The sequence below is a fragment of the Pseudomonas sp. Root401 genome (assembly GCF_001425105.1).
Lineage (GTDB): Bacteria > Pseudomonadota > Gammaproteobacteria > Pseudomonadales > Pseudomonadaceae > Aquipseudomonas > Aquipseudomonas brassicacearum.
Genome location: NZ_LMDO01000066.1, coordinates 55398 through 112217, shown reverse-complemented (window position 1 = coordinate 112217; position 56820 = coordinate 55398). Strand labels below are relative to the sequence as shown.

Sequence of the window (56820 nt, the reverse complement as noted above, 5' to 3'; positions counted from 1 at the left end):
GTCATAACCGTTGAAGTCGAAGTTCAGGGACTGATCTTCGTTGATCGGCAGGGTGTAGTTCAGGTTGATGTATTTCTTTTTGTAGTGATCTTCAACGTCGGAAGCCGCTACGCCTGCTACGAAATTGTCGGTGAACTGGTAGGTTGCGCCGGCAATGTCAGCAGATGTCAGGCCGAGGCTGTCACGCCCCATGCCAGTTTGCGAACTCAGAGAGGTGAAGCGACCTGCGCTCAGCTCCAGGCCCTTGATTTCCTTGCTGGTGATCAAGGTGCCGGTGGCAACTTCTGGCAGCAGACGGCTGTCGTCAGTGGAGAAAACCGGGCTGGCAACGAGCTGGTTGCCGTATTTCAGGACGGTGTCGGACAGACGGAATTTAACCGCGGCACCAGCCCTGGATTGAGTGTCTTCCAGGTTACCGTCGCTGTCACGAGCGAACAGACCGTTACCGGCGCGACCACTGCCACCGTCGAATCGGGCGGAACCGAATGCAAAGGCGTCAGCGCCAACACCAACGGTACCTTGGGTAAAGCCCGACTCGTACATGGCACGTGCGGCAATACCAGACTCTTCACGATAACTTTGTGAAGTGCTTGGGTTGTTCTTGAAATCACGGTTCATGTACAGCGCACGAGTCAGAACATTCAAGCTCTGATCTTCAAAAAAGCCCTTGGATTCTTCCTGGGAAGAGGCCATTGCGAACTGCGAGGTACTGGCCGATACAGCCAGTGCGATCATGCTCCACTTCATCACGCGCATCGTGATTTGCTCCTTTGGTTTTTAGAAGAGTACTGCCGTCCCACCTGTTTTTTTATCTGGGCGGCTCTTTCTTTTTGTGTCGGCGCAAACTTATATCACGACGACATTATTGGCGATACTTGCCCATTCAACCTTTCAGCTTCTTTACGACCATGTCGCCAATGGCTCGATCCATGTCGCATTTCAGCTGTTCCGACGCAACCGTATTCACAACTTTAATGTTGTTTTCTTTTTCCGGCATCGGTGTAAAGAGTCCGTCATTACCGCGCTTGAAGCTCCTATGGGCAGCCTTGCCACTTTAATTTGTATGTCGGCAGGTTCCCGCATCCGGCGGGACCTTTGGACAGTGCGGGGATGAATGCAACAAGCATGCTCAAACCCGATTTTCGTTTACATTTTTTTCACATTTTATCGATTGACGCGGTGAAACCTCATGAAACCGGGCTCCAAAGGCCTTGTTTTAAATAGGGTTGACTCGTGTGCGGCTCTCGTGTTTGCCGTCGACAAACGGGGCAAGACAATCAAAAACGTTACCGGTTCACCCTACCCAGTGAGTAAATCACGGATACTTTGTGCACTGAGCGTAGACGCACTGTGCTGTTTTGGTGCAAAAAAATTTCAGCTTGTACGAAAATCTTACAGCGTCGGGGCTTTGCCTGGGCCCTGGCATGGTCCTGTCAGGACCTTGCCGTGCCGCTTGCGCTGTGTTGGTGCGTCAGCTTGCACAGGTTGATGCTGCGTGTTGAAAAAAAACTTCACAGGACGAGCATCAGGACGCTGCGCAGTGATCGATCCGGCTTTCGCGGGTATGCTGCGCATCTGAGTCCGATGCAGGCCTGCGGGCCGCCAAACCGGGCAGAACCAATAACGAGCGAGGAGTACACGCGGTGTTCGCTTTAGATCCACGACTGCAACAAGACACATTGCCCATCGGTGATTTCCCGTTGTGCCGGTTGCTCTTGTCCAACGATTCGAACTACCCGTGGTTCATCCTCGTACCGCGGCGGGAAGATATCAGCGAATTGTTTCAATTGGATGACGCTGATCAACAGCAGCTGTGGAAAGAAACCACGGCGCTGGCCGAAACCCTCAAGGATTCGTTCGATGCCGACAAGATGAACGTTGCAACCTTGGGTAACGTCGTCAGTCAATTGCACATGCACGTCATTGTGCGCAAGCGTGATGATGCCGCCTGGCCTGCGCCGGTCTGGGGTAAACACCCGGCGCAGCCTTATAATGCAGGGCAGGTCGCGGCCATTCGTGAACGGTTGCGAGTGGCCTTGACCGATGATTTCAAGTTTCTGGAGGGCTGAACCATGAACCTTGAAGACCGCGTAACCGATCTGGAAAGCCGCCTGGCGTTTCAGGATGACACCATCCAGGCGTTGAACGATGTGCTGGTGGCGCAGCAGCGGGTCGTCGAGCGTCTGCAGCTGCAGATGGCGGCGCTGCTCAAGCGCCAGGAAGAGATGGTCGGGCAGTTCGAGTCGTTCGAAGAAGAGGCGCCGCCTCCTCACTACTGATTTGCCCGGTTTCTGATTGACGGGCAATAAAAAACCGCGAGCAGCCAGGCTGCATCGCGGTTTTTTTATGCTGGGATCAGCGGCGCGGCAGCGCGGCGATCACATCTTCGGCCTGCAGGCCCTTGTCACGGTTCATCACGGAGAACTCCACACGCTGGCCTTCCACCAGGACGCGATGGCCTTCGCCACGAATGGCCCGGAAATGCACGAAAATGTCATCGCCGGAGTCGCGGGAGATGAAGCCGAACCCTTTGGACGTGTTGAACCACTTCACCGTGCCGGTATCGCGGTTGGACATGTCGTAGTTCTGCGCAGCGGCGGCCGGCGACGACTTCTTGTAGAAGCTGACGGCCAGGTGCAGTGCCACGGCGAGCAGCGCTGCGCCCAGGCTGAACAGAATGGCCGGTTGACCGCCGATTTCCGGCATAGGCGCCAGCAGGGCCAGGGTTTGCAGGGCAACGGCCAGCACCAGCAGGGCACTGACCAGGTTCTGCAGTTGGTGACGTGGACCTTTGTTCCAGTAAGGGATGACGGGTGCAAGGGTCAGGTTGAGCAGGCCGAAAAAGGCCAGGTACAGTGCATCGGGGTGTTGCAGGTAAGGTGTGGCTTCGGAACCCAGGCTAGGGATGAAGGACAGCAGCAGGGCAGCTGCGCCCATTAGCAAGTGGACGATTTTCAACATTTTGATTGGCTCACGGTTAAGACAGATCACAAGGAAGAGCAGGTCGGGGACGGTTCGCTTCGAAACAATGAGAGGCGTTGGACACGCACCCGAATCAGCCTATGCGTTACGCCCGGAAAAATAGGCGTAGCGACACACTGCCTATTTAACAGCAAAGCCCCGGCCTTCTCAAACTCGTTGCGGGCACGTACCGCGCTGTTCGTCGGCCAGAAAAGCCCCACGAGTGCTTGAAGGTGCCAGGCAAACGGCGTTGAATTCCTCGAGGTGTCGGAACCGCCCGCTGTCCCGGCTTGTCGGTTCAGAAGGGCTGGCGATCTGTCGCAGGCCATAGGCGGCCAAAACCTCTAGAGTTTGGGGCGTTGTCGAATTCATCACCGTCAGGAGATCAACCAACATGGCAATTGATATCGGTATCAGTGAAGAAGACCGCAAATCCATCGTCGACGGGCTTTCGCGCCTGCTGTCGGACACCTATGTGCTGTATCTCAAGACCCACAATTTTCACTGGAACGTCACGGGGCCGATGTTTCGGACCCTGCACCTGATGTTCGAGGAGCAATACAACGAGCTGGCCCTGGCGGTGGACCTGATTGCCGAGCGCATCCGCGCCCTGGGTTTCCCGGCCCCGGGGGCTTACTCGGTGTATGCACGCCTGTCTTCTATTAAGGAAGAGGAAGGCGTGCCGGGTGCCGAAGACATGATCCGGCAACTGGTCGAGGGTCAGGAAGCGGTGACGCGTACGGCCCGTGGCATTTTTCCTTTATTGGACAAGGTCAGCGATGAGCCCACTGCCGACCTGCTGACCCAGCGCATGCAAGTTCACGAAAAGACCGCGTGGATGCTGCGCGCGTTGCTGGAGGGCTAGTAACTCCAGGCAGGTGATGACGTGGCGTGGGCAGCGTTCCCAGCACGCGGCGTGTAGGACGGCGTAATTCGTCGCCTGCCAGCTGTTGGCTTGTCCTACGTCCATGGTCATAAAGTCGTCTGGAACTGGCGATGCCGTTGAGCTTCCATAGAGCCACAGATGGAGTGTTTCCAACTGATAGGTTCGTATGGCAAAGGAGTGTCAACGGTATGATTCAAGGAAAAGAACCGGGGGAGGGTGTGCGTGGGCGCTTTCAGTCCATCAGCGTCGATCCGTTCGTCAGGGGGTTCGACATGCAGCTGGTGCGCCCCCTGGCCCGATCCATTCGTCTGAACGGGTTCGCCACCTGTCTGCGGCTGGAACAGGTCTATTGGGATATCCTCGGCGACATGGCCCAGCTCAACAGCTGTTCCATCAGCACGTTGCTGTCCCATGTCGACAGGGAGGTGCACCTGCGCCATGGCGGGGTGCGCAATTTCAGCGCGCTGGTGCGTGTGGTCTGCGTGGTGCACAGTTTGAAGGAAACCGGGATGGATCATGGTTCGGCGTAGGAGCTGCCGAAGGCTGCGATCTTTGGATCTTGATCTTGATTATTCGCTTGCGACTCAAGTGTCTGGGGCAGGATCGCAGCCTCGTTGCACTCGTCAGCTCCTACACGCGGTCTTACGGCTGCACAGGCCGCATTTAATGGATATAATCCCGCTCTTTGCCGCAAAGCCCAGCCTTTGCGCGAGTAACCTGATCGCCGAGACAACCCCATGCCGATGTACGACTATCAATGTGCTTCCTGTGGTCATCAGATGGAAGCCATTCAAAAGATCAGCGCGGCACCGCTGGTCGACTGCCCTGCCTGCCAGGCGCCAGAGCTGAAAAAGATGCTGTCCATGCCTGGTTTCCGCCTCGGCGGCACAGGCTGGTATGAAACCGACTTCAAGACCGGCGCCAAGAAGAATTTGGCCGGTGGCGACAAAGCTGATTGAGTTGAACACGCGCGAGTGCTTGCACGGGCAGGTCCTCCAACCGAATTTCGAATTACGAGAAGTGAAACCACTACCATGATGCGCAGCCATTATTGCGGCCAACTGAACGAAAGCCTGGAAGGTCAGGAAGTTACTCTTTGCGGATGGGTCCATCGTCGCCGTGACCATGGCGGGGTGATTTTCCTCGATATCCGTGATCGTGAAGGCCTGGCCCAGGTGGTGTTCGATCCGGACCGCGCTGACACCTTCGCCACCGCCGACCGCGTGCGCAGCGAATACGTGGTCAAGATCACCGGCAAGGTGCGCCTGCGTCCGGCCGGTGCTGGCAACGCCAACATGGCGTCCGGCATGATCGAAGTGCTGGGTTACGAGCTGGAAGTGCTCAACGAATCGGAAACCCCGCCGTTCCCACTCAACGAATACTCCGACGTGGGCGAAGAAACCCGCCTGCGCTACCGCTTCATCGACCTGCGTCGCCCGGAAATGGCCGAGAAGCTGCGCCTGCGTTCGCGCATGACCACCAGCATCCGTCGTTACCTGGACGAGAACGGCTTCCTCGACGTCGAGACGCCGATCCTGACCCGCGCCACGCCGGAAGGCGCCCGCGACTACCTGGTGCCGAGCCGTACCCACCCCGGCAGCTTCTTCGCCTTGCCGCAATCGCCACAGCTGTTCAAGCAACTGCTGATGGTGGCCGGGTTCGATCGTTACTACCAGATCGCCAAGTGCTTCCGCGACGAAGACCTGCGTGCCGACCGTCAGCCTGAGTTCACTCAGATCGACATCGAGACCAGCTTCCTCGACGAAAAAGACATCATGGGCCTGACCGAAGGCATGATCCGCAACCTGTTCAAGGAAGTGCTGGGCCTGGAATTCGGTGAGTTCCCGCACATGACCTTCGAAGAGGCCATGCGCCGCTACGGTTCCGACAAGCCAGACCTGCGTAACCCGCTGGAACTGGTGGACGTGGCTGACCAGCTCAAGGACGTCGAGTTCAAGGTGTTCAGCGGCCCGGCCAACGACCCGAAATGCCGTATCGCGGCCCTGCGTGTTCCTGGCGGCGCCAACATGCCGCGCAAGCAGATCGACGACTACACCAAGTTCGTCGGCATCTACGGTGCCAAGGGCCTGGCGTATATCAAGGTCAACGAGCGCGCCGCGGGTGTTGATGGCCTGCAATCGCCGATCGTGAAAAACATCCCGGAAGCCAACCTCAATGTGATCCTTGATCGCGTGGGCGCGGTTGACGGCGACATCGTGTTCTTCGGCGCCGACAAGGCCAAGATCGTCAGCGAAGCCCTGGGCGCGCTGCGCATCAAGCTGGGTCACGACCTGAAACTGCTGACCTGCGAGTGGGCACCGATGTGGGTCGTCGACTTCCCGATGTTCGAAGAAAACGACGACGGCAGCTTCTCGGCGCTGCACCACCCGTTCACCGCGCCGAAGTGCTCGCCTGAAGAGTTGGAGGCCAACCCGGCCACCGCTCTGTCGCGCGCTTACGACATGGTCCTGAACGGCACCGAGCTGGGTGGCGGTTCGATCCGTATCCATCGCAAGGAAATGCAACAGGCAGTGTTCCGCCTGCTGGGCATCAACGAAGCCGAGCAGGAAGAGAAGTTCGGCTTCCTGCTCGACGCCCTGAAGTACGGTGCGCCGCCCCACGGTGGCCTGGCCTTCGGCCTGGACCGCCTGGTGATGCTGATGACCGGCGCCCAGTCGATCCGTGAAGTGATCGCGTTCCCGAAAACCCAGAGCGCGGCCGATGTCATGACCCAGGCGCCGGGTGTGGTGGATGCCAAGGCATTGCGCGAGTTGCACATTCGTCTGCGTGAACAGCCAAAGGCTGAGTAAGGCTGGCACCTGAGAGGGCGCATCTTCGGATGCGCCTTTTCATTGGGGTCGATATTTCTGATTGCCGGCCACTGCGTACGCGCAGGGCGGGCAATGTTCCAAAGAGAAACGGAGCGAGTTATGGCAGGTCATTCCAAGTGGGCGAACATCAAGCACCGCAAAGAACGTCAGGATGCCAAGAGAGGCAAGATCTTCACCAAGTGGATCCGTGAGCTGACGGTCGCGGCCCGCCAGGGTGGTGGCGACCCGGGTTCCAACCCGCGCTTGCGCCTGGCCCTGGACAAGGCGCTGAGTGCCAACATGAGCCGCGACATCATCGACCGGGCCATCGCCCGTGGCGCCGGTGCGACCGAGGCTGACAACGTTGAAGAGCTGACCTACGAAGGTTATGGCCCGGGCGGCGTGGCGGTGATGGTCGAATGCATGACCGACAACCGCAACCGTACTGCCGCCGCCGTGCGTCACGCGTTCAGCAAATGCGGTGGTAACCTGGGCACCGATGGTTCGGTGGCTTACCTGTTCGAGCGCAAGGGGCAGATCAGCTTCGCGCCGGGCCTCGATGAAGATGCCCTGACGGAAGCCGCTCTGGAGGCCGACGCCGATGATGTGGTCAGCCACGAAGACGGCTCGTTCGACGTGTTCACTTCGTTCGCCAGCTTCTATGCCGTGCGCAACGCCCTGGAGGCGGCCGGTTTCAAGCCCGCCGACGCAGAGATCGTCATGCAGCCGACCACCAGTGCCGAACTGGACCTCGAAGGCGCCGAGAAGGTGCTCAAGCTGATCGACATGCTTGAAGACCTGGACGATGTGCAGAACGTCTACTCTAACGCTGACATTCCGGAGTCGGTGGCTGAACAGCTGGGCTGACGGGGCGTAATGATGCTCACTTAAGTTTGTTTGGAACCATTGTGGCGAGGGAGCTTGCTCCCGCTGGGCCGCATGTAGGAGCTGCCGAAGGCCGCGATCTTTTGATCTTGTTTTTTCGCTTGCGACTCAAGTGTCTGGGGCAAGATCGCAGCCTCGTTGCACTCGACAGCTCCTACGGGCGCAAGCAAGCTTCCTCGCCACGGATTCACTGCAAGCCCTCAGTGAGCTGTATCCTTTTGCAACCGCATTACCTTTTCGCAGGCGCTATGACTTTAATCCTTGGTATCGACCCTGGTTCGCGCATCACCGGCTACGGTGTGGTTCGCGATACCGGGCGCGGCTGCGTGTACGTCGCGTCTGGTTGCATCCGCACCGGGGCGGGTGAACTGCACGAGCGCTTGCAGATCGTTTATCGCGGCGTGCGTGAGGTCATCCAGACCTACGGCCCGGTCACCATGGGCATCGAAAAGGTTTTCATGGCGCGCAACGCCGACTCGGCCTTGAAGCTGGGGCAGGCCCGGGGTGCGGCAATCGTTGCTGGGGCCGAGGAGAACCTGGAAATCGCCGAGTACAGCGCGACCCAGGTCAAGCAGGCGGTCGTCGGAACCGGGGCGGCGAACAAGGAACAGGTGCAAATGATGGTGATGCACCTGTTGAAACTGGTCAGCAAGCCGCAGATCGATGCCTCCGACGCCCTGGCCATTGCCATTTGCCATGCCCATACCCGTTCCAGCCTGTTKCCTCACGGCCTGGGAACCGCACGCAGTCGTGGCGGGCGCCTGCGTCTCTGATAGCATCAGCGCTTCATTCATGAACTCGAGTCAGTTGCGCCTGTGTTGCCGGCCTTTTTGCTCGTGTTGATACTCGCCAGCCAGAGGCTGGCCAACACCCAAGGATCTGAAACGTGATTGGACGCTTGCGCGGCACCCTGGCTGAAAAACAGCCGCCGCACCTGATTCTGGATGTAAATGGCCTGGGCTATGAGCTGGAAGTGCCCATGACCACGCTGTATCGCTTGCCGTCGGTCGGCGAGCCGCTGACCCTGCACACCCATTTGGTCGTGCGCGAGGATGCGCAGTTACTCTATGGCTTCGTCGGCAAGCGCGAGCGAGACTTCTTCCGCGAGCTGATCCGTCTCAATGGCGTCGGCCCGAAACTGGCCCTGGCCTTGATGTCGAGCCTGGAAGTCGATGAATTGGTGCGTTGCGTGCAGTCCCAGGACACCTCGGCCCTGACCAAGGTGCCGGGGGTGGGCAAGAAAACCGCCGAGCGCCTGCTGGTCGAGCTCAAGGACCGCTTCAAGGCCTGGGAGGCGGTGCCGGCGATGTTCGCCCTGGTGCCGAACCAGCCGGACGTGCCTGCGCCTGCGGTCAGCGCCGAAAACGATGCGGTCACCGCGCTGATCTCCCTGGGCTACAAGCCGCAGGAAGCCAGCAAGGCGATTTCCGCCATCAAGGAAAAAGGCCTGAGCACTGAAGACATGATTCGTCGTGCCCTGAAGGGAATGATTTAAGTGATTGAAGCTGACCGCCTGATCGCCGCCACGGGCGCGCCCCGTGACCGCGAGGAAATCCAGGACCGCGCGATTCGTCCTGTCAGCCTGGCCGACTACATCGGTCAACCGACCGTGCGCGAGCAGATGGAGTTGTTCATCCAGGCCGCCCGTGGGCGCAGCGAGTCGCTGGACCACACCTTGATCTTCGGCCCGCCGGGCCTGGGCAAGACCACCCTGGCCAACATCATTGCCCAGGAAATGGGCGTCTCGATCAAGAGCACGTCCGGGCCGGTCCTCGAGCGGCCGGGCGACCTGGCGGCGCTGCTGACCAATCTTGAGCCCCATGATGTGCTGTTCATCGACGAAATCCATCGGCTGTCGCCGATCGTCGAGGAAGTGCTGTACCCGGCCATGGAAGATTTCCAGCTCGACATCATGATCGGCGAAGGCCCGGCGGCACGCTCCATCAAGCTCGATCTGCCGCCCTTCACCCTGGTGGGCGCCACCACCCGCGCCGGCATGCTGACCAACCCGTTGCGGGACCGTTTCGGTATCGTCCAGCGCCTGGAGTTCTATAACAACGCCGACCTGGCGACGATTGTCAGCCGCTCGGCGGGCATCCTCGGGTTGCCGCTGGACCCGGACGGTGCGTATGAGATCGCCCGGCGTGCCCGGGGTACGCCGCGGATCGCCAACCGCCTGCTGCGCCGGGTCCGGGATTTTGCCGAAGTCCGCGCCAAGGGCCACATCACCAAGCCGATTGCCGACCTGGCGTTGAACCTGCTGGACATCGACGAGCGTGGTTTCGACCACCAGGACCGGCGCCTGCTGCTGACCATGATCGAGAAGTTCGACGGTGGCCCGGTGGGCGTGGACAGCCTGGCCGCGGCCATCAGCGAAGAGCGCCACACCATTGAAGATGTGCTGGAACCGTACCTGATCCAGCAGGGCTACATCATGCGTACCCCTCGCGGGCGCGTGGTCACCCGTCATGCTTATCTGCATTTTGGCTTAAACATCCCGACACGAATGGGTGAGATGCCGGTGGTAGACGAATTCCTCGATGCCGTGGACGATTGAACGAGCTCTGTACGCCGACTTTTTTCCAGTTCGTGCTGTCCCAGACGACGCCTGGAGCGTCAATGCGTTCGAGAATGAAAAAACAGTTGCCTGGCCGATTGGCAACCTGAGGAGTAAGCACTAGAGTATGCGCGCGCAAAACGGGCTGGAGTCGTTCGCACATCGCTGTCGCGTTTATTACGAGGACACCGATGCTGGCGGCATCGTCTACTACGTCAATTACCTCAAGTTTATGGAACGGGCTCGAACCGAACGGCTGCGGGAACTGGGTTTCGCCCAATCCGCGCTGGCAGGGGAGGACCTGTTATTCGTCGTGCATTCCAGCGAAGCGCGCTACCACGCGCCGGCGCGACTGGACGACGAACTGGTGGTAAGTGCCGATGTCATCGAATTGAACCGTGTCAGCCTGCGTTTCAAGCAGCAGGTCAGGCGGGCTACGGATAACGTGCTGCTCTGTGAAGGGCAGTTTTTGGTGGCCTGTGTGCGCACCCATAGTTTGAAACCCCGGGCCATTCCCGAAGCTCTACGTGCGGCCTTTGCCGGCGTGAGCGGCGCGGGTACACACTCAGAGCAGGAGATAAAGCGTGGAAGCTAACGTCGTCGACCATACCTCCATGTGGAGCTTGGTCAGCAATGCCAGCGTCGTGGTGCAGTTGGTAATGCTGATCCTGGTAGCCGCATCGGTGACCTCATGGATCATGATTTTTCAGCGCAGCAACATGCTGCGCGCCGGTCGCCGTGCCCTGGAGAGCTTCGAAGAGCGCTTCTGGTCCGGCATCGACCTGTCCAAGCTCTATCGTCAGGCCGGGAGCAACCCGGACCCGGATTCGGGCGTGGAGCAGATCTTCCGTGCCGGCTTCAAGGAATTCTCCCGTCTGCGCCAGCAGCCAGGCGTTGATCCGGAAGCAGTGATGGAAGGCGTGGCCCGTGCCATGCGCGTGGCCATCTCCCGCGAGGAAGAAAAACTCGAACAAGGCCTGTCGTTCCTCGCCACCGTTGGTTCGGTCAGCCCATACATCGGTCTGTTCGGCACCGTGTGGGGGATCATGAACTCCTTCCGTGGCCTGGCCTCTGCCCAGCAAGCGACCCTGGCCACCGTGGCCCCGGGTATTGCCGAGGCGCTGGTCGCCACCGCCATCGGCCTGTTCGCGGCCATTCCAGCCGTGATCGCCTACAACCGCTTCGCTGCCCGCAGCGAAGCGCTGACCAGCCGTTACTACACCTTCGCCGATGAATTCCAGGCGATCCTGCACCGCAAAGTGCACACCAGCGAAGAATAAGCAGGTATTTCCCCATGGCTTTAATCGCTCGAGCCCGAAACAAGCGCAAGCCGGTTGCCGAGATGAACGTGGTGCCCTACATCGACGTGATGTTGGTGCTGCTGGTCATCTTCATGGTGACCGCGCCGATGCTCAATCAGGGCGTGAAGGTCGATCTGCCCAAGGTTTCCAGCGAAGCCTTGCCGCAGGACAACAACACCCAGGTACTGACCATTTCGATCAAGGCTGACAAGACCTACTACTGGAACCTTGGCAGCGAAGTCGACACCGAGAAGCAGCAGGACCGGGCCATGACCTTGCCGCAGATGACCGATGCGGTCACGAAGATCATCAATGCCGGCAACAGTAACGGCAAGCGCACCCAGGTCTTCATTCGCGGTGACAAGACCGTCGACTACGGTGCCGTGATGGGCGCCATGGGCGGCCTGCAGAAAGCCGGGGTCGGTAATGTTGGCTTGATCACTGAGGCGCCCTGATGCAGCAACAGCGAGAGCCGTCCGCCTCGGAAAGCTACTTCTGGCCTAGTGTCCTGGCAATCGGCCTGCACGTGCTGGTGTTCGGCATGCTGTTCGTCAGTTTTGCCATGACCCCTGAGCTGCCGCCGGCCAAGCCGATCGTGCAGGCGACGTTGTACCAGCTCAAGTCGAAAAGCCAGGCGACCACCCAGACCAACCAGAAGCTTGCCGGTGAGGCGAAAAAATCCGCCGCGCGCCAGACTGAAGTCGAGCAGATGGAGCAGAAGAAGGTCGAGCAGGAAGCGATAAAGGCCGCGGAACAAAAGAAAGAGGAAGCGGCTCAAAAGGCCGAGGAAGCCAAGAAGGCCGATGAGGCGAAGAAAGCCGACGAGGCGAAAAAGGCTGACGAAGCCAAGAAAGCCGACGAAGCGAAGAAGACCGCCGAGGCCAAAAAGGCAGAAGAGAAACAATTGGCTGATATAGCCAAGAAGAAAGCCGAAGAAGAAGCCAAGAAAGCCGCTGAAGAAGAGGCCAAGAAAGCGGCCGCTGAAGAAGCGAAGAAAAAGATCGTCGAGGACGCGAAGAAGAAAGCGGCCGAGGACGCCAAGAAGAAAGCTGAAGCTGAAGAGGCGAAAAAGAAAGTCGCCGAAGACGCGAAGAAGAAAGCCGCCGCCGACGCCGCCAAGAAAAAGGCCCAGGACGCAGCGCGTAAATCCGCCGAAGACAAAAAGGCCCAGGCCTTGGCAGATCTGCTTTCCGACACGCCGGAGCGCCAGCAGGCATTGGCTGATGAGCAGGGCGATGAAGTCGCCGGCAGCTACGATGATTTGATTCGCGCACGAGCGGCGGAAGGCTGGGCTCGTCCCCCTTCGGCGCGCAAAGGCATGACGGTAGTATTGCAAATCGGCATGTTGCCCGACGGTACGGTTACCTCGGTCAGCGTCGCCAAGTCCAGCGGTGACGGTCCGTTCGACGCTTCGGCGGTCGCAGCGGTCAAGAACATTGGGCGATTGACGGAAATGCAAGGAATGAAACCGAGCGACTTTGCTCCCTATCGTTCATTCAAGATGACATTCACACCTGAGGATCTAGCCTTGTGAGAAACCTTCTTCGATCAATGCTGGTCGTTATCTGCTGCCTGGCAGGGATAGCGGTAGCAGAGGAAAAGAACATCCTGGTCACCAGCGGCAGCGACCGGGCCACCCCGATCGCCGTCGTACCGTTCGGCTGGCAGGGCGGTAGCGTCCTGCCGGACGACATGGCGGAAATCATCGGCAACGACCTGCGCAACTCGGGTTACTACGCGCCGATTCCGAAACAGAACATGATCAGCCTGCCGACCCAGGCCAGCGAAGTCATCTACCGTGACTGGAAGGCCCTGGGCGCCCAGTACATCATGGTCGGCAGCATCGTTCCGGCCGGCGGTCGCCTGCAGGTGCAGTACGCCCTGTTCAACGTCGCCACCGAACAGCAAGTGCTGACCGGCAGCGTGTCGGGCAGCATCGATCAGTTGCGCGACATGTCGCACTACATCGCCGACCAGTCGTTCGAGAAGCTCACCGGCATCAAGGGCGCGTTCTCTACCCGCATGCTCTACGTGACGGCCGAGCGCTTCTCCGAAAACAACACCCGCTACACCCTGCAGCGCTCCGACTATGACGGTGCCCGCGCAGTGACCTTGCTGCAATCGCGCGAGCCAATCCTGTCGCCGCGCTTCGCCCCCGATGGCAAGCGCATCGCCTATGTCTCGTTCGAGCAGAAGCGTCCGCGCATTTTCGTGCAGCACATCGACACCGGTCGTCGTGAGCAAATCACCAACTTCGAAGGCCTGAACGGCGCGCCAGCCTGGTCGCCGGACGGTTCGCGCCTGGCGTTCGTGCTGTCCAAGGACGGTAACCCGGACATCTACGTGATGAACCTGGCCTCGCGTTCGATCTCCCGCGTCACCAATGGCCCGGGCATCAACACCGAACCGTTCTGGGGCAAGGATGGCTCGACCATCTACTTCACCTCCGACCGTGGCGGCAAGCCGCAGATCTACAAGACCAGTGCCGGTGGTGGCGGTGCCGAACGCGTGACGTTCGTCGGTAACTACAACGCTAACCCTAAACTGTCGGCGGACGAAAAGACCCTGGTAATGATCCATCGCCAGGATGGTTTCACTAATTTCAAGGTGGCGGCCCAGGATTTGCAGCGCGGTAGCGTAAAAATCCTCACTGATAGCACTCTGGACGAGTCACCTACTGTTGCGCCCAACGGCACCATGGTAATCTACGCCACCCGCCAGCAGGGCCGGGGAGTCTTGATGCTCGTGTCCATTAATGGACGCGTGAGGCTCCCGCTTCCTACCGCTCAAGGCGAAGTCAGAGAACCGTCCTGGTCCCCTTACCTGAACTGACGCGGCGCTATACGTTTTACTTAACACACTGGGGTTCATTAGGAGTTTCACGATGGAAATGCTGAAGTTTGGTAAATTTGCTGCGCTGGCTCTGGCCATGGCTGTAGCTGTAGGTTGCTCGTCCAAAGGCGGCGACAATGCCGGTGAAGGCGCTGTTGATCCAAACGCTGGTTACGGCGCTAACACCGGTGCAGTTGACGGCTCCCTGAGCGAAGAAGCTGCTCTGCGCGCAATCACCACCTTCTACTTCGAATACGACAGCTCGGACCTGAAGCCAGAAGCCATGCGCGCTCTGGACGTTCACGCCAAAGACCTGAAGTCGAACGGCGCTCGCGTTGTTCTGGAAGGCAACACCGACGAACGTGGTACTCGTGAGTACAACATGGCACTGGGCGAGCGTCGTGCGAAAGCCGTTCAACGCTACCTGGTACTGCAAGGCGTTTCCCCAGCTCAGCTGGAACTGGTTTCCTACGGCGAAGAGCGTCCAGTTGCTACCGGCAACGACGAGCAGTCCTGGGCTCAAAACCGTCGCGTCGAACTGCGTAAGTAATTCGTCATGCGAACGTGCCGTCGTGCTGTAACTGTTCTGGCTCTCAGCCTCGCGCCGCTTGCGGCGTGGGCTGCGGTTCCTGTGGTCGATAACGATGCCGGCTATAACAATAGCGGGAGCAGCTATCCGCCTGCAGGTTACGGTACGAACGGCGCCTATGCCGGGGGAGGGGTTTCGGCCCCTGTCTCGGCACAGGGCGAGCTGTTCAACCAGCTCCAGCAAATGCAGGATCAGCTTTCGCGCCAGCAAGGCGTGATCGAAGTTCTGCAGAATGATATTTCGCGCATGAAGCAGGAAAACCTGGAGCGATACCAGGATCTTGATCGGCGCATAGGAACCGGCGTTGCACCTGCACCTGCCGCGACTCCTGAGAATTCTCCTGCCGGTGGCGACTTGAACGCCCCCGGTGCAGCCGCAGGCGCGGGGGCAGTTGCTCCCGCAGCACCTGCCGCCGGTGGCGAGCCGGCTGATCCGGCGAAGGAAAAGCTCTATTACGATGCTGCCTTCGACCTGATCAAGGCCAAGGATTTCGACAAGGCCAGCCAGGCCTTTGCCGCTTTCCTGCGCAAATACCCAAACAGCCAGTACGCGGGCAATGCCCAATACTGGCTGGGCGAAGTGAACCTGGCCAAGGGCGACCTGCAAGGTGCCGGCCAGGCATTCGCCAAGGTTTCGCAACTGTATCCCAAGCATGCCAAGGTGCCGGATTCGCTGTACAAGCTGGCTGATGTAGAGCGCCGCCTCGGTCACACCGACAAGGTAAAAGGCATTCTGCAGCAGGTGGTGGCCCAATATCCGGGTACATCCGCCGCCCAGTTGGCCCAGCGTGATCTGCAACGCATGTAAGTCGGCTTGACCTGTTTTGAAGAAACCCGCGCCTGTCGCGGGTTTTTTCGTTAGAATTCACGCCCTTTTTATGAAACACGCTTTTTGGGATCTGCGCGTTGGCGGGGTTCCTTGAAGTGCCTGACGGAGGCGGACAGCCTGTTTAGCTGTTACGCCCGTGGCGACTATGCAAGACACATTGAGAATCACCGAAGTTTTTTACTCGTTGCAGGGTGAAACGCGGACGGCTGGGCTGCCCACAGTATTTGTGCGCCTCACCGGTTGCCCGTTGCGTTGCCAATACTGCGACAGTGCCTACGCCTTCAGCGGCGGCACCTTGCGAACCCTCGACGATATCCTTGAGCAAGTGGCCAGTTATCGTCCGCGTTATGTCTGTGTCACGGGTGGTGAGCCATTGGCGCAACCCAACGCCATCCCCTTGCTCAAGCAGTTGTGTGATGCCGGTTACGAGGTTTCCCTGGAAACCAGCGGCGCCCTGGATATCTCGGCCGTCGACCCGCGCGTCAGTCGCGTCGTGGACCTGAAGACCCCAGGCTCCAAGGAAGCGCACCGCAACCGTTACGAGAATATCGAGTTGCTGACCCCCAACGATCAGGTCAAGTTCGTGATCTGTTCGCGGGAAGATTACGACTGGGCCGTGTCCAAGCTGATCCAGTACGGGCTCGACCAGCGGGCCGGCGAAGTGTTGTTGTCGCCGAGCCATCACGATTTGAGCGCCCGGGACCTGGCGGACTGGGTGGTGGCGGATAACCTGCCGGTACGCCTGCAATTGCAGCTGCATAAATATCTTTGGAACGACGAGCCGGGGCGCTGATATGACTGAACATTCGAACATTGCCGAAAAACGTGCGGTCATCCTGTTGTCCGGCGGCCTGGATTCGGCCACCGTCGTGGCCATGGCCCATGCCGAGGGGTACCGCTGCTACACCATGAGTTTCGATTATGGTCAGCGCCATCGCGCAGAACTGCATGCTGCCGAGCGAGTGGCCCGGGACCTGGGCGTGGTGGAACACAAAGTGATCGGCCTGAACCTCAATGGCATTGGTGGCTCGGCCTTGACCGACAGCTCCATCGACGTGCCGGAGGCGCCTAGCGAAGGCATCCCGGTGACCTATGTGCCGGCGCGTAACACCGTATTCCTGTCCTTGGCATTGGGCTGGGCCGAAGTGCTGGGCGCCCGTGACATTTTCATCGGCGTCAATGCCGTGGATTACTCCGGTTACCCGGATTGCCGCCCGGAGTTCGTCGAAGCCTTCGAGCGCATGGCGAACCTGGCGACCAAGGCCGGCGTGGAAGGGCAGGGTTTCCGCATCCAGGCGCCGTTGCAGAATCTCAGCAAGGCCGACATAGTCAAGGCCGGTGTGAAGCTTGGCGTGGACTACGGGCTCACTGTTTCCTGCTATCAGGCCGACGATCAGGGCCGTGCTTGCGGCAAATGCGACAGCTGCCGCCTGCGCGCAGAAGGCTTCGCTGCGGCGGGCGTGAGCGATCCAACCCGTTATTTTTGATTTATTTCAAATTAGGTGTTGAATAGTCCTTAGAAATCAGTATTATACGCGCCACCACACAGCGGGTCGTTAGCTCAGTTGGTAGAGCAGTTGGCTTTTAACCAATTGGTCGTAGGTTCGAATCCCACACGACCCACCATTTTTTGCAGTTTTAAAAGTCTGGAAGGCCCACGAAAGTGAGGATTTCCGGATTTTTTTTTGCCTGCGAGAAAGTGGCCGGACAAGTCCCGAATCTGACTGGTGTGGCGCCAGTCCTTGGGGATTACACCACTAACCCTGGAAAAGCTGGCCTTAGCTCCTAGACTGTTGAAGCCCGCTCCCTGTTCAAGCGCAGCGTGCACCTCGTTATAAAACGCGAGAGGTTCGATCAAGGAGGATTCGACATGAAGCTGCGAATTACCCAGTTTGCTCCATTCGATCAGGGCAAGGATATCAAGGCTGATATCAAGGGCGGATGGTGTGCCGGGGTAACCGCCACGGTCGGCATTGCCGTCGGCTCCTATGATGTGGAAGGGCAACCCGATTTTGGGCATTGGGTCGAGCATGTCGCTTTTGTAAAAGCCAAGGCGGCGTTGCTGAAGATCAATTCCAACCTCAACACGGCCGAAACGCTGCAGGCCGTCCTGGGCCGATACCAGCAAACCCGTGACGTCTGCGGTGACCTGCATAAGCCCAAGTTTGAAGCGCGAGGCTGTAAAGTTCTCCTGAGCTTGTCGGGATGGTTTCCAGTGCTGGGTTATGCGTCCTACTTGAAAAACTCCAAATGGCTGACCAACCATATTGGCTACATCATCCGAGGCGGGGACAAGCTGGTGTTGTTCGACCCCAATTACGGTATCGGTTTGTTCACCATTGAAGATGCGCTGCCGCTGAACCTGAACGAGCTGACCAAGGCGATCGGCATCCTTGCCTGGAAGAGTGGCCTTGCCAGTTACTTGCTGTCTTACACGGCGGCGACTTCCGTTGTTGACGAAGATCCCTTGCAACTGCGCTTCTCGACCGATACCGAGGAGAAAATCCGAGCCTTGGAAGAGTACAGCAGTCGTTTTTTCACCGGGACAAAGTAGCAGCGTTAGCGGATATGTCGCCCATAACCCTTTGGGTCAAACCGCAATACCATCACCATCATCAACACCATGACCGCCGTGAGCGACCACCAGGCCCACTCAAAACTCCCCAATTGGTCGCGGATCATCCCGGCAATCAAAGGCGAGAGGCCAGCGATGAGATAGCCGACACCCTGCACGAACGCGGTAAGGCCACCGGCCCGGCGTGGGTTATCCAGGTGGTCGAGGGATACGATCAGGCTCATGGGAAACAGGCCGCCGATACCCAGCCCCAGCAGGCAGGCCCATAGCAGGCTGAAGCGTTCCGGGCTGAGGATCAGGCCGCAGAAGCCGCCGATGATCAGGGCCAGCAGGACGGTGAGGACCAGGCGTTTATCTCGGCTGCGGTTGGCAATCGCCGGGGTGACCAGGCCGGATAACACTTCCATTGCCGTGAGGAACCCCAGCAGCAGGCCCGCGTGCTGTTCGCTCCAGCCCTTTTCCACGTAGTACGGCGCCAGCCAGGCCAGCACGCAGGTGTAGGAGGCGGTGCCCAGGCCAAAGAAAATCGCCAGGAGCCAGGCCCGGGCGTTGCTGGAAAATGCTTCGTGATGCCGGGACGCTGCTTCGGGCAAGGGCGTGACGTTCGAGCGCTGGGCGTACCAGCAGCCCAGGGCGACCAGCGCCAACAATGCCCAGATTGCCAGGCCGACGCGCCAACTGCCGGTCTGCGTCAGGACAAAGGGTGAAAACGATGCGGCAATCGCCGCCCCGGCCATGATGGAGGTGACGTACAAGCCCATGAACAGCGAGACGTTGTCGGCGAAGCGCGACTTGATCAGGGCCGGCATCACAGCCTGGATCAAGGCGATCCCGAGCCCGGCCACGACCGCACTGGCGATCAGCCCGGCGGCGCTGTCCAGGTACAAGCGCGAGGCCGTGGCGAGACCAATGATCAACAGCGACAGCACGATGGTGCGGTGTTCACCGATGCGCAGGGCGATGCGCATGCCCAGGAACATCGCCAGGCCCATCGCCATGACGGGCAACATGGTCAGCAGCGAGGCGGTACTGAAACTCAAGGGCACCTCGCCGCGAATAGCTGACAACAACGGCCCGACTGCCGCCATCGAGGGCCGCAGGTTCAGCGCCACCAAGACGATGCTGACCATCAGCCAGATGGCGTGGGTGCTTGAGGTTCGAATGTTTTCCATGACAGGGCCTTGGCTGGATAAAGCCCCATTTAGGCCAGGGCACCTTGCGATGGGCAAACTGAAAACTGGTGAGGCTTATTTAATAATTAAATGCGGCTCGCTTTTGTGGCGAGGGAGCTTGCTCCCGCTTGACTCTGTAGGAGCTGGCGAAGCCTGCGATCTTTTGATTTTTTTGATCGTTCGCTCACGACTCAAGTGTCTGGTACAAGATCGCAGCCTCGTTGCACTCGACAGCTCCTACACGCACCCCAGCGGGAGCAAGCTCCCTCGCCACGGATTCAGTGGGGCGCTAGTTGGTTATTCCATCCCCGGGCTCAGCGTCCCCAGCCACGCCACCAGCCCGAGGATGATCACCGCCACAGCGAACTCCAGGACCATGCTGCGCCGCAGGGCATTCACCGCGACCCCGTGCTCACCGGTCTGTCGGGCCTGCTCCAGCAGTGGGCTCAGGTGAAAACGGTTCAGCGCGGCGAACACCAGCATGGCCGCGAATAAAATGAGTTTGAGCGCCAGCAACTGTCCATAGGTACTGTCGAACAAGCCTGCGACGTTTGGGCCGACGATAAAAAGATAATTGACCACCCCCGTCACGCTGATGAGCACCACGATCACCGCCCCGGCGGTTTCAAACCCGGTCAACGTCCGAGCCAGTACCGCCAACTGCGGTTCGGCCTGGCGAAGCAGCAGGGCAAACGCGGCCAAGGCGCCGACCCAGCCTCCCGCCGCCCACAGGTGCAGGAAGTCGGTGATGAAGTGCCAATTGCGGCGTGCGCCTTCGTCCATGGCGCCGTGCCCTGCCCAGGCCAGCGTCGCCAAGGCCACCGCACCGCCCAGCATGACCAGGCCCAGGCTGGCGCTTGGCCAACGTTTATTGAGCGTCACGGCGACACCCGCCAGGAGCAGCGCCGCCATCCGCAGTGTCCAACTCAAGCCGACGTCGGTCTCCACTACCATCATTTCAATGTGCGGCCACAGCTCGGCCCAGTCCGCAACGCCGCTCATGGCCCAGGCCATGCACGCCATGGCGGCGAGGGAGAGCAACCCGCCCAGCACCGCCGTGGTCAGCAGCAGCGGCGTGAAAGGCAACTGCGCGCTCGATACCCGCTCCTGGCCTCGCAGGCTATAGAGGCCGAACGCGGCCAGGCCGAACAACAACATCAAATCCAGGTACAGGGCAAAACGCAGGGCAATGTTGATCGAGTCGCTCATCAACTCACTTCACCTTGAACGTGACGTTACCGGTGATCGGGTGAGTGTCGGACGACACCGCGCGCCACTGGACCTGATAGGTGCCGGCGGTGAGGGGGCCATTCGGGACAATGACCATGGTTTTCGGGTCATCGCTGCCGGAGACCTTGGCTGGCATGGGCATGGGCGAATGCGCCGCCATGCCGGGCATGGCGGTCATCATCAGCTTGGCGCCGGAAAACTTGGTCATCAGGTTTTCGGAAAAGTGCAGCTCGATCTTTGCCGGTGCCGGACCTTCGGCGCCCTCGGCGGGGGTAGAGGACAGCAGTTTCGGGTGGGCCTGGGCCAGGCCACTGAGCAACAGGCCGGTGGACAAGGCAACGGCGACAACGGCGGTTTTGATGAGTGACATGCAAGGACTCCTACAGCTTGGTTTTTTAGTTTTGAGTGGAACAGGTCAGTGGCTCAGAACCACATGCGCACGCCCAGCACCAGGCGGGCTTCGCTGCGGTCTTCGCCTTCTTCACGGGCGTAATCGGCGGTGTTGCCGTAGACCCGATTCCAGGTGACGCCAATGTAGGGTGCGAATTCGCGGCGTATTTCATAACGCAGCCGTACGCCAAGTTCGGTGTCCGACAGTCCTGAGCCGACGCCGCGGGCGGGGTCGTTCTTGCCATAGAAGTTGACCTCGGCGGTGGGCTGCAGGATCAACCGATTGGTCAGCAGGATGTCGTAGTCGCCTTCCAGCCGCGCCGCGCTCTGGCCACCTTCACCGATGAACGCGGTGGCCTCGGCTTCGAAGTTGTACAGCGCCATGCCTTGCACGCCGAAGGCGGCCCAGGTTTGTGGATCGCCCGGCTTGAAGTCCTGGCGTACGCCGGCTACCACGTCCCACCAAGGACTGATGGCGTGGCCCCATAGGGCCTGAAGTTCCGCCTCTTCGGTCTTGCCGTTGAGGCGTTCACCTTCGGAGCGCAGCCACAAACGGTCGATGTCGCCACCGATCCAGCCGGAGGCGTCCCAGCTCAGGGCGCTGCCATCATCGGCGTCTTGCCACTCCAACTGGTCGATGAGGAAAAACGAATTGATGGCGCTGTCATGCACCGCGTGTCCGCCATGATCCTCGTAGACGGCGGCGCGGTCGGCGGCGGTCAGTTCCGGGATCGGCGTGCGGCTGCTGGTCGGCGCTGATTGCATGGGTTCCATGCCCTGCATCGAGTCCATGCCTTGCATCGAATCCATACCTTGCATCTGGCTATGGTCCATCCCGGGCATCTGGCTGTGATCCATGCCTTGCATGTCGTTGCCCGCCGCCCAGGCCGAGGTAGTGGCGCCGAGGGTCAGGCTGGCAATGAGTGCCATGGGGTAGTGAAAAACAGTGGTCATGGTCGGCTCCTCATTCCTGCACCCGAACTTCACGGAACATGCCCATCTCCATGTGAAACAGCAGATGACAGTGGTACGCCCAGCGCCCGAGGGCATCGGCGGTGACGCGGTAGCTGCGCTTGGCGCCCGGTGGCACGTCGATGGTGTGCTTGCGCACCATGAACTGGCCGTTCTCATCCTCCAGGTCGCTCCACATGCCGTGCAGGTGGATGGGGTGGGTCATCATGGTGTCGTTGATCAGCACGATGCGCAGTCGTTCGCCGTACTTGAGCAGCAGCGGTGCGGCGTCGGAAAACTTCACGCCGTTGAACGACCAGGCGAATTTCTCCATGTGCCCGGTCAGATGCAGCTCGATCGTACGGCCCGGCTCGCGGCCGTCGGGGTCGGGGAAGGTGCTGCGCAGGTCTGAGTAGGTCAGCACTTTGCGGCCGTTGTTGCGCAGCCCCATGCCCGGGTCGTCGAGCTTGGGCTTGACGGTCATGGCCTGCATGTCCACCAGGGGGTTGTCTTTCTCGGTGTCGGGATGCGACAGCATGCCGTCCATGCCCTGCATGGCACCGTGATCCATCCCGGCCATGTCGCCCATGCCCTGCATCTGGCTATGATCCATACCTTGCATCTGGCTGTCGTCCATCCCGGCCATGCCCTGCATCGAGCCGTGGTCCATGCCACCCATGCCCATGTCGTCCATGGTCACCAATGGCCGAGGGTCCAGGGGCGGCACCGGTGCCGACAACCCGGCCCTGGCCGCGAGGGTGCCGCGGGCATAACCGGTGCGGTCCATGGACTGGGCGAACAGGGTGTAGGCCTCCTGGGTTGGTTCGACAATGACGTCATAGGTTTCGGCCACGGCGATCCGGAACTCATCGACACTCACCGGTTTGACGTACTGTCCGTCGGACGCCACCACCGTCATCTTCAAGCCGGGAATCCGCACGTCGAAATAGCTCATGGCCGAGCCGTTGATAAAGCGCAGGCGAAGACGTTCGCCAGGCTTGAACAGGCCGGTCCAGTTCATGTCCGGCGCCTGGCCGTTCATGAGGTAGGTATAGGTGGCGCCACTGACATCGGCCAGGTCAGTGGGATTCATCTTCATCTCGGCCCACATCTTGCGATTGGCCACGGTGCTGGCCCAGCCGTTCTTGCCCACATCGTCGATGAAGTCGCCGACGGTGCGTTTGTTGTAGTTGTAGTAGTCCGACTGTTTCTTGAGCTTGCGAAGGATGTTGCCGGGGGCTTCATCGGTCCAGTCGGTGAGCATCACCACATAGTCCCGTTCGTACTGGAAGGGCTCCGGTTCCCGGGCGTCGATCACCAGCGGGCCGTAGACCCCGGATTGTTCCTGGAAGCCGGAATGGCTGTGGTACCAGTAGGTGCCGTTCTGCCGGACCTTGAACTGATACACGTACATGCCGTCGGGTTCGATGCCCTTGAAACTCAACCCCGGAACGCCGTCCATGTTGGCTGGCAGCAGGATGCCGTGCCAGTGGATGGACGTGGTGTCCTTCAAGCGATTGCGCACTCGCAGGGTCACGGTGTCGCCTTCACGCCAGCGCAGCAGCGGGCCGGGAATGCCGCCGTTGATGGTCTGGGCGGTACGTGGGTTGCCGGTGAAGTTGACCGGGCTTTCGCCGATGAACAGGTCGAACTCGGTGCCGCTCAGGACGTTGGGCTGGCCCGGGCCGGTGACCGCCCAGACAGGCGCACGCCACAAGCCCAGGCCGCCGAGGATGCCACCGGCAGTCAGGCCTTTTACAAAGGTTCGCCGGGAAGTTTTTGTTTGCATACGATGGAAGTCCGTCAGTCGATTCGCCGCGAACACGGGGCAATCCCCCGGCGTCGCTTTGAAAAGAAGATGACATAAGCCGGCCGAGCAGGTGATTACATTTCGGTCAGCTTGCTCCCGCTGGCGCGCGCGTCCGGTTCCAGGGGCGGACACAGGTCAGAATGATCTTTTGCATCGACGGGATATTCTGTAGCCTTGCCGGCTTCACGCTGTCCCGTGCCTGATTGATACCCACTTTCCCGGCGGTACCCGAGTGGTCCGGAGCCGGGTGTATACTCGACTTTCGCGCTAAACGCGCTTGCAGGTCTTGCGAACATGACGCAAATTTCCGAACGCCTTCTGGTCCAGGCCCACCTCGACGCCAAGCAGCCCAAGCCGCTGACCGCCGAGCAAGAGGCCTGGTACCGCGCCGCCATCGCCGCCGAGCTCAAGGCTCAGGACGCGGTGCTGGTCGCGCACTTCTACTGCGACCCGATCATCCAGGCCCTGGCCGAAGAGACCGGTGGTTGCGTGTCCGACTCCCTGGAAATGGCCCGCTTCGGCAATGCCCATCCGGCCAAGACCGTGGTGGTGGCGGGGGTCAAGTTCATGGGCGAGACCGCCAAGATCCTCAATCCCGAAAAACGTGTGCTGATGCCCACCCTGGAAGCCACCTGCTCCCTGGACCTGGGCTGCCCGGTGGACGAGTTCTCGGCGTTCTGCGACCAGCATCCGGAGCGCACCGTGGTGGTGTACGCCAACACCTCGGCGGCAGTGAAGGCCCGGGCCGACTGGGTGGTGACGTCCAGTTGCGCGCTGGAAATCGTCGAGAGCCTGATGGACAACGGCGAGACGATCATCTGGGGCCCGGACAAGCACCTGGGCACTTACATCCAGCGCAAGACCGGCGCCGACATGCTGCTCTGGGACGGTGCCTGTATCGTCCACGAAGAGTTCAAGTCCAAGCAGTTGGAGGACATGAAGGCGCTCTACCCGGACGCCGCGATCCTGGTGCACCCGGAGTCGCCGACGTCGGTGATCGAACTGGCGGATGCCGTCGGCTCCACCAGCCAATTGATCGCCGCGGCCCAGACCCTGCCGAACAAGACGCTGATCGTCGCCACCGACCGGGGCATTTTCTACAAGATGCAGCAGCTGTGCCCGGACAAGGTCTTCATTGAAGCGCCTACCGCCGGCAACGGCGCGGCGTGCCGCAGTTGCGCACACTGCCCATGGATGGCGATGAATACCCTGGAGCGCACGCTCAAGAGCTTGCAGGAGGGTGCCAACGAGATCTTCGTCGACCCGGCGCTGATCCCCCAGGCGATTCGCCCGCTCAAGCGCATGCTGGACTTCACTCAGGCGGCGCGGATGAAGCTGGCGGGCAATGCCTGATTGAAGGCGTGGGCTTGATCGTTCCCACGCTTTGCGTGGGAACGCCTCTGCGGACGCTCCGCGTTCGGCTTTTTGGGACGCAGAGCGTCCCAGGCTACATTCCCACGCAGAGCGTGGGAACGATCAAGGAAGGATGAACGAAGTTATTTGGTTTTCTTGGGAATCCGCACCAACTGCGTATCCGAGTAGATGTCATGCCAACTGCGCTTGCGCTTGTCGAACAGCGCCCAGATGAAGCCCAGCCCCACCAGCAGCAGTGACGCAATCGCTACCACGAATCGCAACAGCGCCTGCCACAGGCTGATGGCCGTGCCATCGGCGTTCTGTACGCGGATGCACCACACCTGCATGCCCAGCGTCTGGCCGTTGTGGGTCCAGAACTTGGCGAAGAAGCCGAACAGCACAAACAGCAGCACGGTGGACAGCAGCGGGTCACCGTCCAGTGCGCCGGCTTCGGTCAGGGCGCGCATTTTTTCTTCGCCGATGATCGCCATCTGGATCATCTTGTAGGCACCGCTGGTGACGATCAGCAGCGCCGTGCACAGCAAGAAGTCATAAAACATCGCTGCCAGGCGACGGCCGAGGCCGGCGGGAGGAAAGTCGCCCTGGGGGGTGAGCAGGTGTTTCGGCATGATGGCCTCGGCTGAAAAAGAAGCCATTTTACGGATTTACGCCCATAAAAAAGCCCCTGATATCAATCAGGGGCTTTTTTGTTCTCGAAAGCTTAGCCTTCGGCCTGAACCTCGTCAGCCTGCATGCCTTTCTGGCCTTGCACAGCAACGAAAGTGACTTTCTGGCCTTCTTTCAGGCTCTTGAAGCCGTTGCCCTGGATGGCGCGGAAATGCACGAACAGATCCGGACCGCTTTCAGGCGTGATAAAACCAAAACCCTTCTCGTCGTTGAACCACTTGACGGTACCGCTCTGACGATCAGCCATTTTCTTATTTCCTTTGACGCTAAAATTGATGACAGCCTCTTTCGCATGAAAGAGTACTGGGGCTGGGTTGCAGGAAAGTAAGAGACGTCGAACGGGATGTAGCGAACTTCATAAGCTACTGCCCAGGTCACGATTCCAAGCGACCCATGCAAACACAGTGACCAAACTCTACGCCAACTACGAATGAAAAAACAACCCCCCGGGGAAGCCCGTATTTGCTCAGCTTGCAGGCATTTACATACATCGCCGGGCGGGGCTTATTCGATAGGCTAGTTCAATTGTTAACGACCGATATAAGCGCCATTGAATGTCTAAGGATATGCACCTTTTTATGGCGGTTGCGTTACACATTAGTGCACGTATAACGCAATCGCGTTACTTATAGAAACAGTCAATCAACCGCGGTAGTAGCGTTGTGGGACGAATGGCATTTTGCTTACAAGTAAAGGCACCTTTTTCCCACGCACGATGGCCCAGACTGGCGTATCCAGTGCGACATAGGCGCTGTCCAGGTAACCCATCGCCAACGGACCGCCCAGGGTCGGGCCGAAACCGCCGCTGCACACCGTCCCGATAATCTCGCCCGCTTCGTTGACGATCTCTGCGCCTTCGCGCACTGGTGTGCGTTCTTGGGGCAGCAGGCCGACGCGTTTGCGCTTCACGCCGCCCTGTTGTTGGGCGAACACGGTTTCAGCGCCGGGGAAACCGCCAGCGCGAGTGCCGTCGGCACGACGTACTTTGGAAATCGCCCACAACAGGCTGGCTTCGATCGGCGTGGTCTCGGTGTTCATGTCGTGGCCGTAGAGGCACAGGCCGGCTTCCAGGCGCAGGGAGTCACGGGCACCGAGGCCGATGGCCGCGACTTCCGGCTCGGCCAGCAGGGCGCGGGCCAGTTTTTCCGCATCGGCGGCGGGTATCGAGATTTCGAAACCGTCTTCACCGGTGTAGCCCGAACGGCTGACAAAGCAGTCCACGCCCAACAGCGTGACGCGCTGGAACTGCATGAAGGTCATCTTCGCCACGTCCGGCGCCAGGCGTGCGAGCACGGTGACGGCGGCCGGGCCTTGCAGGGCGAGCAGGGCGCGGGCTTCGAACAGCGGCTCGATGCTGCACTGCGCGCCAATGTGGGCCCGCAGGTGGGCCAGGTCCTGGTCCTTGCAGGCCGCGTTGACCACCAGGAACAGTTCGTCATTGCCCAGGTTGGCGACCATCAGGTCGTCGAGGATGCCGCCGTTCTCGTTGGTGAACATGGCGTAGCGCTGCATGCCCACCGGCAGGTCGATGATGTCCACCGGCACCAGGGTTTCCAGGGCCTTGGCGGCGCCGGCGCCGGTCAGGCGGATCTGGCCCATGTGGGACACGTCGAACAGCCCGGCCTGATCGCGGGTGTGCTGGTGTTCCTTCATCACCCCCAGAGGGTACTGCACCGGCATGTCGTAGCCGGCGAACGGCACCATGCGGGCGCCGAGTTCGAGGTGCAGCGCGTGCAGCGGGGTCTTCAGCAGTTGTTCGGTGGACATATCAGCTCCTGGAAAAAATGTGGAAGTGAGGCAAGCGCATCAGCATTCGATGATGTTGACCGCCAGACCGCCGCGGGCGGTCTCCTTGTATTTGCTTTTCATGTCGGCGCCGGTCTGGCGCATGGTACGGATGACTTTGTCGAGGGAGACGAAGTGATGCCCGTCGCCGCGCATGGCCATGCGTACCGCGTTGATGGCTTTCACCGAACCCATGGCGTTGCGTTCGATGCACGGCACCTGCACCAGGCCGCCGATCGGGTCGCAGGTCAGGCCGAGGTTGTGTTCCATGCCGATCTCGGCGGCGTTTTCCACTTGCTGCACGCTGCCGCCGAGCACTTCGCAGAGGGCGCCGGCGGCCATGGAACAGGCCACGCCCACTTCACCCTGGCAACCGACTTCGGCGCCGGAGATGGAGGCGTTTTCCTTGTACAGGATGCCGATGGCGGCGGCGGTCAGCAGGAACCGCACCACGCCATCTTCGCTGGCCCCGGGGATAAAGCGCATGTAGTAATGCAGCACGGCCGGGATGATCCCCGCCGCCCCGTTGGTCGGCGCGGTGACGACGCGACCGCCATAGGCGTTTTCTTCGTTGACCGCCAAGGCGTACAGGTTGACCCAGTCCAGCACCGACAGTGGATCGCGCAGTGCGGCTTCGGGGTTCTTGCACAGCTGGCGGTGCAACGCCGCGGCCCGGCGCTTGACCTTCAGCCCGCCTGGCAGAATCCCTTCGTTGCGACAGCCGGCCGCCACGCAATCCTGCATCACCTGCCAGATTTTCAGCAGCCCGGCACGGGTCTCGGCTTCGGGGCGCCAGGCGCTTTCGTTGGTCAGCATCACCTGGCTGATGGACAGGCCATAGGTGCTGCAATGACCTAGCAGGTCCTTGGCACTCTTGAACGGAAAGGTCAGGGGCGTGGCATCTTCGACGATGCGGTCGGCGCCAGCCGCGTCTTCATCGACGACAAAGCCGCCACCGACCGAGTAGTACTCGCGGCTGCGCACTTGCAGCCCCGCGGCATCGAAGGCGCGGAAAATCATACCGTTGGGGTGAAAGGCCAGCGGCTTGCGGATCATCGCCAAGTGCAGCTTTTCATTGAATTCGATGGAGTGTTCGCCGAGCAGGTTCAGGCGACCGCTGCTGCGGATCGCTTGCAGGCGGGCGTCGACGGTTTCGGTGTCCACGGTGTCGGGATGCTCGCCTTCCAGGCCCAGCAGCACGGCCTTGTCGCTGCCGTGGCCCTTGCCGGTGGCGCCGAGCGAGCCGTAGAGCTCGACCTTGACGCTGGTGGTGCAATTGAGCAAGTCATCACGACGCAGCCCCTCGGCGAAACGGGCAGCGGCACGCATCGGGCCGACGGTATGGGAGCTGGAAGGGCCGATACCGATCTTGAACAGGTCGAACACGCTTAACGACATGGTGTTTCTCCAGTTTCTTTTTATGAGGATCGACGATTATGAGGTCGGGTACAGGTCCCTTGAGAAAGTGTTTTCACAAGGGATGCGGCGTGTCTGATGGGGGCGAGCTAGCCCGCCCCCTTCAGGTCAAGCGTAGCTTTCGATCGACGGGCAGGCGCAGACCAGGTTGCGGTCGCCGAACACGTTGTCGACCCGGCCCACGGGCGGCCAGTACTTGCCTTCGATCAACGACGCCACCGGGTACACCGCCTGTTCGCGACTGTAAGGGTGGGTCCACTCGCCGACGATTTCCGCCGCAGTGTGCGGGGCGTTCTTCAGCGGGTTGTCGTCCTTGTCCAGACTGCCGTTTTCCACCGCGCGAATTTCTTCGCGGATGCAGATCAGGGCGTCGCAGAAACGGTCCAGTTCTTCCTTGGATTCGCTTTCGGTCGGCTCGATCATCAGCGTGCCGGCCACCGGGAACGACATGGTCGGCGCATGGAAACCGAAGTCGATCAGGCGCTTGGCCACGTCATCGACGCTGATGCCGCTGCTGTCCTTGAGTGGACGCAGGTCGAGGATGCATTCGTGGGCCACCAGGCCGTTGCTGCCGGAGTAGAGCACTGGGTAGTGCTCTTCCAGGCGACGGGCGATGTAGTTGGCGTTGAGGATCGCCAGTTGCGAGGCGCGCTTGAGGCCGGCGCCGCCCATCATGCGGATGTACATCCAGGTGATCGGCAAGATGCTCGCGCTGCCGAACGGCGCCGCGCACACCGCGCCTTCCTTGCGTTCCATGTTGGCGTGGCCCGGCAGGAACGGTGCCAGGTGCGACTTGACGCCAATCGGGCCGACGCCCGGGCCGCCACCGCCGTGGGGAATGCAGAAGGTCTTGTGCAGGTTCAGGTGCGACACGTCGCCGCCGAACTTGCCTGGGGCGCAGAGGCCGACCATGGCGTTCATGTTGGCGCCGTCGATGTACACCTGGCCGCCGTTGTCATGAATGATGCCGCAGATTTCACGGATGCCTTCTTCGAACACACCGTGGGTGGACGGGTAGGTGATCATCAGCGCGGCGAGGTGTTCGCGGTGCTCGATGGCCTTGGTACGCAGGTCTTCGATGTCGACGTTGCCGCGGGCATCGCAGGCGGTCACGACCACGCGCATACCAGCCATGTGGGCCGTGGCCGGGTTGGTACCGTGGGCCGAGGACGGGATCAGGCAGATGTCGCGACGGTCTTCGCCACGGCTCTGGTGATAGGCGCGGATCGCCAGCAGGCCGGCGTATTCGCCCTGGGAACCGGCGTTGGGTTGCAGCGACACCGCGTCATAGCCGGTGGCGGCGCAGAGCATGGCCTCCAGCTCGTCGGTCAGTTGCTGGTAGCCAGCGCTCTGTTCGGCCGGGGCGAACGGGTGCAGGGCGCCGAACTCGGCCCAGGTCACCGGGATCATTTCGCTGGCGGCGTTGAGTTTCATGGTGCAGGAACCCAGTGGGATCATGGTGCGATCCAGGGCCAGGTCCTTGTCGGCGAGCTTGCGCAGGTAGCGCATCAGCTCGGTTTCGGAGTGGTAGCGGTTGAACACCGGGTGGCTGAGGATAGCCGATTGGCGCACCAGCTCGGCCGGAATGCGGCTTTGCACGCTGGTGGCCAGTGTCGCGAAGTCCGGCACGGCTTTGCCGTCGGCCAACAGGTTCCACAGGGCTTCGACGTCAGCCTGGCTGGTGGTCTCGTCCAGGGACAGGCCCAGGCGTTGCGCGTCCACCACACGCAGGTTGATGCGCTGGGCGCGGGCCTTATCGTGCAGGGCGGCGGTTTGCGCGCCGGTGCGCAGGGTCAGGGTGTCGAAGAAGCTCTCTTGCTCGACGCTCAGGCCCAGTGCGCCCAGGCCCTTGGCGAGGATCGCGGTCAGGTGATGGATGCGATTGGCAATTTGCACCAGGCCCTTGGGACCGTGGTACACGGCGTACATGCTGGCGATGTTGGCCAGCAGCACCTGGGCGGTGCAGATGTTGCTCGTGGCTTTCTCGCGACGGATGTGTTGCTCGCGGGTCTGCATCGCCAGGCGCAGGGCCGGCTTGCCGAAACGGTCCACGGAAACGCCGACCAGGCGGCCCGGCATGTCGCGCTTGAAGGCGTCCTTGGTGGAGAAATACGCCGCGTGCGGGCCGCCGAAGCCCAGCGGCACACCGAAGCGTTGGGCGCTGCCGATGGCCACGTCGGCGCCGAATTCACCTGGCGGGGTCAACAGGGTCAGGGCCAGCAAATCCGCGGCCACCGCCACCAGGGCATTGGCGGCGTGGAAGCGTTCGGTCAGTTCGCGGTAGTCGAACAGGTCACCGTTGCTGGCTGGGTACTGCAGCAGCGCGCCGAAGAAACCGCTGACGTCGCTCAGTTCGCGCTCATCGCCCACCACTACATCGATGCCCAGGGGCTCGGCACGGGTGCGTAGCACGTCGAGGGTTTGCGGGTGGCTGTGCACGGAGGCGAAGAACGCGTTGCTGCCCTTGTTCTTGCTCAGGCGCTTGCAGAAGGTCATGGCTTCGGCGGCGGCGGTGGCTTCGTCGAGCAAGGACGCGTTGGCGATCGGCAGGCCGGTAAGGTCGCTGATCAGGGTCTGGAAGTTCAACAGCGCTTCGAGACGGCCCTGGGAGATTTCTGGCTGGTACGGGGTGTAGGCGGTGTACCAGGCCGGGTTTTCCAGCAGATTGCGCAGGATCGGTGCCGGCGTGTGGCAGTTGTAGTAGCCCTGGCCGATGTAGGTCTTGAACAGTTGGTTCTTGGCGGCGATGGCCTTGATCGAGGCCAGTGCATCGGCTTCGCTCTGGCCGTCGCCCATGTCCAGCACGCTGGTGCCCTTGATGCTTTCCGGGATGACGCTGGCGCTCAGGGCTTCCAGGGAGTCGTAGCCCAGGCGCTCGAGCATGGCTTGCTCGTCGCTGGCTCGCGGGCCGATGTGGCGGGCGATGAATTCGTTGGCAGTGCCGAGATTAACGGTCATGTGGCGCTCCTCAGGCTTCGGCGTTGGCTTTGATCAGGCGGTCGTAGGCGTCCTGGTCCAGCAGTTGGTCCACTTCGGCGGCGTTGGCCGGGTTGAAACGGAAAAACCAGCCTTCGCCCAACGGATCTTCATTGACCAGTTCCGGATTGCTTTCCAGGGCCGGGTTCACTTCGAGCACTTCACCGTCCAGTGGCATGTAGACACCGCTGGCGGCTTTCACCGATTCCACGGTGGAGGCTTCGGCACCCTTGTCGTAGCTTTGCAGTTCCGGTAACTGAACATAGACCACATCGCCCAAGGCGTTCTGGGCAAACGCAGTAATACCGACTGTAACGCTGCCGTCGGCTTCGGTGCGCAGCCATTCGTGATCTTCAGTGAAACGCAACTCGCTCATGGAAACTCCTGGGGCCAGATTCGTCTGGTGGACGCGAAGAAAGGCGCGGGGCTTGGCCCGGCCGAATGCTAATACCCATAGCAAGAATGCGGCCAATATTAATAATTGCTTATATATCAATGGCTTGAATGGTTTTGTCGCCGCTTGGATCGACTTCGCTGTAGCGAAATCGCTACAGCTGGGAGGCTGGATAAAATCGTTGTGGGATCAAAGCCTTGCGCAGCGCTGCTTAGCGATGAGTGTAGCGATATCGTTCCACTGTAGCGCTTTCAGTACAGGTGGAGGTCGTTTTTGGGCCAAGTTCCAAATACGCTGCAGATCAAATGTGAGAGCGAGCCTGCTCGCGATAGCGTTTTGTCAGTCAACATTGATGCTGGCTGATACACCGCTATCGCGAGCAGGCTCGCTCCCACAGGGTGATGTGCTTTGCTGGGGTCAGGGCTTGTTGGAAATCCCGTATTTACGCAACCGATGGGCAATCGCGGTGTGGGAGGTTTGCAGGCGGCTGGCGAGCTGGCGGGTGGAGGGGTAGTTGACGTAGAGGCTTTCAAGCAGGTGTTTCTCGAAGCTTTCCACGGCCTGTTCCAGGCTTTCGACTTCCACATCGCCCTGGCGCGCCACGGAGGTGCCGGCGATGTCCAGGTCGCCGATATCCACCAGGCTGCTTTCGCAAATGGCGGCGGCGCGGAAGATCACGTTCTGCAATTGCCGCACGTTGCCGGGCCAGCGGTTGCCCAGCAGGGCCGGGTAAGTGCCGGGGGCCAGGCGGCAGACCGGGCGCTGGATCTGCGCGCAGGCCTGCTGCATGAAATAACGCGCCAGTAGCAGGATGTCCTGGCCGCGTTCCCGCAGCGGCGGGACTTCGACATTGAGCACGTTCAGGCGGTAGAACAGGTCTTCGCGGAACGAGCCCTCGCTGACCATTTTCTCCAGGTTGCGGTGGGTGGCGCTGAGGATCCGCACGTTGACCTTGATCTCCCGGTCGCCGCCCACCCGGCGGAAGCTGCCATCGTTCAGGAAGCGCAGCAGCTTGGCTTGCAGGTACGGCGACATCTCGCCGATTTCATCGAGGAATACCGTGCCCTGGTTCGCCAGCTCCATCAGCCCTGGCTTGCCGCCCCGTTGCGCCCCGGTGAAGGCGCCGGGGGCGTAGCCGAACAGTTCGCTTTCCGCCAGGTTCTCCGGCAATGCCGCGCAGTTCAGGGCCAGGAACGGGGCGCCATGACGGGCGCTGATGGCATGGCATGCCCGGGCCACCAGTTCCTTGCCGGTGCCGGTTTCGCCCTGGATCAGCAGCGGTGCATCCAGCGCCGCGACCCGCTGGGCCCGGGCCTTGAGGGTGCGGATCGCCGGGGATTCGCCCAGCAGCGCGTCGAAGCCTTCGGCGTGATCGTGATGCAGGGCCGACAGGCGCTCGCCGATGCGGTTCGGCTGATACAGCGTCAGCAGCGCGCCGGCATCGGTGATGGGCGTGGCGTCCAGCAGCAAGGTCTGGCCGTTGAGGGTGATTTCCCGCAGCGGCAAGCGGAAACCGTTCTCCAGCAAGGCGTCCAGCAAGGCCGCGTCACCGAACAGCTCGGCCACGCTTTCCCCGGCCGGTTCACGCCCGTACAGGGCAATCAGCGCCGGGTTGGCCAGCAACACCTTGCCGGCACTGTCCAGGGCCAGCACCGGGTCGGTCATGGCGGCGAGCAACGCATCGAGCTGCAAGTGCCGGCGCTGGCCCGGCAGGATGTCCACCACGGTGACCGCCTGCACGCCGCGCACGCTGAACAGCGCCTCGCGCAACTCGTCGAGCACTTGCGGGCTGAGGGTCGGGGCGTCGATGTAGACGTTGGGCGGCACCATCTCCACCGCATCCAGATTGAGATTGCGCCCACCGAGCAAGGCCAGGACTTCCTGGGTGATACCGACGCGGTCGATGAAACTGACGTGGATACGCATGGGGCGATGGATTCTGGAACTCGGAGGGCCGCAAGTATGCCTTGGGGCGGGCTAATGGTGAAATCCTGGTCATACACTGATTTCCATTGTGGGAGCGAGCCTGCTCGCGATGGCGGAGAGTCAGTCAACATCTCTATTAGCTGTCACACCGCTATCGCGAGCAGGCTCGCTCCCACAAGGGAACTTCATTGTGGCCAATATTGTTTAGAGCCCCACATCCCACTCGGGCATCTCGGGAAACTTCAGCACCAAAAAGTCCAGCAGGCTGCGCAGTGCCGACGGCATGTGTTTGCGTGAGGCATACACCGCGTACATGTTCATCCGGCGCGGTTCGGCGTGGGGCAGCAGGCGGATCAGTTCGCCGTTCTTGATGTGGGCGCCGGCCTGGTAGCTGGGCAGCATGGCCACGCCGGCACCGGCTATCGTTGCCTGAAGCAATGTGCTGGCTTCGTTGGCGCTGATATTACCTTGCACCGGCACCGAGACCTGCTCGCCGTCCTGCTCGAAATGCCACAGGCTCTTGCCGACGTAGGAGTGGGTCAGGCAGTTGTGTCGGCTCAGGTCTTCCACGCGCAGCGGTGTCGAGTGCTCACGCAAATACTGTGGCGAGGCGCAGATCACCGAGCGGCAGACCGTGAGGCGGCGGGCAATCAGGTTCGGGTCCAGGTCGTTGCTCATGCGGATCGCCAGGTCGATGCGCTCATCCACCAGGTTCACGGTGCGGTCGAGCATTTGCAGGTCGACGCTTACCCCAGGGTAGCGCTTGACGTATTCGGCCATGGCGCTCGCCAGTTGGGCCTGGCCGAACGAGGTGCTGGCGCTGATGCGCAGCATGCCCCGTGGCGCATCGTCCGGGGTGCTGACGGCGGCTTGCATGTCGCCGGACAGCTCCAGCATCTGTCGGCAGCGCGGCAGGATCTCCGTGCCGGCGGCGGTCAGGCTCAGTTTGCGGGTGGTGCGGTGCATCAACCGGGCTCCGACCCAGTCCTCCAGTTCCGCCAGATACCGCGACACCACCGGACGCGACAGGTCCAGATGCTCGGCCGCCGCCGACTGGCTGCCCAGGTCCACCACCGTGACGAACACCCGCATTGCTTGTAGACGATCCATGATCTGCCCGATTTCAGAAACAAACTATGTTCGATCATCGCATTTTTTGAAACGAGTCAGGTCACTAAGCTCCGTCTCATTCCCTTTCGGGCTTTTGGACAACGGAGCACACCATGACCGGATTTATCCCCCTCAAGCGCCTGCTGCTGGCAACCGCCGCCCTGGCCTTCACCGCCCAGACCTGGGCCGCCGGCTTGACGCTGGACGTCTACAACCCCGGCGCGGCGGCGGTTTTCCCGGTGACTTCGGTTTTAGTCAGCGGTGAAAAAGAAGCGATCCTGGTAGACGCCCAATTCGGCAAGACCCAGGCCGAGCAGGTGGTGGAAAAAATCCGCGCCAGCGGCAAGCGATTGACCACGATCTACATCAGCCATGGCGATCCAGACTACTATTTTGGTTTGGAAACCCTCACCGCCGCGTTCCCCGAGGCCAAGGTGCTGGCGTCCGCGCCGACCGTCGCGCACATCAAGCAGACCATGGACGGCAAGCTGAAATATTGGGGGCCGATCCTGAAGACCGATGCCCCGGCCAAAGCCATCGTGCCCCAGGTGCTCAAGGGCGACAGCCTGACCCTGGAAGGCCAGCGCTTGCAGATCGTCGGCCTCGATGGCCCGCAGCCGGACCGCAGTTTCGTATGGATTCCATCAATCAAGGCCGTGGTAGGCGGTGTGGTGGTGGCCGAGAACATTCACGTCTGGATGGCTGACACCCAGACACCGCAGTCCCACAAGGACTGGCTGGCGACCCTTGCCGGTATTGAAAAGCTGCAACCGAACACCGTGATCCCGGGCCATTACCTGGGTGAAAGCGCCCGGTCCCTGGCCCCGGTGACATTCACCGCCGGCTACATCAAGGCCTTCGATGAAGAAACCGCCAAGGCCAAGGATTCCGCCGCGCTGATCGCCGCCATGAAGCAACGCTACCCGAACCTGGGTGAAGACAGTTCCCTGGAGCTCAGTGCCAAGGTGGCAAAGGGCGAGATGAAGTGGTGACAACCTTGATTCCAGGGTATCGGATGCGCTTTTGTGGCGAGGGAGCTTGCTCCCGCTGGGCTGTGTAGGAGCTGTCGAGTGAAACGAGGCTGCGATCTTTCCCCAGACACTTGAATCCCAAGCGAAAGATCAAAAGATCGTCCGAACGCGGCCCGAACCTTCGGCAGCTCCTACAGAACCGAGCGGGAGCAAGCTCCCTCGCCACAACGGTGTACATATCGCAAAGTTTTGTCATGTCCGTTTCGAGCACAGCTTTAATAGCCCCTATGTGTAATCACTGGAGAACACCATGAGCAAAATCGCAATCATCGGCGCCACCGGTCGCGCCGGCAGCCAATTGCTGGAAGAGGCCCTGCGCCGTGGTCACAGCGTGACGGCCATTGCCCGCAACACCGCGAAAATCGGCGAAAGGGCCGGGGTGGTCAGCAAGCAACTGGACGTATTGGACAGCGAGGCGCTGACCGCGGCGGTGACCGGTCACGATGTGGTGATCAGCGCGACCCACTTTGCCACTGTGCCGGCCGACAAGGTCATCGCGCCGGTGAAAGCCGCCGGGGTCAAGCGTTTGCTGGTGGTCGGCGGGGCCGGTTCGTTGCTGCTCCCGGACGGCTCTCGGGTGATCGATAGCGAAGGCTTCCCGGAGGAATACCTGGCCGAAGCCAGCGCCGGCGCATTGTTCCTCGATGTGCTGCGCCAGGAGCAAGACCTGGACTGGACCTTCCTTTCGCCTTCGGCAGAGTTCGTCGAAACCGAGCGCACGGAGCAGTTCCGCCTTGGCACGGATTACCTGCTGTTCGACGATGCCGGGCGTAGTTGGATCAGCTTTGCCGACTACGCGATCGCGATGATCGATGAAGTGGAAACACCGCAGTTTTCGCGGACGCGGTTTACCGTCGGTTACTGATCACTGGTTTGTGCAGGCGCTGTGTAGGAGCTGTGTAGGAGCTGTCGAGCAACGCGAGGCTGCGATCTTTCCTTGGGCACTTGAGTCTCTAGCGAAAGATCAAAAGATCGGAGCCTCGCGTTGCTCGGCAGCTCCTACAGGGATTAGCCGTGGATTCTTACCCAGACGCTGACCAGCACCGTCGCGGCCATCAGCCACGCCACCGCCGCCACGGCCAGGGACGCCTCCAGGCGCATGCGGTCGACCATCACGTAGAGGGTCGCCAGGTAGACGAAGTACGGAATGATCGACCACATCCCAAACACGATGGTGGTCTTCAGGTCGTCCACCGAACGGCCCTTGCCGACGATGTAATGGGCAATCAGGGCGAAGGTCGGGAACAGCGGCACCAGCCCGGCGATGTAATAGTTCCTGGTCTTGGCCAGCATCGCCAGGATGACCACCACGGCTGCACCGAGCGCCGCCTTGAAAATCAGATCCACAGGTTTCCCGCCCAGTTGATTAATGGTTCAGGCCATATTTTTTGACTTTGTCGAACAGCGTGGTCTTGGCCATGCCCAGCTCCAGGCTGGCCTGGGTCAGGTTGCCACCGCTGCGTTGCAGGGCGTCCACCAGCAGGTTGCGCTCGAAGGCTTCCACGGCTTCAGCGAAGGCCAGGCCCTGGTTACCACCGCTGGCGCCGGCGCGCTTGAACGCCGGCAGGCCCAGGGCATAACGCTCGGCGACGTTGCGCAGTTCGCGCACGTTGCCCGGCCAGTCGTGGCTCATCAGGTTCGACAGGGTCTGGTTGTCCAGCTCCGGCACCGTGCGGTCAAAGCGCAGGGACGACTGCTGGAGAAAGTGCTTGAACAGTTGCAGGATGTCTTCGCGCCGCTCGCGCAGTGGCGGCAGCTCCAGGGTCACCACGTTGAGGCGATAATACAGGTCGCTGCGGAACTGTCCGGCCCGGCCCATTTCGTCCAGGTCGGACTTGGTGGCGGCGATTACCCGGCAATCCACGGCCACGCTCTGGTTCGAACCCAGGCGCTCGAGGGTGCGTTCCTGCAACACGCGCAGCAACTTGATCTGCAAGGGCAGGGGCATGCTTTCCACTTCGTCGAGAAACAGCGTGCCGCCATCGGCGTGCTCGATCTTGCCGATCCGGCGTTTGCCGGCGCCGGTAAAGGCATTGGCCTCGTGGCCGAAAATCTCGCTTTCGAACAGGTTCTCTGGCAGGCCGCCGCAGTTCAGCGCGACGAACTGCTTGTCGTGGCGTCGGCTGAAATCGTGCAGGCAGCGAGCGACCAGTTCCTTGCCGGTGCCGGTTTCACCTTCGATCAGCACGTTGGCCGAGGTATCGGCGACGTTGGCGATCAGCGCGCGCAGGTGCTGCATGGCGGGTGAGCGGCCAATGATCCGGCCTTCCAGGGAATCGCGTTCGGCCAATTGCCGACGCAGCGATGACACTTCCCGGGCGAGGCTGCGCTGCTCCAGGGCACGGCGGGCGACGTCCACCAGGCGTTCAGGGGAGAAGGGTTTCTCCATGAAGTCATAGGCGCCTTTTTGCATGGCGCCGACGGCCATGGAGATGTCGCCGTGGCCAGTGATCAGCACCACCGGCAAGCTGCGGTCCCGCGCTTTGAGGCGGGTCAGCAGTTCCAGGCCGTCGATGCCCGGCAGGCGAATGTCACTGATGACGATGCCGGCAAAGTTATCGTCGACACGCTCCAGGGCCTCTTCGGCGCTGCCCACGCCGATGCAGGGAATGTCTTCCAGGGTCAGCGCCTGCTGGCAGCCCAGCAGGACATGGGGGTCGTCTTCGACGATCAGTACGCTCAGGTCGTTGTTCATAGCGGCTCGGCAGGTGAAAGGCTTACCAACGGTAAACTGAGGACAAACGTGGTTCCACTGCCCTCGACCGGGTGCTCGACGCCCAGGTATCCACCCGTGGCGGCGGCCAGGCTGGCGGAAAGCGTCAGGCCCAGGCCCAGGCCTTGTTCGCCGGGTTTGGTGGTGAAGAAGGGTTCGAACAGATGCTTGCGTGCTTCCGGGTCAATGCCGTGGCCGTTATCCCGTACACGCAGGCGATATTTGCCATCGCCGGCCTGGCCTTCGAGCCACAGCTGCGGTTCGGGTTGCGTCTGCATGGCGTCCAGGGCGTTGCCGATCAGGTTCACCAGGATCTGCTCCAGGCGCGTCTGGTCGATTTGCACCTGGACGTCGTCGAAGCTGGAATGAACCTGGATGTTCAAGCTTTCAAGACGGGTGCCCAGCAGTTGCAGCGCGGCCTCGACGCCTTTGCCGAGGCTGGCCTGGCCCTGGTCGTCCCCACGGCGGGCGAAGGCGCGCAGGCTGGCGGTGATCCGGCCCATGCGGTCGATCAAATCGTTGATGGTCTTGAGGTTGGTGCTGGCGATATCCAACTGGCCGCGCTCCAGGAAACGCACGGTATTGCCGGACAAGGTGCGCAGTGCCGCCAGCGGCTGGTTGAGTTCGTGGGCGATGCTGGTGGACATCTGGCCGATGGCCGCCAGTTTGCCGGCCTGGACCAATTCGTCCTGGGCCCGGCGCAAGGTCTCTTCGGCCTGGCGCCGCTCGCGGATCTGGCCCTTGAGTCGCTCGTTGCTGGCGCGCAGGTCGGTGGTGCGTTCGGTAATCCGACGCTCGAGCTGGTTGTTGGCTTGCTGCAAGGCTTCCCGGGCCGCAAGACGGGTGGCGATGACCTTGCGTCGTTCGTTCCAGGCGATCAACAGGAACGCCACCAGGGCGAAGGCCACGGCCACCAGGATGCCTTGGTTGATCGCCTGGCGACGCAGGTCTTCAAGTGGGGTCAGCAGGGTGAAATTCCACGGGGTATCGCTCAAGGGCCGGGTCTGCGACAAGTAGCTGATGGCGCGCTCGTCGGACACCAGTTCGCTGTTGGCCGGGAACGTCAGCTTCTCCATGCCTTCGGCCAGGCGTTCCCGGGCCAGGGGCACCAGTTCATTGAGCGGAAACCAGTAGTACTGCAGGCTGCGGGCCAGGCGTTCCTTGGTGTCGTCGCTCAGGGGGCGAACCGACTTGAGCCGTCGCGCCGGGTCGCTGGACAGGATGATGATGCCGTTCTCATCACTGACAAACGCCTCCAGCCGCGCTCGCTGCCAGCGTTCCTCCAGGGCTTCGAGGCGCACCTTGACCACGGCCACGCCAATGATCTTGCCTTGTTGCTCCAGGCCATGGGCCAGGTAGTAGCCGGGTTCGCCGTTGGTGCTGCCGATGCCGTAGAAACGCCCCGGCTGGCCGCGCACGGCGTTCTGGAAATAGGCGCGGAAGGACAGGTCTTCGCCCAGGTAACTGTCGACATCGCGCCAGTTGCTGGTGGCCATCACCCGGCCGGTGGTGTCCATCACGTAGATGGCCCGGCTGCGGCTGCGGCGGTTCAGGCCTTCGAGGTATTCGTTGACGGTCCTGCGGTGCTCGGGCGTCGGGTCGTCGAGCAGTTGCGAGACACTCGATTCAAGTTCCAGCAGGCTGGGCAGGTAGGTGTACTTGCTGATCTCGCTTTCGACCGCACGGGCGTGCAGTTCCAACTGGCGCTCGCCATTCTCGGCGAGGCCACGTACGCCATAGTGCTCGCTGATCCAGAAGCCGAGGTAACCCAGGCCGATCATCAGGGCGATGATCAGTGGCGGCAGGAACAGATGGCGGATCAGGCGGGGTTTCACGGCGAGTGATGGCGGCGCGGCGCGATAGAGGGTGGGGTCGCATTTCATCACAGAAGCCTTGGGTCAACCACAACACTTACTCAGAGTCACCACGGTCCCTTGTGGGAGCTTTCGCAAATGTGTTTTTAGTGCTGCAGGATTTTCTCAAGGAAATGCTGCGCGCGTTCGGAGCGGGCGCTGATGTCGCCGAAGAACTCTTCTTTCTTGCAGTCTTCGATGATCTGGCCCTGGTCCATGAAGATCACCCGGTTCGCCACTTTGCGGGCGAAGCCCATTTCGTGGGTCACGCACATCATGGTCATGCCTTCGTGGGCCAGTTGCACCATGACGTCGAGCACTTCGTTGACCATTTCCGGGTCGAGGGCCGAGGTCGGTTCGTCGAACAGCATCACCACCGGGTCCATCGCCAGGGCACGGGCAATCGCCACGCGCTGCTGCTGGCCGCCGGAGAGCTGGCCCGGGTGCTTGTGGGCGTGGGCCGAGAGGCCGACCCGCTCAAGCAGTTGCAGACCTTTCTTGGTGGCTTCTTCCTTGCTGCGGCCCAGCACCTTGATCTGCGCGATGGTCAGGTTCTCGGTGATGGTCAGGTGCGGGAACAGTTCGAAATGCTGGAACACCATGCCCACGCGCGAACGCAGTTTCGGCAGGTTGGTCTTCGGGTCGGCGATGGACGTGCCATCGACCACGATGTCGCCTTTCTGGAACGGTTCCAGGGCGTTCACGCACTTGATAAGCGTGGATTTGCCCGAACCGGACGGCCCGCACACCACCACCACCTCACCCTTGCTGACCTCGGTGCTGCAATTGGTCAGTACCTGGAAGTCCCCATACCACTTGTTGATGTTCTTGATAGAGATCATACGGCGAACCTTTTTTGCAGACGCTTGACCAGCAGCGAGGCGGCAAAGCTGATTGTGAAGTACACGAGACCTGCGATGATCAGGAACTCATTGGAGCGGCCGATGATGTCGCCATTGGCCCGCGAAGCATTGAGGAAGTCCACCAGGCCGACCGTGTAGACCAGCGAGGTGTCCTGAAACAGGATGATGCTTTGTTGCAGCAGCAGCGGGGTCATCTTGCGAAACGCCTGGGGCAGGATGATCAGGCGCATGACCTGGCCATAATTCATCCCCAGTGCCTGGGCGGCGCCCATCTGGCCCTTGGGGATCGACTGCACGCCGGCCCGGACGATTTCGCAGAAGTACGCCGCCTCGAACATCATGAACGCCACGACGCAGGAGCCGAACGCGCCGATCGGCGTGTCTTCGCCGGTGATCCAGCGCAGCACGAACGGCACCGCCAGGTAGAACCAGGTGATGACCAGCAGCAGCGGAATCGAGCGGAAATAGTTGACGTAGGCGCCAGCGATATTGGACACCAGCTTGTTGTGGGACAGGCGCATCAGCGCCAGGATCGTGCCCAGGATGATCCCGCCGACGACACCCAGGGCCATCAGCTTGAGGGTCATCACCATGCCGTTCCACAAACCGGGAATGGCCGGGATGATGCCAGTGAAGTCGAATTCCATTATTTACCCCCCACGGAGATCAGGCCGGGCACCGCGACTTTCTTCTCGACCATGCGCATGAGCAGCATCAGGCTCATGTTCAGGGTGAAATAGATCAGCGTGGCCAGGGTGAAGGCTTCGAACAGGTTGGCGGAGAACTCGGCGGTCTGCTTGGTCTGCGCGAGCAACTCCATCAGGCCGATCAGCGAGGCCACGGAGGAGTTCTTGAAGACGTTGAGGAATTCCGAGGTAAGCGGCGGAATGATGATCCGGTAGGCCTGGGGCAGCAGCACGTTCCAGTAGATCTGCGGCAGCTTGAAGCCCATGGCGCGGGCGGCGGATTCCTGGCCGCGCGGCAGCGCCTGGATACCGGTGCGCACCTGTTCGCAGACCCGGGCGGCGGTGAACAGGCCCAGGCACACCACGACGCTCAGGTAGGCCGAGGTGGTCGGGTTCAGGTCCTGCTTGTACCACTCCTGCATATCGGCGGGCAGCAGGTCCGGCACCAGGAAGTACCAGATGAACAGCTGCACCAGCAGCGGCACGTTACGGAAAAGCTCCACGTAGCACGTGGCGATACCCGACACCAGCCGGTTCGGCACGGTACGCATGACGCCTAGTACCGAGCCCAGCAGCAGGGCGATGATCCAGGCTACGACGGCGATGGCGATAGTCCAGCCCAGGCCGGCCACGTACCAGTCGAGATAAGTCTCGCTGCCCACGCCGGTGGACTTGAAGAACACGCCCCAGTCCCAGTTGTAATTCATTAGGGTCTCCCCTCAGATCGTTCGATGTACAAATGCCCGCCTGGGGAAACTCCGTTCCCGCCCGGCTTGGAGGCCAGGCACACGCCATCGGCTCGACAGCCACCGGTTCGAGTGTTTCCAGATTTGCCAGCAGGGAGTGACCATCCCCTGAAAGGGCCGGGCCCCTTCAGGAGATAAGGTTAGTCAGAAATCAGGATTTCTTGTCGTCAGCCGCTTTATCGGTCGGCTTGGCGATCAGTGCCTTGAGTTCGTCGCTCATCGGGAAGTTCAGGTTCAGGCCTTTTGGCGGGATAGGTTGCATGAACCATTTTTCGTAGATCTTGTTGATCTCGCCCGAAGCGTAGGTGGCCTTGATGGCGTCATCGACAGCCTTTTTGAACGGCTCGTCGCCCTTGCGCATCATGCAGCCGTAGATTTCGTAGGACTGTGGGGTGCCGGTCACGGCCCAGTCATCGGCTTTCTTGGCCTTGGCGGCTTCGCCAGCCAGCAGGGCGTCGTCCATCATGAACGCAACGGCGCGACCCGATTCCAGCATCTGGAAGGATTCGCCGTGGTCCTTGGCGGAGATGACGTTCATGCCCATCTGCTTGTCGGCGTTCATCGACTTGAGCAGGCGCTCGGACGTGGTGCCGGCGGTGGTCACGACGTTCTTGCCCTTGAGGTCGTCGAAATCCTTGTACTTGGAATCTTTCTTGGACAGCAGCTTGGTGCCGATCTCGAAGATGCCAACGGAGAAGTCAACCTGCTGCTGACGCTCGACGTTGTTGGTGGTGGAACCGCATTCCAGGTCCACGGTGCCGTTCTGCACCAGCGGGATACGGGTTTGCGAGGTGACCAGGTTGTACTTGACCTGCAGGTTGGGCAGGTCCAGGTCTTTTTTCAGCGCTTCGACGACTTTCAGCTGGATATCGTGGGAGTAGCCGACCGGCTTGCCGGAAGCGTCCGCGATGTAGGAAAACGGAATGGAAGCGTCGCGATGTCCCAGCGTGACAACGCCGGACTCTTTGATCTTTTTCAGTGTGCCGGTCAGTTCGGCTGCGAAAACCGGAGTGCTGATCAGAGCGGCAGCAATGGCTGCGCCCAGGAGATGGGGAACGATACGCATCGATGTTTCCTCGACATTGTTTTTTTTATTTCGGCCGGTTTGTCGGCCCTGAGTACTTCGAAGTGCCTGGCAGCTCCTGTTGTGTTGGCGTACAGGCATTCGTCTCCAGGAGTGTAGAGCATGAGTCGTGCCAGGCCAGTCGAGTATGGGTAAATCATTGTTTTTAAAAGAAGTTAATGTTTTTTTTCAGGTTTTATGCGACCTGATTTATCCGGTTAGCCGAACTGACTGGTGGGTCTTGTTCGGAAAACCGAATACCTTGAGCCTGCCTCGATCCATTGTGGGAGCGAGCTTGCTCGCGATAGCGGTGGGTCAGTCCCATAGAGGTTGAATGTGCTGGCCTCATCGCGAGCAAGCTCGCTCCCACAGGGGGGCGTCGGTGGAGCCCAGATAGCAAAAAGCCCCTGAATCTCAGGATTCAGGGGCTCTTGGGTTCAGCCGGGTATCGGTCAGGCCGCTTCGATCTTGCGGCGGTTGTGTTCGACCTTGTCCAGGTACTGCTGCAGTTTCTCCTGCTCGACCGGGGTGGTGAACAAGCCCAGCTTGCTGCGGCGCCACAGGATGTCCTGGGCATCGACGGCCCACTCGTCGCTGCACAGGTAATCGACTTCGCGGGTATAGAGACCGGCGCCGATGTGCTCGCCCAGGTCGCCCAGGTTGTGCACGCCTTCGAGCATGCGCCAGGTGCGGCTGCCGTAGGTGGTGGCCCAGCGGCGGGCAATGTCGGTTGGCAGCCAGTCGAACTTGTCGCGGATCGCCGAGCAAAGCGCCTGCGGGGTGGTCATGTTTTCACCGCCGGGGAGGGCCTCTACGGCGGTCCAGCTCGGACGCATCTGGGTGAAATAGGGGGCCAGTTGCGCCATCGCCGATTCGGCCAGTTTGCGGTAGGTGGTCAGCTTGCCGCCGAACACCGACAACAAGGGGGCTTCTTCACCACCGCCCGACAGCGCCAGGGTGTAGTCGCGGGTCACGGCCGACGGGTTGTCGGATTCGTCATTGCACAGCGGACGCACACCGGAATAACTGTGCAGGATATCGTCGCGGCTGATCTGCTTCTTGAAGTGGGCATTGACTACCTTCAACAGGTAATCGGTTTCGCCCTCGGTGATCGCCACTTTGGCCGGGTCACCGGTGTATTCGCGGTCAGTGGTACCTATCAGGGTGAACTGGTTCAGGTACGGAATGGTGAACACGATGCGCTGGTCTTCGTTTTGCAGAATATGCGCATGCTCGCCTTCGTAGAGTTTCGGCACGATCAGGTGGCTGCCTTGGATCAGGCGGATGCCGTAGGGCGATTCCAGCTTCAGGTCATCGCGAATGAACTTGGCGACCCACGGGCCGGCGGCGTTGACCAATGCCTTGGCACGGATCGAGAACAGGCTGCCGTCGGCACGTTCCAGATGCAAGTGCCACAGGCCTTTGCTGCGACGGGCGTTCACGCAACGGGTGCGGGTGTGGATATGCGCGCCTTTTTCCCGGGCGGCCATGGCGTTGAGCACCACCAGCCGCGCATCGTCGACCCAGCAGTCGGAATATTCGAAACCTTTGGTGATCTCGCTTTTCAATGCGCTGTCGGCACCGAACTTCAGGCTTTTCGAGCCGGCGAGCTGCTCACGCTTGCCCAGGTGATCGTAGAGGAACAGGCCGGCGCGGATCATCCAGGCCGGGCGCAGATGTGGGCGGTGAGGCAGCACGAAGCGCATTTGCTTGACGATGTGCGGGGCCTTGGTCAGCAGTACTTCGCGCTCGGCCAGCGCTTCGCGCACCAGGCGGAACTCATAATGTTCGAGGTAGCGCAGGCCACCGTGGATCAGCTTGCTGCTGGCCGACGATGTGTGGCTGGCCAGGTCGTCCTTTTCGCAAAGGAACACCGAAAGACCGCGACCGGCAGCGTCCGCGGCAATCCCCACGCCGTTGATACCGCCACCAATGACGGCGACGTCGTAAACCTCGGCGAGAGGGGGCGTAGGCAAGGTAGAAGTGGGCATCGGCTGGCCTCGGGCTCTTTTTCGAAATATTTGAATTCGAACATAAATGTTCATTTGCGAAAATACTAGCCCATAAAGACGGCAACAGCCAGTCAACTTCGATTGAAAATACTGATCAAGGGAAGCTGAAAGGAAAATTTTCGAACATGGAAGGAGGGAAGGTGCCTGGGCATGCTTTTGTGGCGAGAGGGATTTGTGGGAGCAAAGCTTGCTCGCGAAACAGGCAACTCGTTCTATCTAGAAACTGTGTCGCCTTCATCGCAGGCAAGCCTTGCTCCCACAGCAGCCTTGCCACAGGGTATTGAGGAGATCGTCAGACCACTTCCAGCCGAATCTTGTGCTGGCTCAGCAATTGCGCCAGGGCCGGCACGGGTTGCTGGTCGGTCACCAGGCAGTCGATCAGGCTGATGGGGCCCAGGCGGACCATGGCGTTGCGCCCGAATTTGCTGGAGTCCGCCGCCAATAGCACTTGCCGGGCGTTGGCGATGATGGCTTGGGAGACCCGCACTTCCTGGTAGTCGAAGTCCAGCAGGCTGCCGTCTTCATCGATCCCGCTGATACCCACCAGAGCGAAGTCGACCTTGAACTGGTTGATGAAATCGACGCTGGCCTGACCCACCACGCCGCCGTCACGCCGTACGTTGCCGCCGGCGATCAGGACTTCGAAGTCGTCCTTGGCGCTGAGGATCGAAGCCACGTGCAGGTTATTGGTGATGACCTTCAGATGGTTGTGATTGAGCAGTGCCCGGGCGATGGATTCGGTGGTGGTGCCGATGTTGATGAACAGCGAGGCATGATCGGGGATCTGGGCGGCGATGGCTTCGGCGATGCGTTGCTTCTCGTCGCGCATCTGATCGGCGCGCATGGCGTAGGCGGTGTTTTCCACGCTTGAGTCGTAGGCGGCGCCGCCGTGGTAGCGACGCAGCAGGTTCACTTCCGCCAGTTGGTTGATATCGCGGCGAATGGTTTGCGGGGTGACGACGAATAGCTGCGCCATTTCCTCGATGCTGACATAGCCGCGTTCGCGGACCAGTTCGAGGATTTGCTGCTGGCGGGGAGGCAGATTCATGGGGCTTCCTTTGGGCTGCCGTACAAAATTTGCCCATGATGCCGCAGGAATCCACTCCCGACCAGTTTCAGAACCTTATCAGGCTTTATTCAGCGTCTTCATGGGGCTCCCAGTCACGGGTGCGACTGACCGCCTTCTGCCAGCCGGCGTAGAGTTTTTCCTTCGCCTGCTCGTCCAGTTGCGGTTCGAATTCGCGCTCGATCACCGCTTTGCCGCGCAGTTCTTCCAGGCTGCCCCAGAAGCCGCACGCCAGGCCGGCCAGGTACGCCGCGCCCAGGGCGGTGGTTTCACGCATTTTCGGGCGCTCGACCTGGGTACCCAGGATGTCGGCCTGGAATTGCATCAGGAAGTTGTTCGCCACCGCGCCACCGTCGACGCGCAGGGCCTTGAGGCGTTCACCCGAATCCTGCTGCATGGCGTCGAGTACGTCGCGGGTCTGGTAGGCAATCGACTCCAGTGCTGCGCGAATGATGTGGTCGACGCGTACGCCGCGGGTCAGGCCGAACAGCGCGCCACGGGCATAGGGGTCCCAATACGGAGCGCCCAGGCCGGTGAAGGCGGGCACCAGGTACACGCCGTTGCTGTCCTTGACCTTGTTGGCAAAGTATTCGGTATCCAGCGCGTCGTTGATGATCTTCAGTTCATCGCGCAGCCACTGGACCGTGGAACCACCATTGAAGACCGCGCCTTCCAGGGCGTAGGCGACTTCGCCGCGCGGGCCGCAGGCGATGGTGGTGAGCATGCCGTGATTGGATTTGACGGCCTTGCTGCCGGTGTTCATCAGCAGGAAGCAGCCGGTGCCGTAGGTGTTTTTCGCCTGGCCCGGCTCCACGCACATCTGGCCGAAAAGCGCCGCCTGCTGGTCGCCGGCAATGCCGCCGATGGCGATGCCGCTCTTGGTGCGGCCATAGATCTCCGAGGACGATTTCACTTGCGGGAGCATTTCGCGGGGGATGTCGAGGATGTCGAGCATCTTCGCGTCCCATTCCAGCGAGTGAATGTTGAAGAGCATGGTGCGCGAGGCGTTGGTGTAGTCGGTGACGTGGACTTTGCCGCCGGTGAATTTCCAGATCAGCCAGCTGTCGACGGTGCCGAACAGCAGTTCACCGTTGCGCGCACGCTCGCGGCTGCCTTCGACGTTGTCCAGGATCCACTTGAGCTTGGTGCCGGAAAAGTACGGGTCGGTGACCAGGCCGGTGGTTTGGCTGATGTATTGCTCGTGGCCATCGCGCTTGAGCTGCTGGCAGATTTCGGTACTGCGGCGGCATTGCCAGACGATGGCGTTGTAGATCGGCCGGCCGGTGGTCTTGTCCCAGACCACGGTGGTTTCACGCTGGTTGGTGATGCCGATGGCAGCCACCTGGTCATGGTGCAGGCCGGCCTGGGCGAGGGCTTCGACCATGACCGCGCTCTGGGTGGCGAAGATTTCCATCGGGTCGTGTTCGACCCAGCCGGCCTGTGGGTAATGCTGGGCGAATTCGCGCTGGGCGGTGCAGACCACGTTGGCGTCACGGTCGAAGATGATCGCGCGCGAGCTGGTCGTACCCTGGTCGAGGGCAATGATGTAGTTCTTGTTCTGGATGTCAGTCATGTCGATTGCCTTGGGACGTAAATTAGGGAAGAAGCCACGGCGCAGGCTGGAATGGCAGGAGCCTGCGTCGACTGTTTCAGGATGTTCTGGGCTTGCCGTCAATGGCCGGTTTTGCATCCTTTGTAGCAGTTATGGCGCTGGGCAGGTGGCGGGCAATCAAGCCGCGATAAGCCGCAGCACCCAGGCACGCCCCCACGATCGGGGCAAAAATCGGAACCAGGAAGTACGGGATGTCGCGTCCACCCGTGAGGGAAATTTCACCCCAGCCGGCGAAGAAAGTCATCAGTTTAGGACCGAAGTCCCGCGCCGGGTTCATCGCAAAGCCTGTCAGCGGCCCCATGGAACTGCCGATCACGGCAATCAGCAGGCCGATCAGCAGCGGCGCCAGTGGGCCTCGAGGCAAACCATTGTTGTCATCGGTCAGGGACATGATCACTCCCATCAGGATGGCCGTAATGATCACCTCCACGAGGAAGGCTTGGCCGGTGGACAGCGCTGCGTGCGGATAGGTGGAGAACACCGAGGCCAGTTCGAGGCTGGCTTCGGTGCCTCGAATCATGTGCCGGGACTGTTCGAAATCGAAGAATAGGTTGCTGTACAGCGTGTAGACCAGGAGGGCGCCGCAGAAAGCACCGGCCACTTGGGAAACTATATAGAGCGGCAGTTTGCGCTTTTCGAAGTCAGTGAAAATGCACAGGGCAATGCTGACGGCGGGGTTGAGATGGGCGCCGGAAATGCCCGCGCTCAGATAGATCGCCATGCTGACGCCGACGCCCCAGATGATGCTGATTTCCCACAAGCCGAAGCTGGCACCCGCGACTTTGAGCGCCGCGACGCAACCGGTACCGAAAAAAATCAGCAGGGCAGTGCCCAGGAATTCAGCCAGGCATTGGCTGGACAGGGACGGCTGTTGTAAAGCAGTTGTCATTCAAACCTCGGTTTTTTGTTGTTTTGCTGCGCCTTCGATAAAGCTCGATTGCGCGATCTCCACCGAGGCAGGATCCCCATCCTGATCTCGGGTTGCTGTTTGAGACCTGCGATATGACTTTCAGTTTCGAAAAAATATAGACAAGAAACGCTGGTGTCAAAGGTCGAAAGTGAACCGTCGGTCACATTTCAACTATTCGTGACGTGAATGACTCTTCCACTGGCGGCGGATCACCGGAACTCTCGGCGCCTCCCAAGCCTTTTCGCTGGCGATGGCTTAGAATCCGGCCACTCTTTTTTTCATTTCCTTGTCAGGAGCAGTCATGACACCCGCGTTGGATCTGCTTAAGAAAGTGCGCGCCGAACATCGCATCCACAGTTACGAACACGATCCCAAGGCCGCGTCCTACGGTTTGGAAGCGGCGGAAAAGCTCGGGCTGGATCCGGCGCAGGTGTTCAAGACGTTGTTGGCGGCCAGCGAAAAGGGTGAGTTGTTGGTGGCGGTGGTGCCCGTGGCCGGGAGCCTGGACTTGAAAGGCCTGGCCCATGCCGCCGGGGTGAAAAAGGTCGAGATGGCCGACCCAGCCGCCGCGCAGCGTTCGACCGGTTATTTGCTCGGCGGGATCAGCCCGCTGGGGCAGAAGAAGCGCCTGCGCACTTTTATCGACAGTTCCGCACAGCCGCTCGCCAGTATGTTTGTCAGTGCGGGACGCCGCGGCTTGGAAGTCGAGTTGGCGCCTTCGGTTTTGAAGGAGCATACCGGGGCGGCGTTTGCTGACATTGGACGTGCTTGAATAACGGCCGCGCAGTCGAGCGGGAGCAAGCGTCCTCGCCTGAAAGGCTAAGCTAGGGGGCAGGGCTTTCATCCTACGCTGTAGGGTGGAAATTCTACTGATCTGTCACTGGATAAGCCGTGCCGCTGCACCGCATGCTGGCGCATCAATAAAAAGGAGAAGTGCCATGCAGCTTGCGTTTCATCAGGTCGATGCGTTCAGTGACCGACCATTCGGCGGTAACCCGGCGATGGTCTATCGGCTCGACGGTTGGCTTGCCGATGACTTGATGCAGAAGATCGCCGCCGAACATAACCTGGCTGAAACCGCGTTTCTGGTGCGTGAAGGTCAGCATTGGCATATCCGCTGGTTTACGCCCACCACCGAAGTGCCGCTGTGCGGGCACGCCACGTTGGCCAGCGCTTATGTGCTGTTCGAGGTCTACCACGAAACGGTCGAGCGACTGGATTTCATCTGCAAGTCCGGTTCGTTGAGCGTGACGCGTGAAGGTGATCGGCTGTGGCTGGATTTTCCGGCCGTCGTGCCTGCCGAGTTGGGTGCATCCCTGGCCGTCCAGAATGCCTTGGGTGTCGAAGCGGTGGACGTGCTGAGCTCCAACGAGCTGTTCGTGGTGCTGGAATCGGAGCAAGCGGTACTCGATTGCAAACCGGACATGGCGGCCCTGGCAAAACTGCCTTGGCCTGGCGCTATCGTGACCGCGCCGGGGAGCAAGCATGATTTTGTCTCGCGCTATTTTGCCCCGGCGATCGGCATCAACGAAGATCCGGTGACGGGCTCGACCCACTGCAGCCTGATTCCCTATTGGTCCAAGCGCTTGGGCAAGCACGGGCTGACGGCTTACCAATGCTCGGCCCGGGGCGGGGCGTTGTTCTGCCGGTTGGAGGGTGAGCGGGTGAAGATCGGCGGGAATGCGACGTTGGTGGCCAGTGGGACGTTGATGCTGGGGTGATGGCATTCCCCCGCTGGTTTGCGCCCTGTAGGAGCTGGCGAAGCCTGCGATCTTTTGATCTTTTGATCTTTTGATCTTTCGCTTGAGATTCAATTGGCAGCGGAAAGATCGCAGCCTCGTTGCACTCGACAGCTCCTACACAGCTCCTACAGCTCCTACAGGCTATAGCGCCGCACACCGCTGTCCACCAGCGGGATGTGCGCCGCGGTGCTGCCCGAGGCCTGGAACAGCACCAGGTGTTCAGCGGCCACGCGGATGCCGACACTGTCCCCGAGCTGATGGTCGGCGTGGCTGGGGAAGATCGATTCCAGTTGCGCGCCTGTGGGCAATTGCAGGCGATACAAGGTTGAAGCGCCCAGGAAGGTCTTGCCGACAATGCTGGCGGTGAGCGGGCTGTCCGGTGCGTAGACGATATCGTCTGGACGCAGCAACACATCCACCGCACCGCCGATGGGCCAGGTGTAGGCCCGGTTACCGCGCAGGGTGCCCAACTCGGTTTGCACCGATTCCGGGCTGTCGAGCCGGCCGCGAATGAAATAGCCCTGGCCAATGAAGCTGGCGACAAATGGCGTCAGCGGTTCGTGATACAGGTTGTAGGGCGTGTCCCACTGTTCCAGTCGACCTTCCTTGAATACCCCGACATGGTCACTCACGGCGAAGGCTTCTTCCTGATCGTGTGTGACCAGGATCGCGCTGGTGCCGCGGGCCTTGAGAATATCCCGCACTTCATGGCTGAGCTTGCGTCGCAACTCGCCATCGAGATTGGAGAACGGCTCATCGAGCAACAACAGTTGTGGTTCTGGTGCCAGCGCGCGGGCCAGGGCCACGCGCTGTTGCTGACCGCCGGACAATTCATGGGGAAAACGCTTGCCCAGGTGCTTGAGGTTGACCAGTTCCAGCAACTCTTCGACGACGCGATCCTTGTCCGGATGCTTGCGAATGCCAAAGGCGATGTTCTCGGCCACGCTCAGGTGGGGAAACAGGGCATAGTCCTGGAACACCATGCCAATACGGCGTTTTTCCGGGGCGAGGGTGAAACCGGCGCGGGAAATGGTTTCCCCGGCCAGTTGGATTTCACCCTCGTGCACCGGTTCGAAGCCGGCGATGGCGCGCAACGTGGTGGTCTTGCCGCACCCGGACGAACCGAGCAGGCAACCGATATCGCCGGCATTGAGGTGCAGGTTGAGGTTCTGCACGACCCGTTGGTTTTGGTAGCCGCAGGCCAGGTTTTGCAAATTCAGCAGCAGCGAGTGGCTCATGCGTGGCGATACGCCGGCTCGACCAGGAACTCGAGCAGCGCCTTTTGCGCATGGAGGCGATTCTCTGCCTGGTCCCAGGCCACCGAACGTGGGTCATCGAGCAAATCGAAGCTGATCTCCTCGCCACGGTGGGCCGGCAGGCAGTGCATGAACAGCACGTCGGCATCCGCCAGGTCGAGCAAGGCCCGGTTGACCTGCAGTGGCGCGAACAGCTTGAGGCGCTTGGCGGTTTCTTCTTCCTGGCCCATGGAGGTCCAGACGTCGGTGCTCACCAGGTGCGCGCCAGCCACGGCCTGTTTCGGATCACGCACGATGGTCACGCGGTCCCCGGCCTTGGCGAGCAGCTCGGCATTGGGGTCATAACCTTCAGGGCAGGCAATGCGCAGCTGGAAGTCGAATTGCAGCGCCGCTTCTATATAGCTGTTGCACATGTTGTTGCCGTCGCCGATCCAGGCCACGGTCTTGCCCTGAATCGAGCCGCGGTGCTCGAGGAAGGTCTGCATGTCGGCCAGCAACTGGCAGGGGTGCAGGTCATCGGACAGGCCATTGATGACGGGTACGCGGGAATGGGCCGCAAACTCGGTCAGGGTGCTGTGGGCAAAGGTACGGATCATCACCGCGTCCAGCATGCTCGACATGACGATGGCGCAATCGCTGACCGGTTCGCCACGGCCCAGTTGGGTGTCGCGGGGCGACAGGAAGATCGCCTGGCCGCCCAGCTGGATCATGCCGGCTTCGAAAGAGATGCGGGTGCGGGTCGATGACTTCTCGAAGATCATCCCCAGCACGCGGTTTTTCAAGGGCTCGAACAGTACGCCGCGGTTACGCAGGTCCTTGAGCTCCACGCCTCGACGGATCACGCCGAGCAACTCATCGGGCGTGAAATCCATCAGGGAGAGAAAGTGCCTTGCGCTCATGATTGACTACCTTTTTGTAACTGACCGCAGATGCTCAAAGCCTTGTTTATTCAAAAAACGGGCGAGACCTGCGGCAAAAGCCGCACGGGGCGACGAAATAGGGGAAGGCGCGATCTTATAATTAAATGTCGCGTCTTACCAATAGGGCTACGGTTTTTGGGGATTTCAGCGAGGCCATCACGCGAATGCGATGGCATATTTGTGGCCGGTTTCCTGACAGCAGCGACCCATTTGTACACTGGCGTTGCTGGGCTTGGCAATCAAGCGCGGCGGGCGTGCCATGGAGAATGGTCGGTTTACGCCGTGGCATCCCGTCCTTGCGCCTGTCTACTGGTGGTTGTGAAACATTTCCTAATGCAAAGGCCTGGGTTATAAATGAGCCACAGCGGCACAGGAGCCCGAAATGGATTCGAAAGAGCAACAATTGATGGAATTGCTGGGGCTGACTGCACGCTCGCTGACGCACCTGACGGCTTCGGTGACTTCTATGTCATTCGAATTGCTGCGCAGCGATGATGAGGTGACCAAGGCCGCGGGCCGTCGGATGATCGACCGCATGGCGACTATCAGCAGCGGGCTCGACGAGCATTGGCGGCTGATTGGCGAGCTCACGGGTGTGCCCATTGCCCAGGAGCAGGTGGAAACCGTCGAAGAAATCCAGCTGCTGGCACCGCCTCCCGACCAGCCTTGACACCCTCTCATCGGTGGGCCTGATGCCCGGCAATTCACAGGACGAACGTCGCTGGCGCTGCCGGGAATCACGCGCCATAGTTTTGTTCCCGCGGCCGAAAGCGCCCGCCACGAATAAAACAGAGACTGGCCATGACCAAGACTCTCCACCACCGTGCGTGCCATCTGTGTGAAGCCATCTGCGGCTTGACCCTCGAAACCACCGAAACCGACGGCCAGGGCCTGGCGATCACCTCGATCAAGGGCGATGCGCTGGACACCTTCAGCCGCGGTCACATCTGCCCCAAGGCGGTGGCCCTGCAAGATATCCAGAACGACCCAGACCGGCTGCGCCAGCCCATGCAGCGCGTTGGCAGCGAATGGCAACCCATTGCCTGGGACGACGCCTTCGCGTTGGTGGCCGAGCGCCTGGCGGACATCCAGGCGCGCCACGGCCAGAACGCGGTGGCGGTCTACCAGGGCAACCCCAGCGTGCATAACTATGGGCTGATGACCCACAGCAACTATTTCCTGGGCCTGTTGAAAACCCGCAGCCGTTTCTCGGCGACTTCGGTGGACCAACTGCCCCATCACCTGACCAGCTATCTGATGTACGGCCACGGCCTGCTGCTGCCGATTCCGGACATCGACCACACCGACTTCATGCTGATCCTGGGCGGTAATCCGCTGGCGTCCAACGGCAGCATCATGACCGTTCCGGATGTGGAAAAGCGCCTCAAGGCGATCCAGGCCCGTGGCGGCAAAGTGGTGGTGGTCGATCCGCGCCGCAGCGAAACGGCGGCCATTGCCAACCAGCATGTCTTCGTACGCCCCGGCGGTGATGCTGCGCTGCTGTTTGGTTTGCTCAATACATTGTTCAGCGAAGGCCTGACCCGTGACAGCCACCTGCCGGTGGACGGCCTGGACGAGGTGCGCGAGGCCGTTGCCACGTTCACGGCTGAAGCCATGAGCCCGCTCTGTGCGGTGCCTGCAGCGCAGATCCGGCAATTGGCCCGGGACTTCGCCGCCGCGCCGTCAGCGGTGTGCTACGGGCGGATGGGGGTCTCGACCCAAGCGTTTGGCACGCTGTGCCATTGGCTGATCCAGTTGATCAACCTGGTCACCGGTAATCTTGATCGGGTGGGCGGGGCGCTGTGCACCGAGCCGGCGGTGGATCTGGTCGCGACCACCTCGGGCGGGCATTTCAATCGTTGGCAGAGCCGGGTGTCCGGGCGTCCCGAGTATTCCGGGGAGTTGCCGGTGTCGGCCCTGGCCGAGGAGATGCTCACCGAGGGCGAAGGCCAGATTCGTGCGCTGGTCACCGTGGCCGGCAACCCGGTGCTGTCCACGCCCAACGGGCGGCAACTGGAGCAGGCCCTGGACGGGTTGGAATTCATGGTCAGCCTCGATTTGTACATCAACGAAACCACGCGTTACGCCGACCTGATCCTGCCCTCGACCTCGGCCCTGGAGAACGATCATTACGACACCACGTTCAACCTGTTCGCAGTGCGCAACGTGACCCGTTTCAACCGGGCGATCCTGCCCAAGCCCGAGGGTGCGCTGCACGATTGGGAAATCTTCGTCGGCCTGGCCAAGGCCTTTGCCGCCCGAACCGGCAAGGAACTCAAGCCGACCATGCCGCCGGCGCAGATGATCGATTTTGGCCTGCGCAGCGGGGCGTATGGCGACGCCTCGCCGCACAAGTTGTCCCTGGCGACCCTGTTCGATCATCCCCATGGCATCGACCTCGGCGCGCTCAAGCCCAACCTGGCTGCGCGGCTGAAAACCGAAAACCAACGGGTGCAGGCCGCGCCAGCGGTGATTCTTGCTGACCTTGCGCGCTTTGCCGCGTTGCAGGCGCCAAAACCGGATGAGTTGCTGATGATTGGCCGTCGCCATGTGCGCAGCAACAACTCCTGGATGCATAATTTTCATCGACTGGTGAAGGGCAAGCCACGCCACCAATTGTTGATGCACCCGGATGACCTCGCCAGTCGCGGTCTGGTCGACGGGCAACGGGTGACCGTCAGTTCGCGGGTGGGCGTCATCGAAGTCGAGGTGCTGGGCAGCCTGGATATGATGAAAGGCGTGGTCAGCCTGCCCCACGGTTGGGGCCATGCCCGGCCGGGCGTGCAGATGACCATTGCCAGCGGCCAGCCAGGCTCCAGCGCCAACGACCTGACCGATGATTGTCAGCTCGATGAGTTGTCCGGCAACGCGGCGCTTAACGGCGTACCGGTGAAGGTGGCGGCTGCGTAAAATTGTCTCT

At 60.9% G+C, this 56820-nt stretch carries 55 protein-coding genes and 1 tRNA gene (1 of these 56 cut by a window edge); 28 read left to right on the top strand and 28 right to left on the bottom strand.

Going from position 1 to position 56820, the window contains the following annotated elements:
- Positions 1–756 carry the 5' portion of an OprD family porin gene (locus tag ASC85_RS30375; protein ID WP_057452539.1) on the bottom strand. The gene continues 498 nt to the left of window position 1, outside the view, so only the first 756 of its 1254 coding nucleotides appear in the window; its start codon is at positions 754–756; the stop codon falls past the left edge of the window.
- Between the two features lie 887 nt (positions 757–1643).
- Between ASC85_RS30375 and ASC85_RS30370 the strand changes: the two genes are divergently transcribed.
- Both ASC85_RS30370 and ASC85_RS30365 read left to right on the top strand, forming a co-directional pair.
- Positions 1644–2069, top strand: coding sequence for an HIT family protein (locus tag ASC85_RS30370; RefSeq protein WP_003205052.1), 426 nt, complete (start codon positions 1644–1646; stop codon positions 2067–2069).
- 3 nt (positions 2070–2072) lie between these two features.
- Positions 2073–2279 carry a SlyX family protein gene (locus tag ASC85_RS30365; RefSeq protein WP_046062631.1) on the top strand — a complete coding sequence of 69 codons (207 nt, stop codon included), beginning with the start codon at positions 2073–2075 and terminating at the stop codon, positions 2277–2279.
- A 76-nt stretch (positions 2280–2355) separates the two neighbouring features.
- Here ASC85_RS30365 and ASC85_RS33620 read toward each other — a convergent pair whose 3' ends face one another.
- Complete coding sequence (locus tag ASC85_RS33620; RefSeq protein ID WP_003205048.1) at positions 2356–2961, bottom strand: cold-shock protein; 606 nt, start codon at positions 2959–2961, stop codon at positions 2356–2358.
- A gap of 394 nt (positions 2962–3355) precedes the next feature.
- Here ASC85_RS33620 and ASC85_RS30355 point away from each other — a divergent pair, with 394 nt between their 5' ends.
- The 19 genes from ASC85_RS30355 (at position 3356) to ASC85_RS30265 (ending at position 18203) form a co-directional block, all read left to right on the top strand.
- A complete protein-coding gene (locus ASC85_RS30355) occupies positions 3356–3826 on the top strand; it encodes a Dps family protein (RefSeq protein ID WP_003205047.1) in 471 nt (156 codons plus the stop codon).
- Positions 3827–4035: 209 nt separating this feature from the next.
- Positions 4036–4377, top strand: a complete 342-nt coding sequence (locus ASC85_RS30350) for a ribbon-helix-helix domain-containing protein (protein WP_057452538.1) — start codon at positions 4036–4038, stop codon at positions 4375–4377.
- Between the two features lie 207 nt (positions 4378–4584).
- Positions 4585–4806: an FmdB family zinc ribbon protein gene (locus ASC85_RS30345; RefSeq protein ID WP_003178589.1), complete on the top strand. Its 222-nt coding sequence runs from the start codon at positions 4585–4587 to the stop codon at positions 4804–4806.
- A 75-nt stretch (positions 4807–4881) separates the two neighbouring features.
- Entirely contained in the window at positions 4882–6657 is a 1776-nt protein-coding gene (aspS, locus tag ASC85_RS30340; protein WP_057452537.1) for an aspartate--tRNA ligase, read from the top strand.
- Between the two features lie 120 nt (positions 6658–6777).
- The gene (locus ASC85_RS30335) at positions 6778–7524 is read left to right on the top strand and encodes a YebC/PmpR family DNA-binding transcriptional regulator (RefSeq protein ID WP_057452536.1); all 747 of its coding nucleotides are present in this window, start codon (positions 6778–6780) and stop codon (positions 7522–7524) included.
- Between the two features lie 266 nt (positions 7525–7790).
- Positions 7791–8315 (top strand): crossover junction endodeoxyribonuclease RuvC, encoded by a 525-nt coding sequence (gene ruvC, locus ASC85_RS30330; protein ID WP_057452535.1) that lies wholly within the window; start codon positions 7791–7793, stop codon positions 8313–8315.
- Between the two features lie 113 nt (positions 8316–8428).
- Positions 8429–9037: a Holliday junction branch migration protein RuvA gene (gene ruvA, locus ASC85_RS30325; protein ID WP_057452534.1), complete on the top strand. Its 609-nt coding sequence runs from the start codon at positions 8429–8431 to the stop codon at positions 9035–9037.
- The gene (ruvB, locus tag ASC85_RS30320; protein ID WP_003178599.1) at positions 9038–10099 is read left to right on the top strand and encodes a Holliday junction branch migration DNA helicase RuvB; all 1062 of its coding nucleotides are present in this window, start codon (positions 9038–9040) and stop codon (positions 10097–10099) included.
- Between the two features lie 127 nt (positions 10100–10226).
- A complete protein-coding gene (gene ybgC / locus ASC85_RS30315; protein ID WP_003205037.1) occupies positions 10227–10694 on the top strand; it encodes a tol-pal system-associated acyl-CoA thioesterase in 468 nt (155 codons plus the stop codon).
- A complete protein-coding gene (tolQ, locus tag ASC85_RS30310) occupies positions 10684–11379 on the top strand; it encodes a protein TolQ (protein WP_003205035.1) in 696 nt (231 codons plus the stop codon). Before ybgC ends, tolQ begins: the two co-directional genes overlap by 11 nt.
- A gap of 23 nt (positions 11380–11402) precedes the next feature.
- Positions 11403–11855, top strand: a complete 453-nt coding sequence (gene tolR / locus ASC85_RS30305) for a protein TolR (RefSeq protein ID WP_162254906.1) — start codon at positions 11403–11405, stop codon at positions 11853–11855.
- Positions 11855–12934, top strand: coding sequence for a cell envelope integrity protein TolA (gene tolA, locus ASC85_RS30300; protein ID WP_003205033.1), 1080 nt, complete (start codon positions 11855–11857; stop codon positions 12932–12934). The genes tolR and tolA overlap by 1 nt, the downstream gene beginning before the upstream one ends.
- The gene (tolB, locus tag ASC85_RS30295; RefSeq protein ID WP_057452532.1) at positions 12931–14232 is read left to right on the top strand and encodes a Tol-Pal system beta propeller repeat protein TolB; all 1302 of its coding nucleotides are present in this window, start codon (positions 12931–12933) and stop codon (positions 14230–14232) included. Before tolA ends, tolB begins: the two co-directional genes overlap by 4 nt.
- A gap of 52 nt (positions 14233–14284) precedes the next feature.
- A complete protein-coding gene (gene pal / locus ASC85_RS30290; RefSeq protein WP_003205029.1) occupies positions 14285–14782 on the top strand; it encodes a peptidoglycan-associated lipoprotein Pal in 498 nt (165 codons plus the stop codon).
- A 6-nt stretch (positions 14783–14788) separates the two neighbouring features.
- Entirely contained in the window at positions 14789–15628 is an 840-nt protein-coding gene (gene ybgF / locus ASC85_RS30285) for a tol-pal system protein YbgF (protein ID WP_057452531.1), read from the top strand.
- Positions 15629–15794: 166 nt separating this feature from the next.
- Positions 15795–16442 carry a 7-carboxy-7-deazaguanine synthase QueE gene (queE, locus tag ASC85_RS30280; protein WP_003205025.1) on the top strand — a complete coding sequence of 216 codons (648 nt, stop codon included), beginning with the start codon at positions 15795–15797 and terminating at the stop codon, positions 16440–16442.
- A gap of 19 nt (positions 16443–16461) precedes the next feature.
- Positions 16462–17136 (top strand): 7-cyano-7-deazaguanine synthase QueC, encoded by a 675-nt coding sequence (gene queC, locus ASC85_RS30275; RefSeq protein WP_177343190.1) that lies wholly within the window; start codon positions 16462–16464, stop codon positions 17134–17136.
- Between the two features lie 63 nt (positions 17137–17199).
- Positions 17200–17275: transfer RNA gene (locus ASC85_RS30270), tRNA-Lys, on the top strand.
- 244 nt (positions 17276–17519) lie between these two features.
- Complete coding sequence (locus ASC85_RS30265) at positions 17520–18203, top strand: hypothetical protein (RefSeq protein WP_057452529.1); 684 nt, start codon at positions 17520–17522, stop codon at positions 18201–18203.
- A gap of 5 nt (positions 18204–18208) precedes the next feature.
- On the opposite strand, the gene ASC85_RS30260 is transcribed toward ASC85_RS30265, so the two are convergent.
- The 5 genes from ASC85_RS30260 to ASC85_RS30240 all read right to left on the bottom strand — a co-directional run bounded on the left by ASC85_RS30260 (position 18209) and on the right by ASC85_RS30240 (position 23756).
- Positions 18209–19396, bottom strand: coding sequence for a cyanate transporter (locus tag ASC85_RS30260; RefSeq protein ID WP_057452528.1), 1188 nt, complete (start codon positions 19394–19396; stop codon positions 18209–18211).
- Positions 19397–19693: 297 nt separating this feature from the next.
- Positions 19694–20605 carry a copper homeostasis membrane protein CopD gene (gene copD, locus ASC85_RS30255; protein ID WP_057452527.1) on the bottom strand — a complete coding sequence of 304 codons (912 nt, stop codon included), beginning with the start codon at positions 20603–20605 and terminating at the stop codon, positions 19694–19696.
- Positions 20606–20609: 4 nt separating this feature from the next.
- Positions 20610–20996, bottom strand: coding sequence for a copper homeostasis periplasmic binding protein CopC (gene copC, locus ASC85_RS30250; protein WP_057452526.1), 387 nt, complete (start codon positions 20994–20996; stop codon positions 20610–20612).
- Positions 20997–21049: 53 nt separating this feature from the next.
- Entirely contained in the window at positions 21050–21970 is a 921-nt protein-coding gene (locus tag ASC85_RS30245) for a copper resistance protein B (RefSeq protein WP_057452525.1), read from the bottom strand.
- Positions 21971–21980: 10 nt separating this feature from the next.
- The gene (locus ASC85_RS30240; RefSeq protein ID WP_057452524.1) at positions 21981–23756 is read right to left on the bottom strand and encodes a copper resistance system multicopper oxidase; all 1776 of its coding nucleotides are present in this window, start codon (positions 23754–23756) and stop codon (positions 21981–21983) included.
- A gap of 315 nt (positions 23757–24071) precedes the next feature.
- Here ASC85_RS30240 and nadA point away from each other — a divergent pair, with 315 nt between their 5' ends.
- Complete coding sequence (gene nadA, locus ASC85_RS30235) at positions 24072–25130, top strand: quinolinate synthase NadA (RefSeq protein ID WP_003205010.1); 1059 nt, start codon at positions 24072–24074, stop codon at positions 25128–25130.
- A gap of 143 nt (positions 25131–25273) precedes the next feature.
- Here the strand turns inward: nadA and ASC85_RS30230 are convergent, their stop codons facing one another.
- The 8 genes from ASC85_RS30230 to ASC85_RS30195 form a co-directional block, all read right to left on the bottom strand.
- Complete coding sequence (locus ASC85_RS30230; RefSeq protein ID WP_057452585.1) at positions 25274–25762, bottom strand: RDD family protein; 489 nt, start codon at positions 25760–25762, stop codon at positions 25274–25276.
- Positions 25763–25854: 92 nt separating this feature from the next.
- Positions 25855–26067: a cold-shock protein gene (locus tag ASC85_RS30225; protein WP_014339904.1), complete on the bottom strand. Its 213-nt coding sequence runs from the start codon at positions 26065–26067 to the stop codon at positions 25855–25857.
- Positions 26068–26462: 395 nt separating this feature from the next.
- Positions 26463–27587, bottom strand: a complete 1125-nt coding sequence (gene gcvT / locus ASC85_RS30220) for a glycine cleavage system aminomethyltransferase GcvT (protein WP_057452523.1) — start codon at positions 27585–27587, stop codon at positions 26463–26465.
- Between the two features lie 39 nt (positions 27588–27626).
- Positions 27627–29003 carry an L-serine ammonia-lyase gene (locus ASC85_RS30215; protein WP_003205004.1) on the bottom strand — a complete coding sequence of 459 codons (1377 nt, stop codon included), beginning with the start codon at positions 29001–29003 and terminating at the stop codon, positions 27627–27629.
- Between the two features lie 126 nt (positions 29004–29129).
- Positions 29130–31979: an aminomethyl-transferring glycine dehydrogenase gene (gcvP, locus tag ASC85_RS30210; protein ID WP_057452522.1), complete on the bottom strand. Its 2850-nt coding sequence runs from the start codon at positions 31977–31979 to the stop codon at positions 29130–29132.
- A 10-nt stretch (positions 31980–31989) separates the two neighbouring features.
- On the bottom strand, positions 31990–32373 hold the full coding sequence (gene gcvH / locus ASC85_RS30205; protein WP_014339901.1) for a glycine cleavage system protein GcvH: 384 nt from the start codon (positions 32371–32373) through the stop codon (positions 31990–31992).
- 435 nt (positions 32374–32808) lie between these two features.
- A complete protein-coding gene (locus ASC85_RS30200; RefSeq protein ID WP_057452521.1) occupies positions 32809–34317 on the bottom strand; it encodes a sigma-54-dependent transcriptional regulator in 1509 nt (502 codons plus the stop codon).
- Between the two features lie 204 nt (positions 34318–34521).
- Positions 34522–35427, bottom strand: a complete 906-nt coding sequence (locus tag ASC85_RS30195; RefSeq protein WP_018614206.1) for a LysR family transcriptional regulator — start codon at positions 35425–35427, stop codon at positions 34522–34524.
- A 113-nt stretch (positions 35428–35540) separates the two neighbouring features.
- Between ASC85_RS30195 and ASC85_RS30190 the strand changes: the two genes are divergently transcribed.
- Both ASC85_RS30190 and ASC85_RS30185 read left to right on the top strand, forming a co-directional pair.
- Positions 35541–36419: an MBL fold metallo-hydrolase gene (locus ASC85_RS30190; RefSeq protein WP_057452520.1), complete on the top strand. Its 879-nt coding sequence runs from the start codon at positions 35541–35543 to the stop codon at positions 36417–36419.
- Positions 36420–36708: 289 nt separating this feature from the next.
- Entirely contained in the window at positions 36709–37323 is a 615-nt protein-coding gene (locus ASC85_RS30185) for an NAD(P)-dependent oxidoreductase (RefSeq protein WP_057452519.1), read from the top strand.
- Positions 37324–37466: 143 nt separating this feature from the next.
- Here the strand turns inward: ASC85_RS30185 and ASC85_RS30180 are convergent, their stop codons facing one another.
- From ASC85_RS30180 to ASC85_RS30130, 11 genes are all read right to left on the bottom strand, one after another.
- A complete protein-coding gene (locus ASC85_RS30180; RefSeq protein ID WP_162843741.1) occupies positions 37467–37796 on the bottom strand; it encodes a GlpM family protein in 330 nt (109 codons plus the stop codon).
- A 28-nt stretch (positions 37797–37824) separates the two neighbouring features.
- Positions 37825–39153, bottom strand: coding sequence for a sigma-54-dependent transcriptional regulator (locus ASC85_RS30175; RefSeq protein ID WP_057452518.1), 1329 nt, complete (start codon positions 39151–39153; stop codon positions 37825–37827).
- Entirely contained in the window at positions 39150–41054 is a 1905-nt protein-coding gene (locus tag ASC85_RS30170; RefSeq protein WP_057452517.1) for a sensor histidine kinase, read from the bottom strand. The genes ASC85_RS30175 and ASC85_RS30170 overlap by 4 nt, the downstream gene beginning before the upstream one ends.
- 77 nt (positions 41055–41131) lie before the next feature.
- Positions 41132–41866 carry an amino acid ABC transporter ATP-binding protein gene (locus ASC85_RS30165; RefSeq protein WP_003204983.1) on the bottom strand — a complete coding sequence of 245 codons (735 nt, stop codon included), beginning with the start codon at positions 41864–41866 and terminating at the stop codon, positions 41132–41134.
- Positions 41863–42534, bottom strand: a complete 672-nt coding sequence (locus ASC85_RS30160; protein ID WP_014339892.1) for an amino acid ABC transporter permease — start codon at positions 42532–42534, stop codon at positions 41863–41865. Before ASC85_RS30160 ends, ASC85_RS30165 begins: the two co-directional genes overlap by 4 nt.
- Complete coding sequence (locus tag ASC85_RS30155; protein WP_014339891.1) at positions 42534–43280, bottom strand: amino acid ABC transporter permease; 747 nt, start codon at positions 43278–43280, stop codon at positions 42534–42536. Before ASC85_RS30155 ends, ASC85_RS30160 begins: the two co-directional genes overlap by 1 nt.
- Before the next feature lie 190 nt (positions 43281–43470).
- Entirely contained in the window at positions 43471–44385 is a 915-nt protein-coding gene (locus tag ASC85_RS30150; RefSeq protein WP_057452516.1) for a glutamate/aspartate ABC transporter substrate-binding protein, read from the bottom strand.
- Positions 44386–44834: 449 nt separating this feature from the next.
- Positions 44835–46373: a glycerol-3-phosphate dehydrogenase gene (gene glpD, locus ASC85_RS30145; protein ID WP_057452515.1), complete on the bottom strand. Its 1539-nt coding sequence runs from the start codon at positions 46371–46373 to the stop codon at positions 44835–44837.
- Between the two features lie 313 nt (positions 46374–46686).
- Positions 46687–47442, bottom strand: coding sequence for a DeoR/GlpR family transcriptional regulator (locus ASC85_RS30140; protein WP_003204973.1), 756 nt, complete (start codon positions 47440–47442; stop codon positions 46687–46689).
- Between the two features lie 85 nt (positions 47443–47527).
- The gene (gene glpK / locus ASC85_RS30135) at positions 47528–49033 is read right to left on the bottom strand and encodes a glycerol kinase GlpK (RefSeq protein WP_057452514.1); all 1506 of its coding nucleotides are present in this window, start codon (positions 49031–49033) and stop codon (positions 47528–47530) included.
- Positions 49034–49109: 76 nt separating this feature from the next.
- Complete coding sequence (locus ASC85_RS30130; protein ID WP_057452513.1) at positions 49110–49961, bottom strand: MIP/aquaporin family protein; 852 nt, start codon at positions 49959–49961, stop codon at positions 49110–49112.
- Between the two features lie 322 nt (positions 49962–50283).
- Here ASC85_RS30130 and ybaK point away from each other — a divergent pair, with 322 nt between their 5' ends.
- Both ybaK and ASC85_RS30120 read left to right on the top strand, forming a co-directional pair.
- On the top strand, positions 50284–50754 hold the full coding sequence (ybaK, locus tag ASC85_RS30125; RefSeq protein ID WP_053124560.1) for a Cys-tRNA(Pro) deacylase: 471 nt from the start codon (positions 50284–50286) through the stop codon (positions 50752–50754).
- Between the two features lie 166 nt (positions 50755–50920).
- The gene (locus ASC85_RS30120) at positions 50921–51703 is read left to right on the top strand and encodes a PhzF family phenazine biosynthesis protein (RefSeq protein ID WP_057452512.1); all 783 of its coding nucleotides are present in this window, start codon (positions 50921–50923) and stop codon (positions 51701–51703) included.
- A 155-nt stretch (positions 51704–51858) separates the two neighbouring features.
- Here the strand turns inward: ASC85_RS30120 and ASC85_RS30115 are convergent, their stop codons facing one another.
- Both ASC85_RS30115 and argF read right to left on the bottom strand, forming a co-directional pair.
- Complete coding sequence (locus ASC85_RS30115) at positions 51859–52962, bottom strand: ABC transporter ATP-binding protein (protein ID WP_057452511.1); 1104 nt, start codon at positions 52960–52962, stop codon at positions 51859–51861.
- Complete coding sequence (gene argF / locus ASC85_RS30110; RefSeq protein WP_057452510.1) at positions 52959–53879, bottom strand: ornithine carbamoyltransferase; 921 nt, start codon at positions 53877–53879, stop codon at positions 52959–52961. Before argF ends, ASC85_RS30115 begins: the two co-directional genes overlap by 4 nt.
- Before the next feature lie 403 nt (positions 53880–54282).
- Between argF and ASC85_RS30105 the strand changes: the two genes are divergently transcribed.
- Positions 54283–54570: a hypothetical protein gene (locus tag ASC85_RS30105; protein ID WP_057452509.1), complete on the top strand. Its 288-nt coding sequence runs from the start codon at positions 54283–54285 to the stop codon at positions 54568–54570.
- 131 nt (positions 54571–54701) lie between these two features.
- Entirely contained in the window at positions 54702–56810 is a 2109-nt protein-coding gene (locus ASC85_RS30100; protein WP_057452508.1) for a molybdopterin oxidoreductase family protein, read from the top strand.
- Positions 56811–56820: the final 10 nt, after the last annotated feature.

Bases quoted from the DNA above. Each gene is read 5' to 3' on its own strand.
- ASC85_RS30265 (WP_057452529.1), top strand. From the start codon at position 17,520: ATGAAGCTGCGAATTACCCAGTTTGCTCCATTCGATCAGGGCAAGGAT.
- ASC85_RS30355 (WP_003205047.1), top strand. From the start codon at position 3,356: ATGGCAATTGATATCGGTATCAGTGAAGAAGACCGCAAATCCATCGTC.
- queE (WP_003205025.1), top strand. From the start codon at position 15,795: ATGCAAGACACATTGAGAATCACCGAAGTTTTTTACTCGTTGCAGGGT.
- ASC85_RS30150 (WP_057452516.1), bottom strand. From the start codon at position 44,385: ATGCGTATCGTTCCCCATCTCCTGGGCGCAGCCATTGCTGCCGCTCTG.
- ASC85_RS30345 (WP_003178589.1), top strand. From the start codon at position 4,585: ATGCCGATGTACGACTATCAATGTGCTTCCTGTGGTCATCAGATGGAA.
- ASC85_RS30225 (WP_014339904.1), bottom strand. From the start codon at position 26,067: ATGGCTGATCGTCAGAGCGGTACCGTCAAGTGGTTCAACGACGAGAAG.
- tolA (WP_003205033.1), top strand. From the start codon at position 11,855: ATGCAGCAACAGCGAGAGCCGTCCGCCTCGGAAAGCTACTTCTGGCCT.
- pal (WP_003205029.1), top strand. From the start codon at position 14,285: ATGGAAATGCTGAAGTTTGGTAAATTTGCTGCGCTGGCTCTGGCCATG.
- ybgC (WP_003205037.1), top strand. From the start codon at position 10,227: ATGCGCGCGCAAAACGGGCTGGAGTCGTTCGCACATCGCTGTCGCGTT.
- ASC85_RS30260 (WP_057452528.1), bottom strand. From the start codon at position 19,396: ATGGAAAACATTCGAACCTCAAGCACCCACGCCATCTGGCTGATGGTC.
- argF (WP_057452510.1), bottom strand. From the start codon at position 53,879: ATGAGCGCAAGGCACTTTCTCTCCCTGATGGATTTCACGCCCGATGAG.
- ASC85_RS30350 (WP_057452538.1), top strand. From the start codon at position 4,036: ATGATTCAAGGAAAAGAACCGGGGGAGGGTGTGCGTGGGCGCTTTCAG.
- ybaK (WP_053124560.1), top strand. From the start codon at position 50,284: ATGACACCCGCGTTGGATCTGCTTAAGAAAGTGCGCGCCGAACATCGC.
- ASC85_RS33620 (WP_003205048.1), bottom strand. From the start codon at position 2,961: ATGTTGAAAATCGTCCACTTGCTAATGGGCGCAGCTGCCCTGCTGCTG.
- ASC85_RS30230 (WP_057452585.1), bottom strand. From the start codon at position 25,762: ATGCCGAAACACCTGCTCACCCCCCAGGGCGACTTTCCTCCCGCCGGC.
- ASC85_RS30200 (WP_057452521.1), bottom strand. From the start codon at position 34,317: ATGCGTATCCACGTCAGTTTCATCGACCGCGTCGGTATCACCCAGGAA.
- ASC85_RS30195 (WP_018614206.1), bottom strand. From the start codon at position 35,427: ATGGATCGTCTACAAGCAATGCGGGTGTTCGTCACGGTGGTGGACCTG.
- gcvP (WP_057452522.1), bottom strand. From the start codon at position 31,979: ATGACCGTTAATCTCGGCACTGCCAACGAATTCATCGCCCGCCACATC.
- aspS (WP_057452537.1), top strand. From the start codon at position 4,882: ATGATGCGCAGCCATTATTGCGGCCAACTGAACGAAAGCCTGGAAGGT.
- glpK (WP_057452514.1), bottom strand. From the start codon at position 49,033: ATGACTGACATCCAGAACAAGAACTACATCATTGCCCTCGACCAGGGT.
- nadA (WP_003205010.1), top strand. From the start codon at position 24,072: ATGACGCAAATTTCCGAACGCCTTCTGGTCCAGGCCCACCTCGACGCC.
- ASC85_RS30245 (WP_057452525.1), bottom strand. From the start codon at position 21,970: ATGACCACTGTTTTTCACTACCCCATGGCACTCATTGCCAGCCTGACC.
- ASC85_RS30155 (WP_014339891.1), bottom strand. From the start codon at position 43,280: ATGAATTACAACTGGGACTGGGGCGTGTTCTTCAAGTCCACCGGCGTG.
- copD (WP_057452527.1), bottom strand. From the start codon at position 20,605: ATGAGCGACTCGATCAACATTGCCCTGCGTTTTGCCCTGTACCTGGAT.
- ASC85_RS30185 (WP_057452519.1), top strand. From the start codon at position 36,709: ATGAGCAAAATCGCAATCATCGGCGCCACCGGTCGCGCCGGCAGCCAA.
- ASC85_RS30175 (WP_057452518.1), bottom strand. From the start codon at position 39,153: ATGAACAACGACCTGAGCGTACTGATCGTCGAAGACGACCCCCATGTC.
- glpD (WP_057452515.1), bottom strand. From the start codon at position 46,373: ATGCCCACTTCTACCTTGCCTACGCCCCCTCTCGCCGAGGTTTACGAC.
- ybgF (WP_057452531.1), top strand. From the start codon at position 14,789: ATGCGAACGTGCCGTCGTGCTGTAACTGTTCTGGCTCTCAGCCTCGCG.
- ASC85_RS30335 (WP_057452536.1), top strand. From the start codon at position 6,778: ATGGCAGGTCATTCCAAGTGGGCGAACATCAAGCACCGCAAAGAACGT.
- ASC85_RS30165 (WP_003204983.1), bottom strand. From the start codon at position 41,866: ATGATCTCTATCAAGAACATCAACAAGTGGTATGGGGACTTCCAGGTA.
- ASC85_RS30190 (WP_057452520.1), top strand. From the start codon at position 35,541: ATGACCGGATTTATCCCCCTCAAGCGCCTGCTGCTGGCAACCGCCGCC.
- ASC85_RS30100 (WP_057452508.1), top strand. From the start codon at position 54,702: ATGACCAAGACTCTCCACCACCGTGCGTGCCATCTGTGTGAAGCCATC.
- ASC85_RS30120 (WP_057452512.1), top strand. From the start codon at position 50,921: ATGCAGCTTGCGTTTCATCAGGTCGATGCGTTCAGTGACCGACCATTC.
- ASC85_RS30170 (WP_057452517.1), bottom strand. From the start codon at position 41,054: ATGAAATGCGACCCCACCCTCTATCGCGCCGCGCCGCCATCACTCGCC.
- ASC85_RS30240 (WP_057452524.1), bottom strand. From the start codon at position 23,756: ATGCAAACAAAAACTTCCCGGCGAACCTTTGTAAAAGGCCTGACTGCC.
- ASC85_RS30215 (WP_003205004.1), bottom strand. From the start codon at position 29,003: ATGTCGTTAAGCGTGTTCGACCTGTTCAAGATCGGTATCGGCCCTTCC.
- ASC85_RS30130 (WP_057452513.1), bottom strand. From the start codon at position 49,961: ATGACAACTGCTTTACAACAGCCGTCCCTGTCCAGCCAATGCCTGGCT.
- ASC85_RS30140 (WP_003204973.1), bottom strand. From the start codon at position 47,442: ATGAATCTGCCTCCCCGCCAGCAGCAAATCCTCGAACTGGTCCGCGAA.
- gcvT (WP_057452523.1), bottom strand. From the start codon at position 27,587: ATGTCCACCGAACAACTGCTGAAGACCCCGCTGCACGCGCTGCACCTC.
- copC (WP_057452526.1), bottom strand. From the start codon at position 20,996: ATGTCACTCATCAAAACCGCCGTTGTCGCCGTTGCCTTGTCCACCGGC.
- ASC85_RS30160 (WP_014339892.1), bottom strand. From the start codon at position 42,534: ATGGAATTCGACTTCACTGGCATCATCCCGGCCATTCCCGGTTTGTGG.
- ASC85_RS30115 (WP_057452511.1), bottom strand. From the start codon at position 52,962: ATGAGCCACTCGCTGCTGCTGAATTTGCAAAACCTGGCCTGCGGCTAC.
- ASC85_RS30365 (WP_046062631.1), top strand. From the start codon at position 2,073: ATGAACCTTGAAGACCGCGTAACCGATCTGGAAAGCCGCCTGGCGTTT.
- gcvH (WP_014339901.1), bottom strand. From the start codon at position 32,373: ATGAGCGAGTTGCGTTTCACTGAAGATCACGAATGGCTGCGCACCGAA.
- ASC85_RS30105 (WP_057452509.1), top strand. From the start codon at position 54,283: ATGGATTCGAAAGAGCAACAATTGATGGAATTGCTGGGGCTGACTGCA.